Origin of the sequence: Halobacillus seohaensis, assembly GCF_042663045.1 — a bacterium.
GTDB classification, from domain to species: domain Bacteria; phylum Bacillota; class Bacilli; order Bacillales; family Halobacillaceae; genus Halobacillus_A; species Halobacillus_A seohaensis.
The window spans coordinates 1-57,671 of the sequence record NZ_JBHSZV010000011.1; the positions used below are offsets into that span (position 1 = coordinate 1).

The following is a 57,671-nucleotide window of genomic DNA, read 5'->3' on the forward strand; positions in this document are numbered from 1 at the left end:
CTTCTATATAATAGAAAGAATAATTGACGTACTGGTTGGTTCGTTCAGTTTTCAAAGATCAAAAGAATGTTTGTAACTTTGCCTGCCCTCAAATGATGACAGAATAATAATATACCATGTAATAATAAACATTGCAATAGGATTCCCAAATAAATTAATAGAATTTATCCTCCCTCCTATTGATCAGAGAATTTACTATTTTGTCTACTTTCTGAAAGTCATTATGATTAACAAAGTCAAAACAAAAAACAGCTAAGTACATAAATCACCGTTCCATTTTCATTCATTGCCACGTAGTCAATCCAGCCTGCGTCTCCTGGCTGACATTGATCGTAGTGGATTCAGTTCTTCTTGTTTTGAAACTGGCAACGCCACCTAAAACCGATTTCCTTTATCTTTTGTAGGGCTGGGAGCTTAAGATTAATGTGGTTTTCTGGATAAGAAGTGGGGTCAGGGCCTTCTACGATATTAGAGATCGATGGTTGTTGAGTATGAGAGACCTGACCCCAGATGTGACGTTCTCGCGGTAGTGGCTTTTCGTGGAGATTCTGCTTATTCTCAGCGCGACTGAAGGAATCATAATAATTCATCTATTTAAAGCGGTGAACTTTAGCTAAGTGGGCACCCCAAAATTCAAACATTGTAAACCGCTAGGATAGTTCCCAGTAATTGCATTTTAAATTTAGACCGAAATCAGTTAAGGAAAAAATAATTTCATTGTCCTGATTCATTACTAAGAATAAATCTCCCCCTCGAAGCACGGAGACGATAATCGTGCCTCTTAACTTCTCAGATGAGAGGAAGCAAAAAAACCGTACCCATCCATCCCGCATCTCTATCATCTTAAAACCTATAATCCAGGGTATCTACCTTATCTTTTATGTAAAATGCGCTCTCTTAACTGTTCTACAGATAAATAGACACCATTTTCTTTACGATGAAGCATTGCATGACAGTTTGGGCAGACAGGAATTAGATCTTTTTTGGGGTTCACAATATAGTCTTGCTGTATATCATGAAGAGGTATAATGTGATGAACGTGAATAAAATCCTTACCAACTTCCCCATATGAATCTTGAAAGTTTACATCACATACCTGACATTGACAACCGTAATAATCCATACATTGCTTACGTGCAATCGGATTTCGTTCATATACATTTACGTTTATCTTTTTACGCTTTCCTTCTTCTAATGTATGAGGCACTTCCTCTGGAAAGTATCCTTCTGTCAGGTCATGTTCAAAAAATGACATGATGTAATCACGAAGTTCTCCTGCAAGTTTCATTGATCCTTGAATATTTCCTTTTAGACCATAATTACGTAATTTAGCTAGAGATAATTCAGAAGTATCAGCCTCATCTATTAATCGGATTCGAGTATGATTATATTCCTTTGATTTTTCATATTTCTCATTATCATTCCAAAACTTTTTATCATATGGTATATCACCGGTCTCTACTACACCTTCTAAAACTTCAACTTTATAACGAACTTTTTGAATATTACCTGATACATATATAAACAATATATCGCCATTCTCATAATTATAAGAACGTTTCCAATCTATGGTGTCATAATAGCTGAATGCACTCTCTACGTCATAATCATTTGGGTTAGCTGGTACTAGCCAAAATCGGCGAGCATTTTTATGTCCTCTTTCCTCAAGTTCATTACGACGAATAGTAGCAATTTCTTTAGGTACAACAAAATGATATTCATCTTCCCCTAAATAGTAAGGAATGTTATATACATAACCTCTTTCAATGTGATCATAATATTTACCCTTTGTAGTATTATATTGCTCAGCTAGGAACCTTGCTGCCTCTTGAATATTTTTTGCATCAAATAAAAGCTTGTTGTTTTTATAAATATTAATCGGACTAGGCATTGAGCGGCCCCCCTTAAAACATAACTCATTATTTATTGTACATGTAATCTATTAAAAATTACTAAACCTTAGTATTTTTTCCAATCATTAAATGGGAGATCATAAATTTATGCCAGACTAAGATAACCAAGTCCTGGGTGGTCATTATAATACTGGACCACTTCTTTTTTGAAGTTTTTAGTATATCGATTGGACTTCACCACGATCCTCACCCTTTAAGGCAACGTAACACCCCCTCTTTGAAAGTGTCTATTTTAATTAACTTTAATATACTCGCTTGTACTTTGATCTAGTGGATTGTACAAATAAAGGACTTCCCCCTCAATTGCACCCTCCAAAGTAACATCCCCAGAGCGGATGAGAACATCCTGACCACTAGAGGAATATATATAATCCATTCCTTGGAAGAGTACAAATTCATCTTCGTAAAAATCCAAAGTAACAGAAAAATCATCAACATCAGCCCAAATGGTACCCACAATTGATTCAGAAGTACCTGCTTCTTCCATAACTGGTTCAGCGGCAGGTTGATCTTTAGAAAAAATCAAGCCGCCGACTTCCATAGCTTCTCCATCAACAAAACCCTGAAGTGAACTGCCGTCTGGAAGGGAAAGGTCTACTTGTGAACCAGAAACGGTGTGGGTTCCTCCAGTAAATCCACTAACATCGCTTTTATATGCAAAGGAGCCGTCCTCATGAAATTCATAGTAGTCATTTGGTGAAGTAGGATGGTACCATTGTCCTGTCACTGTCAGATTAACAACATCCTCAGTTTCAGGTTCTTGAGCTTCCGCTTCTCTCACCTCTTGGTTATCGCCAAATACTTTGTAATTAAGAATAACAGTTAGATCTTCTTTACTGGTACCTTCAAGTACAGGGATGCCATATCCACAAGAACCGGACCAATTCATCAGGTCTTCATTAGGTAATGTTTTAGGATAGGGCGCTACACATGCTGGAGAAATACTTAAATCCCAAGGTTTATCGATTCTGTTAGATAATTCATCTACTATGACATAGACTTCCTTAGCCCAGTTGACCAATGGCTCCATTTCTCCACTATCGTAAACACCAAATATATCCCAGAGATTTTGCTCTGATGGATCTGCACCTACAACAAGGATGTTATCTTCCATGCTGATATTCCACTCACCAGTAGAAATACCTTGAGGCTCAATCTTTAACTCATTTAGTTTATCGGTATACGGAGCGATAAGTTCTTCTTCCGATAGCTCATCATCTATTGGTTCCTCTTCTTTCTTTGCTTCTGGTTCCTCCTCTACTTTTTCTTCAGTTTTTTCATCTGCTTTTGTCTCTTGCTCTTTACTTGCTTCATCCTGTCCCCCACACGCAGCTAAGAAAGCTAAAATAAACAACACGATTGTCCCTTGAATAACCCTCAATGCCCTTCCTCCCTTTTTTGTTTGTAAGTAGTCCTTCATGCTGTTTAATTATAACCATATTATGGTTAATTAATTTGTTGATACATGATAAAACACAAAAGAACCTTCTCAATCAGAAAGTACTTTTATAGGAGCAGTACTCATCAATATTCAAAATGACATTTTCTGATACTAAAGCTTATGCTGATCCTTTCTCTTTTTCTCCATTATGGAAAGGAAATGGAAGAAATAGAAGCTCTATGCAAGCCCGGCGATTGTGAATGATCAAAAAAAGGCCCTAATCGCATAGGCTCTTTTTTTGGATATAAGATTCGTTTCAATGAGGATCTTCGTTAAAACAAGACCATTCGTTCTCTTGCACTTTTCGTTTGATACCATTAAAGTATATACTGGTTGAAATCCAGCATAACTGGTAAAGGATAAGAAAATCGAAACATTTCACTTTTAAATTTTGGGAACATGTTTTCCCTTAAGGAAAGGGTTCAGATATATTATGAAAAATAATTTTTGGCATGAGCTGCCGCGGCCGTTTTTTGTTCTGGCACCGATGGAAGCCGTGACGGATGTCGTTTTTCGCCATGTCGTGAGTGAAGCAGCGAGACCTGACGTGTTTTTTACAGAGTTTACGAATACGGAAAGCTACTGCCACCCGCAAGGAAAAGACAGTGTACGAGGTCGTCTGACGTTCACAGAAGATGAACAGCCGATTGTCGCCCATATTTGGGGAGACAAGCCTGAAAACTTCCGCCAAATGAGTATTGGTATGGCCGAAATGGGCTATCGTGGCGTGGATATTAATATGGGGTGTCCTGTGCAGAATGTTGCAGCGAATGGAAAAGGATGCGGACTGATTCGCCGTCCGGATGTTGCAGCGGAGATTATCCAGGCATCCAAAGCGGGGGGACTGCCCGTCAGTGTGAAAACCCGTCTTGGTTATACGGAAGTGGAGGAATGGCGCCACTGGCTGAAGCATCTCCTGGAACAGGATATTGCCAACCTTTCCATCCATCTCCGTACGAAAAAAGAAATGAGTAATTTCGATGCTCACTGGGAGCTGATTCCGGAGATTAAGAAACTTCGTGACGAAGTAGCCCCTGATACGCTTCTGACAATCAACGGTGATATCCCTGACCGTCAGAAGGGACTTGAACTCGTAGAAAAATATGGCGTGGACGGAGTGATGATCGGACGGGGGATTTTCCATAACCCATTTGCTTTCGAAACAGAGAAGAAAGAGCATACCAGTGAAGAACTGCTCGACCTCCTGCGACTGCAGATCGATCTTCATGATAAGTATTCCGACGAACTTGAGCCTCGGGTCTTCAAACCGCTCCGCCGCTTCTTTAAGATTTACGTCCGCGGATTCCGAGGGGCGAGTGAGTTGAGGAATAGACTGATGAGCACACACTCCACCGATGAAGTACGTGCCCTGCTTGATGAGTTCGCAGAAGAACATGGAGGGGTGACGGAACAGGAAGGTTTTTCTGTTTCTTAGGTAAAGCCCCTTTCAATAGAACCGAATAAATTTTGGATATCTACAGGAGAGAAGAGCCGTTCGTGCTTTTCTCTCTTTTTTTATGGAGGGTGTCCTTACGGTTTATGGAAGATTGCTGCTTGTATGAGCTTTCCTGAAACCGACAACAAAAGTGAATTCCTTGATCATATGTTGATTAGGGAGCGTCAGCTGGATGTGGTGTTCTGAATGAGAAGTTAATAAATGTATCATTTTTTGAATTTCTTAAATTAAAAAAAACGATAATAATTTGCCATAATTCCAGTTAACAAAACATGATCTCTATCCAATAAAACACCTGCCTTCTCTCATCAATCTAAATTATTGAACTTTATTTATCTTAACAAGATGCTATTATGATTAAAGGCACATAAAACAAGAAAGAACGTGATAAGATTGCCTCTACTCAACTATGGAACAACAGACATCCATTACATTCATTATCCACAAAATCGTAAGGACATTAAAATATCAGTAGATTTAGTCAATGGGATTGAAGTTTACTCCCCTGAAAACCTTGAAGATGCTAAAGTTAACGAATTGATCAAAAAGAAATCCCCTTGGATCATAACCAAGCTTAGAGAAGATTGGTATTTTTCCTTTGAAACTCCGAAGCAACGTCGTTCCCCAAGACATATTTAATGTTGATCACCCAAATAAAAAAGACACCCTAAGGATGCCTTATCATACAGAAACTTTCATGTTATTTTGCTTTTATCTCTTAACCTGGTGAGCTTTTTCCACATCAATTCTGGCTTACCTGCAATAATAAACATACGACCTTTCACTCCTGATAAAGCTATTGTCATGGTGTTCTTGCTATCGCTTATGATGTGAATGTTTATAGTTCCCACCCTCTTCATTGGATTTGAACATCTGATATTAGGATAACCTTTTGTTTCACCCTTTAGACCTACAAATTCTAATTCCTTATTTATACAATGGTCTCCCACCGAGGAAAGGTTACATGATGCCGCCCATTCTCTGTGCAGAATATTAGATAATAATGAATGTTGAAAAACCCTTATAATCCCTGTTCCTACTGGGAAAGCCTTCCCTCTTATTAAATAACACCTCAGTATTTATGAACGGTACCCAGTCAAAAACCAGGCACAAAAAAGTTCGGTTGTCGAGCCTCCACTTGTTATTCGATTTTCCAATAATTATAGAGTGGCTTGTTCAAATTGGTGAATTCTTTCAAAGAAGAAATGATGCTTATTAGGAAGAGATTTTATTATAGCCATTGCTATGAATGTAGAATCTCAGTAGATGTAATAGATTCCTCAACAATATTTTCGTTTAATCTATGCCCTAAGACATTTACACTTATTAAAAAAATTCCTTATCATATGGTATCAATTGAAGTTTAATTTTTTAATTGTGGGATTGAAACTAGACAAAATTTCCCAGAAAAATAGAGGGGTGATTGAGGCGACCTACTTTTTATCAACTGGTCTTCCACTAAATGAAACTCATTTCTTATCGTTTTGCTGGTTGCCTGTCCCCCCTCAGATTTATTCACTTAACGGAAGCACATCAACCGCCTTAACTTTAAATCAATGTAATACATGGTAACGGTAATATTTGGTGGTGCTACACGTATTTCCTTGGTACACGTTGGCTAATTTGGCATGTGATTTCGTAATGGATGGTCTGGAGTTGATCAGCGACCTCTTGAAGAGAAATATGTTCTTCTTTAGGATCTCCAAAGAAGGTGTAGACAGCATTTCTGCTAGATTTCACCACGGAACTTACATCAATCATCGTTTGGTCCATACACACTTTCCCTACGATAGGGGACCTTTGGCCGTTGATGACTACATGGCCTTGATTGGAAAGAGATCGGGGGAGCCCGTCTCCGTATCCGATTGGAACGGTTGCCACTTCTATTGGCTGCTCTGGTTCATAGGATCTTCCGTAGCTGATAGGCTCACCGGGATAGACCGTTTTAATCATGATAGGTTTCGTTTTTAGGCTCATCACTTGTTGAAGCGAGATTAATTTTTTCATATGTTCCCCAGGATAAAGACCATACAAGCTGACTCCCACTCTTACCATGTCCATGTGCATAGGAGGGAAGGCTATTGTTGCTGCACTATTACAACAGTGGGTGATGGGAATTTTCCCATGTACGTTTTCCACCTCTTCCACAACAGATAAGAAGTGGTGAAATTGCTGTTCTGTATAAGCGGGGTCTTCATCATCCGCATCAGAAAAATGTGTGAAAATCCCTTCTACATGAACATAAGGCGATGAATTTTTTTCTAAAATTTGAAGGATATCTCCCCCCTTCTTAAGTCCGATTCGATGCATGCCGCTATCGACTTTGATATGTATGTTCACCTGCTTCTGCTTCTCTTCTGCCGCGTGAATCACATCTTCTATGATTTCCTCTGTAAACACAGTCAAAGTTAGGTCATAATCAACGGCTTCATGAACCACTTCTTTAGGGGTATAGCCAAAAACAAGAATCGGTACTTCCAGGCCTGCTTTTCTTAATTCAATAGCTTCTTCCATAATAGCAACACCTAAACGGTTGGCCCCTGCCTTGACCATTGATTCTGCACACGGGACAAGTCCATGGCCATATGCATCTGCTTTGACCACCCCCATCAACTGACATTCCTTATCAATATAATCTTTGAACGCTTTTACATTTTGTGTGAGAGCTTCAAGGGAAATTTCGGCCCATGTGGGGCGGTAGTTGGTCATGATGATTCTCTCCTCTCTATAAATAAAAGCTCCCCCATCATTGTGGAGGAGCAGGTTAAATTATACGTGTGCCAATGACTGAAATGCTTCTCGAACAGGTTTGTACTCATAACCGAGATCACGGGCTACAGCTTCATACGTCAAGTGACCATTCACCGTGTTCACTCCTGCTTCAATCGCTTTATTTTCCTCAACTGCTTTGTTCACTCCTTTAGAAGCAATTTGCAGAGCGTAAGGAATTGTTACATTTGTCAGAGCGATAGTAGATGTGCGTGGCACCGCCCCCGGGATGTTTGCGACCGCATAATGAAGAACGTCGTGTTTTTCGTAAATCGGATCATCGTGCGTCGTTATATGATCGACTGTTTCAAAGTTACCTCCCTGGTCTATCGCCACATCAACGATGACAGAGCCTTCTTTCATTTCTTTGACCATATCTTCCGTTACTAGTTTTGGCGCTCTGGCTCCTGGGATCAATACAGCCCCGATGACCATGTCCGCCTCTTTGACGGCTTCTGCAAGGTTTAATGGATTGGACATCAATGTTTGGATGTCCGCACCGAATTGGTCGTCCAACTCGCGAAGACGATTAGGGTTCAGGTCCACGATGGTCACGTGAGCACCAAGTCCGATAGCAATTTTTGCTGCGTTGGTTCCAACGATTCCTCCGCCAATGATGACGACTTTTCCACGTGAAACTCCAGGAACGCCGCTTAACAAGATCCCTTTTCCACCGAATGATTTTTCAAGGAATTGCGCGCCCACCTGTGTAGCCATGCGCCCGGCTACTTCACTCATTGGAGTAAGAAGTGGCAATTTATGATCGACAGCAACCGTTTCATAAGCGATCGCCGTCACTTCATTCTCTACTAATGCCTTTGTCAGTTCAGGCTCTGCTGCAAGGTGAAGGTACGTAAACAAAACAAGTCCTTTCCGGAAGTACCCGTATTCAGATGGAAGAGGTTCTTTAACTTTCATGACCATTTCAGAATTGGACCAGATATCGGAAGAGGTTTCAACAATCTCAGCACCAGCATCGCGATATTCTTCGTCTGTAAAATTACTTCCAGCACCTGCTTGTGTTTCGATACGAATCTTGTGACCTGCATGGATGAGGTTGACGACACCTGAAGGCGTAATGGCTACGCGGTTTTCATTATTTTTAATTTCTCTTGGAATTCCGATAATCATGGGGAGTCCACCTTTCAAATTGAATGTAAGAAAAGTATAGCTCGCCTGTTGACAATTTTGTTTAGGTGAAAGTGAAAAAATAAATAGGAGGAGTTGTGTAAAATCACAAATCCTCCTGTTCGTTCTCATAAATCAATAAATCTAAATAAAGCATTGTTTTTTGGTTCACATCTTTGAAGTCGATGTTTCCGATTTCCTTGATCCGTTTTAAGCGGTAGTTCAGTGTATTTGTATGAATATGCATATGAGCAGCTGCTTGGTGGACATTACTGTTTTTTTCAAGAAAGACTTTCAGTGTCTCAAGCAACATAGAGTTTTGACATTCATCGTATGTCTTGAGATGGGTGAGAGCATCATTTTTGTAATTTTCCTTTTTTTGAAGAGCAGCCAGTTCATTAATGAATTGATAGACACCCAGATCCTGGTAGTTGTCCACATGATGGAGCCCCGTGGAATACTGCTCCTTCAATTCCAGGACTTTCAGCGCCTGCTTATAGCTGTCGCTGATTAATGTTGGCGAGTCATAGACCAACCCGAAAGCCCCTTTTAAATCTTCAAAGTGAAGACGTTCTTTCATTTTTTGTGTGAATTCACGAATGAACGCTTGTTTCATCTCATTCGCATCCTCTTTATTATCAGTTCGAAAAAGAAGGATGAGCTGTTGGCCATCGAATATCCGGTGCACAATTCGTGTTTGATGGAGGGTTTCCGTTAAATAATACGCGTGCCGTTCAACAGCTTGACTCATTTCTTCTGTGAACTCGAAAACCGCTACACAAAGTTGGCCCTGCAAGTTCATATGATACTTTTTTGCCATTCGTTTAATCTCAGCTGGATTTTTCAGGGAGCCTGTCAGTAGCTGCCAAAAAAAATCTTTGCTGTTTTCGTCCGTCTTTTTCTTTTTAGCTTGCTGTCTAAGTAAATGATGGCTGACCGACTGGGCAGCTTCCTTCATTTCTTCCAAATGTCCGGACGTCACCGAGAGGTCATTTGTTTGAGCCCATATAAAGCCAAGAATTTCATTGTCTTTGCGAACAGATATGGCCAGGCGATCACCAAGGCCGATGGTGTCAATTTTATGAACGACGATTGGCTCGTCACTTTCAAAAAGCTTAGCCATACTACCTTGTTTCCATAACCCATTAATAACATGCTCAGGTACTTTCCGTCTCATGATCGTCGCTGTCCGTGCATTATCCACATTCTTCTCATGCTTACTGTAGGAGACAATATGGTGATTAGCATCTTCAATGGTAACCGGACATGCTAAGATTTCCGCAATGCTATCCGCTAGCCCCTCGGGGGAATCTATGACATCTTTATACGAATATGTCTTATGTGATGAATGTTTCATAGTGATACTCCTTATGATGTGAATACCCTTATATTATCATTGTTTCTAACATACACAATCCATTTTCCCTATTGAAATCTTTGTTTGATTGAACGAATATGAAGAAGTGGATTTGTAGATTCCGCCAAATCATTGAAAACGCATTCATGATAAAGTAAAGAAGTTCCTTCCATATGAAAGCGTTAAATTAAAGTGGAAGACTCAAAGACATCACAGTACAACATAAGGAGGATCAATTCATGACAAAAGCACTTAAAATTGCAAGCGCTTTTATAGGGATTATCGTCGGTGCTGGCTTTGCATCGGGACAGGAAATTCTACAATACTTCACGAGTTTCGGATACTTAGGTACGATTGGGACGATTATCTCAACCGCTTTGTTCGCCTATATGGGGATGATGCTGGTCAAACTCGGCACAAGGACACAGGCCACCTCGCATAAGGAAGCGGTATACAGAGTGAGTGGACACAAATATTTCGCGTTAGTTGTTGATTATGTCATCATTCTGACCTTGTTCGGTGTCGGAGTTGTCATGATTGCAGGAGCAGGATCCATTCCAAGTCAACAATTCGGTATGTCTCCGCTAGTAGGTGTTATTATTATGAGCGTTCTCGTTATCGCAACCGTGATGATGAACGTGGACAAAGTAGTCAAAGTCATTGGCAGCATTACCCCGTTTTTAATTTTTACAGTGATAATCATAGCCATCTATAGCCTGTTTACCATGGACCAGTCCTTCAATGATTTGAATCCTGTAGCAGTCGACCAGCCTTCAGCCTTATCGAATTGGTTTTTCTCCGCTATTAATTACGTCTCCTTTAATGTGGCAGTGGGTGCATCCATGTCCTTGCTGATGGGAGGTAATGAGAAGGATGAGCGGACTTCGGCTCTTGGCGGGTTACTTGGAGGTCTAGGACTCGGAATCATGATTGTTCTCAGTCATTTGGCGATTTTCTCGAAAGTCGATACTGTAGCTGCTTATGATATGCCGACCCTTGCTCTCGTCAATGACCTATCCCCGGTATTAGGAATATTCTATTCGATTGTTTTGTTCGGGATGGTCTTCAATACAGCAGTCGGCATGTTCTTCTCTTTTGCTGCTCGTTATACAGAAGTCGGGACAAGCAAGCACAAGAAATTTGTGCTTATCACTGGAGTTGTGGCTTTCGGTCTCAGCTTTGTAGGGTTTACAGAACTTGTCGCGTTCTTTTATCCTTTGATTGGATATATGGGGCTGTTCCTGATCTTAGCTTTGGTTACAGCGCCGTTCCGGTTGAAAAAAGAACAAAAGAAAGAAGAACGCTTATCTGCATAAACCAAAAGGTCACCTTTACATTGGTGGCCTTTTTTCATTGTTTCGTTGCCGGCCCCCGTCACGAATGTTATTTTTTACTTATGGTATGGTTCGTCGCAGGGAAATTCCAAGAGGGAATAGTAGCTATGACTCCAACAGGCTGTTTCTGAACAAGGATACGTTTATTTCTATTGGAGGCAGGGACCGTTTGGGTGTTATAAAGATATGGGGACCGCGATTGAAATTTATACTAGTGAAACTGAATAATAGAAAAAGATGCTTCCAGAAAGTCAAAGACCATCTAAAGAGCATCCTCAGTACTTATAAAAAATTTGGTGTTCTTATAAAATTTTGATGAAATTGAGTGTTTCATCCTCCTCCTAACCCATATATTAAGGGGAGTCTGCCTTATTACAAAGTTCTCTTTTAGAGTTCTTGAGTGGTTGGACGAATAATCATCTCATTGATCACGCTACATCAACGGGATGGCCTTCATCAAATGCAAATTTTATTTTGTTTTAACTTAGTTCATCATAATAGTGTTAATGTACCCCGCTAAAACACAAAGACCGTTATTTGATACCCACATTTTCCTCTGTTCTCTACCTTCTAAGGCACAATATATATCGAAAAGCAGATCATGAACTTGATCTCTATTAACAAAATCAAAAGCTTGCGTGTTGTCTCCATACTTTTTTTCTAAGTAGTCAAAGACCTTCTTATTTTCCAATTGTATATTAATATCTTCTAAAGTTTCTGATTTTCCTTGGTCAATTAGAGATAATACGGATAATTGATGAAGCCCTAAAGTTCCAATCATATTTTTATCCAAGTCCATTATTAAATCCTCCTTCATTGTCTACTTTATTCTTCATTACTTTCTGTATTCCTTCTAACATTCTAATTATTTCCAATAAAGCCACAAAAAAGTTTTCGGCATCATCAGTAATGAACGATTACACGTGACTCAATACAAAATGTTTAGTACATACGATACAGGTATTTGCCTTTATTCAATTGTTCATAGTTACTCAGCAATGCGATCCTACCCCTTAAATACATGAGTATTCAGAAAACTAATTGAATGCGCTTACATCTTGGGTTATAATTCATTAGGATGAGTGATTATTAGTATGAGTGAAGAGGGGATAAAGAATGAAGCATATATTGTCATGGAAGGTTTCCTTCCAATCATTTACTATCGACAGGATGCTGGAGTTTTATCAACTATGTCGAACAGTTAAAAGTAATATATACTTGTTTAATGATGAAATGACATGTGAAGTAACTAGATTCACAAAGCTTGTTTCATATATTTTAACATTAAAAAACCGGGAACTCCTGATTATTGTTGAAGGTAAGGATGCTCTATCAGATAGAGAATGTATAGATCGTTTTTTTAAATCTACAAAAGTCCGCTATCCTGCCTAGGTGAATGACGCCTATCCATAGAGTCTCGGTTGGGTAGAGAAAGAGGAAGCTTTTACACCAATTAGGTTTCCTGGGGAGGTCACTAATAAAAGTATTCAAGTATTCCTTCCCTCTCTATTCTGATTATATTAGCAGAATGCCCTTTAAAATTAAAAGATAATTATGTAATAATCAGTTATTTTTTTCTGACTTTTACTAAATACCCACCCTCTATGGTGAGGTTCCCCAAATCTTTCCTTCTTTAAAACGTTCATCCCAATAGTGCTTTCTATAAACCATTAAAATCAACCTCCAAATGCCGAATAATGATAAAAAGAATATTATAGAAACGCCCCCCTTTACTTTAAGATTTGAATTCAAGACATCCGTATGCAATCACTCCTCTCATTGGAAATGCCTGATTCCCGCTCTATGAACACTTTAGCAGGCAACATAATAATAACTTACAAATTAACATTATTAAGGTTTTATAAGTAAAAGACTAAGGCAATTAGTATTCATCGCCTTAGTCTTTTTACGTTTAAAAATTATTTCAAAAAAAGCAGACATCCCATAACTCTTAGTAGCTGGAGCTCACAAAAAAACTTAGATTCGAACTATGTAATGTCAAATTTTGCTTACCCAAATCAAGTCTACTCAACTTTAGATATTTTATACAGATATGGGAATAATTTTGGAGAAATTAGGCATAATATAAAATAAGTAGACATTTACTTGGTTGAAGTTGAATATATGAATCTTAAAGACATAATATAATAGCACTTTAAAACCAATTGTATAACACCTGAGTTGTGCTTAGAATAAAAGGTAAGGCTTTAATATACTGATCTGTGCACTTCATTAGCAATTAGGTAATTAGGTAAAATAGATTTAGCAAAGTATAGAGGAGGAAATGGATGAAGATTAAGGTTGATATTAACATAGATATTAAATTACCTGACCTCCCTAAAATCAACACCACAGACATACTTCCTTGGCTAACTTTAGGGGCAGAGATTATTAGATTTTTTATGATGTAAAAAGGGTTTAGGGTGTAACCCCCTTCCCCCACTACTTATTTAAATACATATTATGGGGATGGTTTTGTTGTCTAAAAAGGAATGGTTTTCATTAGCTCTGGTGGTATGATTAAGAAACTGAAACTAATAAATGAAAGGGAAGGTGACAATCCCATTGTCCCTTCCCTTTTCATTCTACCCTTTCGCCAAATCTTGCGAACTTGTGGCTCCTAAAAGAAACAGAATTATTATAGTTTTTCAAACGTATATGGCGTTGAGGAGGGACTAAGCTTATGACTGCACCCCTTGAGCATTAATTAAAAAATAGCCGACTCCTCTTAACGTACGGAGATCGGCTTTTTCTGTGTCGAATTTTTCTTAGCGTACGTTTTCCGCGTTTTGCTGGCGGTACCCCTACATAAGGTTATTTATGTAGCTGTCAAAGGATGGCGTTGTTTTATCTCTTTTATAGATAGGTTTAAACTATAATTTCCATGTTCGAGAAGGTTATTGAGTAAATGATTCAATTCTTCTTGGGATTTAATTTTTATTTTTAATAGATAACAGCCTTCGCCAGATATTCTGTGAGCTTCTACTACCTCTTTCCGATCATTAATAAAACCAATAAACGAATCATGATTTGCTGTTTTCATATGCATAATGACAAACGCCGTATAGGGAAGTCCTAATTTCATTTCATCTACTATTAGAGAGTAGGCTTTAATTACACCATTTTCCTCAAGTTTATTAATACGATTCCCTACTGCTTGACCCGTCATATGAATTTGTTCTCCTAAGTATTTCCATTGAACACGTGAATTTTCGAATAGTAACCGAAGGATCTGAAAATCAATGTTATCAAGTTCCATAAAAAAATCCTTTCAACATGAAATTAATTGATATAGAAGTGTTTCATCAAAGTATCGATAAAAATCAAATTATAATTTATCATTATATTAAATACTTTAATGAGGTGAAAAAAATGAGCACTGCTTTAATTATTATTGATATTCAAAACGACTATTTCCCAAACGGAAAAATGGAGTTATTCAATCCCGTAAAAGCAGCCGATAATGCAGGTGAAATTCTTGAATGGTTTAGACAGAATAACAAAGATAATATTTTTCATGTCCAGCATATCGCAAATGATGAAGGGTTAGGCTTCTTTCTTCCAAATACTGAGGGAGTAAAAATTAATGAGGCTGTATTACCAATAGAACAAGAAAGCCTTATCATAAAACATACACCTAACAGCTTCTTCAAGACTGAATTAGAAAACAAATTAAGAGAAAACGGTGTGACCAAGCTTGTGATTGTAGGCATGATGACACATATGTGTATTGATGCAACAGTCAGATCTGCAGTGGAGCTAGGCTTTGAAACTACACTTATTGAAGATGCTTGTGCGACCATGGACTTATCTTATCAAGATAAGGTCGTCCCAGCAGAACAGGTTCATTATTCATTTGTCAGTGCTCTTAACGGAATGTATGCCAATGTAATTTCAGCCGGGGATTTCCTGAAAAAAAATTAATTAAATTCAATTAGGAGATTGTTAAAAACAACAATCTCCTTTTGTTGATGTTTGTACACGTAATTGGGTAAAGATAGCATCTGTAGATTTTACCACCATTTCCCCCAAAAAGTCATTTTCATAACATGACCCGTGATAAAAAGAGCATTTCAATAAGCTACATACTCTTTACTCCTTCATATCCTTCATTTTTTATAAAACGTGTTTTTCTTCATAGGATAATTTCCTTTTCCAATAACTTCAAGAAAGGAAATAAGCTTGCAATAGCTATTTCTACTGCAATTTTTCTCTGGCCCAGCCTCAAAAAACCGCTTGAACCTTAATTAGGCTCAAGCGGTTTTTAGGCAGGACGCCCTGAATTAAATCAATACGAGATAAAAATAGTTAACTAATCATGCCATAATCCTAAAGAACTGCCAATATTTTAGTTTGTATCAACACCCAAATAATTTTCCAAGGCGAATCTCCAAAAAGAGGATCAACCCCACAAGTGTAGGATTGGTTTCTGACTTAACGTATTACAGAGTCTTAGTACGAATAAGTTACATTATTTTCAATAAGCGTTCTTTCTAGTTTTTTCAACTTTTCAATTGATTCTTCAGAGGAACGTTTCCCAATTTCAATAACTAATGCCTCTATCAATGTAATAATTGGTACCACAGAAAATTGTTTTTCACTTACTTCTACTTTTAATGTTACGGATGCGTATCGAATAATAGGACAAGAAACATGATCTGTTATCAATATTATCTTGACACCCAGTTGATGGACCAACATAGCTGCTTGTATAATTCGATTAGTGTAGGGCTCAAAAGCAAAAACAAGTAAAACTTCATCTTTGTCAAATTGTAATATTTTATCAAATAGTACTTCGGTATCATGGCTTAATTGTCTTATCTTAGAATAAAATTCTCCAAGCAACTGTTCAAGATATAAAGCCATGGCCTTATAGGGTCTAGCACCTAAAACATTAAGCTGACTTGAATGACTAATAACGTCAATTACAGTTTCAAAATTTTCTACTAAGTTTGAGTCTAATGATTTATCCAGTATGTTCATTGATTCCTTCCAAACTTGTATTATAGTTGGAGTACTCTCTTCTTTATTTGGGATTTCTGAAAATGACTTCTTTAATGTCCATTTTGAATCAGCAGGCAATGATTCATTAAAGATATCTTTTCGAAAATCATTAAAGTTGTTATACCCTAGTGCATTTATCGCACGCATAACGGTTGAAACTCCAACGTTAGCATTATCTGCTAGCCCTTTAACAGTTATCAATCCTATCGATTGATAATTCTTCAAGATATAATCACATAGTTGTCTTTGTTTTTTCGGTAGGGAATCCTTAATATTAATAATTTCAGTAATTAATGATTGGTCATCTGAGCTCATTTGAATCTCCTTTCACCTTCTGGCGACAGGTATCTCATATGAGTATATTATATCTCATTACTGAGGATGAACCAATCAAAAGTTACGTTTTCCTACATGGATCCTGTCCAATATAGAAGAGTCAAATACCGGTGTTCCAATAGTTGTTCAGTTTACTTTGATTATTAAGACAATCAATGAATTTCATACTGTTTCAAGTCAACGGTTTTCTTAACCTTACTCCGTTTCTCTGCAACCAGAATTGCTGAATACAAAACTAATGCAATTCCTAACACTTGCCAGGCTCGTAGATATTCTCCTAGAAAAAGTACTCCAGTTAATACGGCAACAATTGGTTCTATCGTAGCTAAAATGGATGCCTTACTAGCTTCTAAGTGCTTTAGTCCTGAAGTGTACAAAACAAAAGCTGCAACTGTTCCTACTAACGATAACAATAACGCTGACAACCAAACATCTACATATTGAAATTGATCAACCTTTCTTATTGTTTCACTTGTTAATAACATGAAAATACTTGTATAGAGAAATGTGTACGTGGTTATTGTCAATGAAGAATACCGTTTTGTTAGAGGCTTACTGAAAATACTGTACAACGCATAACAAAATCCAGATAGAATCCCAAGAAAAAATGTATTCATAGAAATACTTTCTTGCCCTAATGGGAGTAGACCTACAACAAATGCACAACCTGTAATAGCAAGAGCAAGTGCTAAGCTTTTACGAATAGTCAAAGATTCTTTAAAAATAAATCGTGAAAGAATGGTTACAAACAGTGGCCCCGTATATAACAGTGTTACTGCAAGGGATAAACTTGATTGAGAAAAGACTTCAAAGTAAAAATAATAAAAAAACGCAATACTAAAAATTCCTGCACCACCGAAATAAAAGTGATCTTTAAATCTGGTGCGTAACTGGTCACGATAAAATATAGTCATAATTAGAATGAGAATAACAAAGGAAAAAATTCCTCGAATGGCAACTACGTCCCATGGTGTAAAGCCATGAGCATACAATGGAGCAATAAATAAACCAATTAGTCCCCAACATGCCGCGCCAGCGATTGTGACAAGGTAAACTCTAAGATTTAATATTCTTTTTTTCATAGCATCCACTCCAGCGCTAATTTAAGTCATCTGGGTACTCCTATCAGTATTAAGGCATATAAGTTTCCCTATTTAGCCTTTTTAATTTTTTGGCTTAGTGTAGAGCTCTCCTTAGGAAGCTCCCCAAGGTAATTCTTTTTCTTCAGCAGATTGCCACTAATGCGGAAGTTTTCAAGGAACAACCACAACATTGGAATCGTCATCAATAATCCTCCTATATTCAACAGACCCTTAACGGAATCAGAGCCTCCAGAAGCGACTAGAAGGTAAGAGACTGTAGTTACAATACTTCCCATTAAAATTTTCACCTTGGTAGGTGGTTCATCATCAATCTGCTGGTCATGAACACACAGAGTAGCGAGTACAGAGCTCATAGGATCGGCCAGTGTTACAAAGGAACAAATAACGGTTACAAGGAAAACGATTTGAATGAAAGTACCGCCTGGCATACTACCAAGAACCTGGTAAATTGTAGTCTGCATTCCTAACTCCTGTACAGCAGCCCAAACATCTACTAGGCCAGAAGACTGCGCTTTCATAATCATACCGGAAAAAACCCCAATCCAGATGATACAAAAGGTAGACGGTACAAGAATGTTAAACAACAAAAATTGGCGTACAGTTCGCCCTTTTCCTAGGCGAGCCAAAAACATTCCTATAACGGGAGCAAAAATTATAAAGGCGTTCCAGTAAGTAATCGTCCACTCACTCGGCCACGAATCCTGGGGAGCCATCGTATTATTATAAGTAATCTTGCTCCAGAAATTATCCATGAGATTACCAATAGCTTCAGTACTGATTTTACTGATAAACCGAGCGTCTCCGAAAATAAGCGCATATCCTAACAAGAAAAATAATAGTACCATGGTGATGGATGAAACTTTCGTCAATCCCTTAGAGATACCCGTAACAGAGGAAATAATAAAAAATGCTCCAACAAAAACCGCGATAAGCAACCAGACCATATTCCCTTGTGGTATATGAAATACACTTTCAATACCGGCACCTATCTGAAGAAGACCAGCACCCATGGAGTTGGAAACTCCACTAGCAAGAGCAAAAACAGCGAATACCTGGACTATAGTGGTCAGCCAAGGAATCTTACGATTGAAACTATGTTCTACAAGTGAACCAAAGGAAAGACTCTTCTTGGAATTATAAGTTAGCAGAGCGAATGCGAGACCGCAAAAAGCATACATGCTGTACTGAACGAAGGACCAGTTAAACATTGTTTGACTAACTGCGAAAATTGCAGCCTCCCGGGAACCGGCCTCTACACCGGGAGCTACAGGAGGTGTCATAAAGTGGTAAATAGGCTCTCCCATGGCCCAGAACAGCAAGCCAACTCCTATTCCTCCACAGGTGGTGATGGATACCCATTGCCAGGTAGTGTACTCCGGCTTTGCATCCTCGCCTCCGATACGAACATCCCCATACTTAAAAATTACGAAACAAACTGCAAAAATAATGGCCAATATAGCTAAAATATTAATCCACCAACCAAAATTATCTCCTACCCAATAAATAGTATTATTCAGGACTGCACCAAAATTTTCTGTAAAAAACATACCGAAAATAATTTCTACCGTAAGGATAATTATAGCTGGGATAAATACGGCCTTATAAAGGCTATATGTTTTTTCATTTTTTCTCATACAACTTCATCTCCCTCCTTATATTCTATCAATCTAATAACGAGTTTAATATTCTTGTTGATTATATTGATCGAAAACCCTCATTAAACCTCGTCATTTATAATCAATGATGTAGTTTTATGAGGGGATGCCTGAAACTTTTAGGTGATAGAGTTTAAAATACAGTCTAACACTATTTAATTAATAATCTTATCTACAATTCTAATGTAATACAATGGCAAAAGTGAGAGATAAGTTCCTCAAACACAGTAATGGCAACGCTTACAATTTAATTATAATGTTTTTTCTAATAGAAATAAGAGGGTAAGGGGTGTAGAAACTTTTACTGCTTTACTCAACAAAATCACTTAACTAATTAGAAACCACAGCCTTGACTTCCTTTTCTTTTTGAGATTCAAGAAGCCCGAATTCCAGTAAGCTATTAATATTTTGTGCTGCATTAACCCCCGTTTGAATAGCTGTTTCAGTATAAAGGGTACCTAAATAGTCACCTGCTAAGAACAATCGACCCGCAGATTTTGTTAAAATTGGTTGTATTTTTGCACGCCCTGGGTAAACATAAGCTGACCCTAATGGAAATTTATTTACATGAGCTTCAACTACATGATCACTAAAGCCAGGAAATATTTCATTTAAATCTTTCAAATATATTTGAATAATTTCCTCATCAGTTTTATCTAGAAGCTGGCGACCACGATCAGCTGGTGAAAAAGTCATAAAACTACTTCCTGGCTTTCGTTCCTTTGAAAAGGAATGCACTAGGTTAGAACTATGGATAAGAACATCGAATGACCTTTTAGGCGTAGCAAAAGCATATACATCATCCCAAACTTGAGGTTCTGTTTCATTTGTTAAAAATGCTGCACTAACATGTGGACCGTAGCTCACCTGATCAAGAGCGTTTGCGATTTCCGGATCAATGTTCACCGCTATTTTTTTTGTAATAGGGGCAGGAGTCGCGAGGACTGCATAACGTGCTTCCTCCACATGCTTCACGCCATCTTGAATATAGTGGACAACAACCGAGTCTTCTTTCTGAATAACTTCTAATACTTTTGCTTTTAGTTGAACTTGTTCGCCTAATGTTGTTGCCATAGTATTCGTAAACGTTGATGGACCCCCAACAATATTTCTCGTCAGCCCTTCACCTTTATTCCATATCATGTGGAAATAACCTACACCTGCCCCCGCAGATATTTGTTCAGGATCTCCAGTAGATCGGCTAACTGTAGGTCTAAAAATCGCATCAGCATCTTCTGGTAATACACCTGAAAAATCAGTGAAAGTTTGATCATTCATAAATTCTAAAACTCGTTGTTGATAAGCTTTATAGTCCTCTGCTGGACGTCTTTTTGCTACTCTGCCATATTTCATAACAGCTGCACGCACTTTAGCCCCTGCCCACAGTAGAGCAAATCTAGATTTCCATGACATAGGGACCCTAAATGGATACAGTTCAACTCGGCCACCTAAAAGCAATTTTCCATTCAAAAACATTGCAGATAAAGTGCCAGGCACAGGTAATGCAGTTATTCCTACAGATTTAAATAATTCATCTGTAGCTGAACCAGCTCCAGCATATACATGCCCGCCCCAATTCAACCAATAATCTCCTCGACGTTCAGAACGCACCCTTCCACCAACACGATCATCAGATTCTAAAAGTAAAATATCATGGTGTTTAAGACGCCAGGCAGCAGACAAACCAGCAAGTCCGCCGCCTATGATAATTACATCTTTCATTGGATCTCCCTCCCTCTTGTATATTTATAATTCTCCTAATTCAATTCAATTAATGTTGTTTCAACCTTACTTCCCCTAATTCAATCAATATTGTTTCAATCTTTGACTTAAACTTATCGGAAGCAGGCACTAGTGGCAATCTACTTGAGCCTCCTGGTAATCCTAGTGCTTCCAAGCCTGCCTTTACTGTTCCCGGAACAGTTTCTTCTTCAATAGCATTATATAGGTCGAGCAGTTCCTGATTTAATTTAGTTGCTTCTTTTAAGTTGTTTTCATTTACGATTAAATCATATAGTTTTGCTATTTTTCTCGGAGCCAAGTTGTGGGCTACTCCAACAGCACCATGTCCTCCTAAGGCTAAGGTAGGTAAAATTAAATGCTCAAATCCAGTAAGTACCGCGAAGTTTGGATTTTCTTTTGTTAATGCAATAAGTTTAGAAGTATGCTCGCCATCAGCAGTATTTTTAATACCAACAATTCCATCTATTTGACTTATTTCATGAATTAGTTCTGGATCAAGTTCAACACCTGTAGCATCTGGATAATGATAGATTACGATCCCAATGGTAGAGTTTTCTGCTACTGCCTTGTAATGATCAATAATTCCTTGTCTACTTGTTGGCATATAATATGGATTTATTACCAAGGCACAATCTGCCCCAACTTCAGCTGCGTATTTCGTAAGTTCAATTGTTTCTTCTGTTCGGTGACATCCTGTACCCGCCATAACAGGTATTCTACCTTTTGATGTTTCACACACAAATTTAATTACTTCTCTTCGTTCTTCCATGCTCATTAGTGAGTATTCTCCATTACTTCCTCCCACTAAAAGACAGTTCATTCCTCCATCTATTAAATGTTGGATAAGTTGTTCAATACCTTTATAGTCAATACTATTATCTTCTTTCATAGGTGTAGGTAAAGCTGGAATCATTCCGAAAGGTTTATACATATAGATCCTCCTCAAAAATTTAAATTAAATGAATTTTCTACCGGTTTCATGATTTTTCAGGTCTGTTATTGTTTAATATTCACATACACACTTTTCACTTCTGTGTAATTCTCCAATCCATACTCTCCACCCATTTCACGTCCAATGCCAGATTGTTTGTATCCGCCGAATGGCATTGTCTCCCATTCAAGTCCAACATCATTAATCCAAACGGTCCCTGCTTGTAGTTTACGGGCAATATAGTGGCCAGTTTTTATATTTTCTGTCCAAATACTAGCCGCTAAGCCATAATTGCTATCATTTGCTCTTTCAATAACCTCTTCTACGGTATCAAAAACGAAAACCGACATTACTGGTCCAAAGATTTCTTCTCGTGCAATAGTCATGTCATCTTCTACATCCGCAAAAATTGTTGGTTTGACAAAATACCCTTTATTAAATGCTTCTTCGCCTCCCACTACAAGACGTGCACCTTCTTCTTTTCCTTGCTCGATATAGCCAAGAACAGATTGTTTTTGCTTTTCTGAAACAAGTGGCCCCATGTCTGTTTCTGAATCCATTCCTGCACCTAATTTAACCATGCCTACATGTTCTGCCAATTCTTGAACTACTTGATTATAATGTTTACGGTGCACATAAACTCGTGTACAGGCACTACAATTCTGTCCATGGTTATACATCGTACCGTTAAATGCCCCTTCTATAGCTTCTGTTATGTTTGCGTCATCTAAAGTAATTGTTGGGGACTTACCACCTAACTCGAGAGTAACGTTTTTGATTTGATCTGCAGATTTTTTCATTACCTCTTTTCCAACATCTGTGGATCCAGTGAAAGATACTTTGTCAACTAAATGATGAGTAACAATAGCTTCACCAGCTTTTCGACCCGATCCAGGAATGATGTTGACCACACCGTCAGGAAAACCAGCTTCTTGGAAAAGTTTAGCTACATAAAGTAATGAAAGCGGTGTTTCACTTGCAGGCTTAATCACAACTGTACAGCCAACAGCTAGAGCAGACCCGAGCTTCCAAGCAGCCATCAAAAGAGGGAAATTCCATGGAATAATTTGACCTACCACCCCAACAGGTTCGTGCTCAGTATAATTCAAATATTCTGGCGAAACTTGTGTTGTTTTTCCTTGAATTTTGGTTGCGAAACCCGAATAGTATCTGAAGTGTTCGATGGATCCATCAACATCATCTGTTAATGCAACTTTATAGGGTTTACCGTTATCAAGGGCCTCTAGTTGTGCAAGCTCTTCACGATTTTCTTCTAGAAGATCTGCGAACTTGTAGATGAGACGCGACCTTTGAAACGCTTTCATTTTTGACCATTCACCATTATCAAAGGCTCTTCTTGCAGCTCTCACGGCAGTATCAACATCCTCCGTTTGTGCTTCACTAACTTGGGCAATTGTTTCTTCAGTTGCAGGGTCAATAACATCAAATGTTTTTCCATTGACCGCTTGTACGTATTCTCCATTAATGTAGAGACCTATATTCCCTTCCAAGAACTCTTTTACCTTGGGTTTTAATTCGTAACCAGTTGCTTTCATTAGTATTTCCTCCTATGTTCACCCTTGAATTTTAAAAAAACAGAATTTTTCTACTTGTTTGAATTTAATATATCAAACATGTGAATTAATGTAAACCTTTTATTTTAAAACGGAATAAAATCATTCATTTACACAAAATTCATAACATCTATATAATTTTATGTAAAAAAATAGAATCACTTTAATATGATGATTCTCTAAACAGTTAAATTATTGAGTTCTTATTCGACTAAAATTCATATTTAAAGAAGGAAATATTATTGTATAATCACTCCCTTTAACAAAGGACTCTCGCATTTAAGCCTAATCAAACATCATCTTTACATTTTGGAAATTTCGCGTTAAGCGATTTTTAACTAAAAAAAGTCGAATTCCTGTTAAGGAACCGACTTTTTAAAATTGGCTTGTTCAACTATCGCTACCTGTTATTGTAAGTCCCTTACAATGTAGCTAGAAGAAGATCCTTTTCTTATAGTGAAGAAATCCGGAAGACTCAGTGTCGAGACATATTAAAGGTAACTAGGCTCTCCCAGTCCATTTGCAAAATCATTAATTTCGGGGTTATTTGTCTTGAGAAGCTGATAGACGAATTTGATTGCTATACAAAAACCATACGAATTCTTCGTATGGTTTTAAAAGATTTAACAAGGGGTTCTCGAGAAAAGAGTAAGCATTCTTCGGAAGAATGTTTACTTACATTTTTCTACCATTCTTTTTAGTTCTACTTTTATACTTTTCTAACGGATTCAATTTCTTTTTCTAACGTTTCCAATTTTTCTGTTATGGGTTTTAATGATTCCTGAAGCATCACTTGCAAGCACCTTTTCATCTTCTTTTAGAGTGGATTGCATATACACCTCTTATGTGGTGATGTTAAGTAAAGTTTATGCTTCCTCGATTGTGCTGATTGGACTGAATAATTCATAGGTACTTTGCTCGTTTGGTACGCCCCACTCCTTAAGAGCACCGTTTATCGCTTTCAAAAAAGGAAGGGGGCCGCAAAAGTAAAAATCTTTCCGGTTATCGGATAGCACCGTTTGTAGAAAATCTAAATCAATAAATCCCTCTTTATCATAACGATGTTCGGATCGGTCTTGTTCAGTAGGATTTGAGTAGCATACAAAAGAAGTGACGTTCTGATTTTCTTTCACTAATTTCTCTACGTGTTCCCTCATCGCATGGACATTACTATTCTGAGCTGCGTGAATAAACGTGATTTCACGTTCAGAATGATTTTCAACCAGGGTATTGAGCATACTCATCATTGGCGTTATTCCTACGCCTCCACTAAGCAAAACAATCGGTTGTTCTTCTGTTGTATACGTGAAATCCCCTGCAGGGGCTGCAATAGATAGTGTATCCCTTTCTGAAATTTCGTTATGAAGATAATTCGATACAATTCCGGCTGGTGCACCGTCTTGTGAATCCTCGCGTTTTACGCTTATTCGGTAATACTCCTTATTAGGAGCATCTGATAAACTATAATGTCTCATATGAAAGTACTTTTCGCCCTCTATATCTGCCTGTATTGTGAGATATTGACCAGGTTTATAAGAGGGAATAGGTTTACCGTCTTCAGGTTTTAAATAAAAAGAAGAAATGACATCGCTTTCTTTCACTTTTTGGTCTACATAAAAAGAACGATTCTCGATCCATCCACCTGGTTGTTGCTCCGTCTGTTGGTAAAGTTTAGCTTCCGTTTCAATAAAGATATTTGCAATGGCTTTGTAGGCTTTCTCCCAAGCTTCTATGACCTCATCCGTTGCTGTTTCGCCGAGCACATCTTTCACAGCTTTGAGTAAAGTCTCACCTACAATCGGGTATTGTTCGGCCTGAACACCTAATGCCCGGTGCTTTTCGGTCACTCTCTCTACCATTGATTCGATTGCTTTTAGATTGTCAATATTGGCTCCAGCTAAATAGACGCCATATGCCAATGCACCTTGCTGAATACCACGTTTTTGATTCGTTTGGTTAAACATGTTGTACAAATCTGGAACGCGTGAGAATAACAATTCGTAAAACCTTTCACCAATTTCCTGGCTGTGCTCCTGCAATAACGGAGCCGTTGATTTGACAATCTTAATCGTACTTTCGTCAAGCATTAGATTACCCCTTTCGTATTTAATGTTGGCAGCATTGTTAGTGTGTACGTATTCACCTTTCTTAATCTTCTAGGGTGACAGGGTACTTATTTCACAGTATCCAAGGTTACAGATACCAATGAATGGGTATAATTAATAATCTATTTAAATGTGTATTTAAAATACATCTTTATAGTAACTCAGAGTCATGTTTAAAGCAATATATATAATACTACTTTAAATAAATGGACACATTTAGGAGACTGATGTGAATTTCAGTGGTAAATAACGCATTAATTTTAGGGTTACTTTTCTTAAGAAACTGATAACAGAATGAATTTGTTAAAAAAACAAGGGTTTTTTTGGGATATATTTGGAGAAAAAAGACCTCTAATTGCATTAGAAGTGTCCAATCTATATTCTAATCTGCAAAGAAATGCATTAGGAGCAGCTACCTTAATTGGATTTAGTCAGGTTGCTTTTACGAGGGACAAAAATTGCTATAAAACATGTTAAAGCATTTGGGAATAAATTAGAGGAAAGTTATCTCACTGTACCTATGACTTGGGAAACGGAGATAACAAATAATACAACTAAAACCTTTTCAGATAAAATCATAATGTTTTATACATCCGCTTTAATATCATTAAGTATTGGTTATTATGGTACTGGTCTAGCACAAAGTCCAAGAGTAGATGTCGGTCTCATGTATAACAAACTTCCAGTGGAAATTCAATTACATTCTAAGGATGGGGCTAATATTATGATTCAAAATAGATGGTTAGAACAGCCGATGGCTTCAGATAGGGATCAGTTAGCAAGAAAGAATAATCCAAATATGTAATATATAAATTAGGTAAAAAAAGAGTAAGTGAAAGACTTTCGTTTTACTTTTTTTACATTCACGCAACGTAAAGGTGTGCTGAGATTTTATATATAAATACTTGAGTAGCCATTGTTACTCTAATTACATTTTACCCTAACTACCGCTATTACTCGCTGTTGCAGCTGCTGTAACCCCAGCGATCATTGCCGCTTGCTGTGCTTGAATAATCGTTTCAATTGTCGTTTGAATACCAGTTGTAATCAAGCTAGTATTTTCTACTTTATCTCTCACAATAAAATTAGTAGCGATAATAAAATTGATATCCTTTTTCCAGCGGAATTGCTTTTCAGTATTGAACCGATAATATAATGACATAATGGTTTCAATATCCTTTGAACTGTTTTCGATCAATGCGAGTAGACCAATCGCTGGGTAGAACATAGGCTTTACTCGCAATCCCATTTTTTTAAAATCGTGGGTTAAACGCTTAGCTCGGTCAACTAGTACAGATGCATCCACATCCTGTTGAATGGTAAAAATATGACTTAAAAACTGCAAATCGTTCCCTTTTCGGAACCCATTTTGATCCAATTGATCAATAATACCTATCAATATCACTTATTAGATCGTCGATATTACTATCTAATTGCGCCAATAATAACGCCAATGGATAATCATTGTCACCAGTCAAAAAGTAATGACTTTTCTTCATATTTTTATAAATAATCATTGCCCGATCAATAAGGAGGTCACTGTCTGTTTCAGCATTTGATGTAAGTAAACTTAATGCAGCAATATACGTAAAGTTCCCTCTTTTGAAGCCACCTTCTACGAGCTTCTCATAGACAGCAAGATACTTGTGAAAATTTTCTTTAGGCTCATCAAAACGGAGATCAATCATCGCTGCTATTGTAAATCGAAGGGATGATTTCAATGTCGAAAAAACCCCAACATTTTTCTTAATATAATTACTTATAGCAGAAAACCTCTCCATTTGGAATGATTTTTCGTTCATGCTATAAAGTGAAGAGATCATCATTAACGAGCTTGGATCTACTGTACTCCACTTTAATTTTTTCTTTAACTGAGTAAATACCTCAATATATTCAGCAATAATTTGGTCAAGGTCCCGCCCCATTAGATCACATCCTTTGCATCCTGATTATTACTATCTACGAAAACATTGCAAAAAGGTATCATTTAACTTCCTATCATCTTCACAAGATTTTTTCCCACTCAACAAAGTTTCAATATAGTCGCCTAAAAATATAAATCAGAACAGAATGCAAAATCATAATCCCCGTTATTAAATACCACATAGCCATACGCCAATCATTGCCGTCTAATGGCATTACAAAGTCTTCAATAAGTCTAACGATAACCCATCCTATAATAAACATCGGAAAAATAATTGTATAAGACTTATTGAGAATTATTTGTCCACGTTCATCTTTTCCTTCATAACCAAATTGAAATTTAGACCAAAAAGTAAATGCAACAATTAAAACACCAAAATAAATATAGAAAAACATTTACGATTCCTCCCTTAGTTTATATTGAAAGACTTCTTCCAATTCCACCTCAAACAAAAGTGTAAGTTCATATGCTAATTTGAGTGACGGGTTATATTTATTTTTTTCCAATGAAGCAATCGTCTGTCTACTAACACCAATTTTCTCTGCTACATCTTTTTGTGAATACCCTTTTTTAGCTCTTAACACTGGTAATTCATTTTTAATTTCACCATGTTCATTCATTATCCATCCTCCTTATGAGTTATATACACTGTAATATATTTTTGACAAAATGTAAACTATTTTTATTTTATTGTCGTGTATTTTTTACTTAATGATGTTAAATCATACGTATGAAGTTTAAATCAGTGATGGTATTCCACTCCTGTACTATCTCTTTTTTATTTCGACCAAACCGATCAAGAGAATGAATGTAGAGCACTTCCCCCGGTCGGAGAATTCGCTTTAGGATCTGGTACTGGTCTCTTTCAAAATCCTTACCACTCACTTTATCGAAAAAACATCACGCTTATTGATTCCTTTTTCTTTCATGGCAGTGACGTTCTTCATTTTGATCTTTACTGCTCACTCCGTATTGTCTATTCTCCATTTTAAAGGGACACTCCCTTCCATTTAATTTTTTCCCTCCTTCAAGTGTTCCTTTTCGATCTTCATGATAAGTATTCCGACGAACTAGAGCCTTGTATCTTCAAACCGCTCTGCCGCTTCTTTAAGATTTACGTCCGCGGATTCCGAGGAGCGAGCGAGTTGAGGAATAGACTGATGAGCACACACTCCACCGATGAAGTACGTGCTCTGCTTGATGAGTTTACAGAAGAACATGGAGGGGTGACGGAACAGGAGGGTTTTTCTGTTTCTTAGGTTAAAGTCCTTTTCGTTAGACGTTAGAACCAAATCATTCTTATATTTTTACAGGAGAGGAGAGCCGTTTGTGCTTTTCTCTCTTTTTTATGGAGGATGTCCTTAAGGTTTATGGAAAATTGCTGCTTGTATGAGTCGTATACGAACAAGAAAGTGCCCCCTCGTTTTGAAACTGTCACAAAATTTTCTGAAACTGACAACAAAAGTGAATTTCTTGAAACTAGGAACAATATTTCCTTGACCATATGTTGATTAGGGAGGGTCAGCTGGATGTGGTGTTCTGAATGAGAAGTGGGGTCAGGGCCTTCTGCCATACTAAGTGATCGATGTGTTGTTGAGGATGAGAGACCTGACCCCAGATGTGACGTTCTCGTGATAGTGTCTTTTGGTAGAGGTTCTGCTTCTTCAATTGATCTATGTTTTAAATAATTTCATGGGAATCGTTATATTATCAGAAAATTATGGTTTCGATTCTCTTCTTTAAGAAGTATATAAAAACGCTTGAATCTTATAAGATTCAAGCGTAACTATTTGATGGAATACTGCCCATCCTTTAAATATAACCTCCAAAAGAAAAAGCCACTTAAATTACCTTAATCTATTTTTAACATACTTAATTTAACCTTTAGTAGCACCAGAAGTTAATCCTGATATTAGGTAACGTTGGAGATACAAGAATACAGCGGCAATAGGTATTGCTATTAATATTGCACCAGCAGCAAATCGAGTGAAGTTGTTACCAAATTGATCATTAATAAAATTAAATAGCCCTAAAGCTAAAGTGAAATTTTCTGGACTTCTCAATATAATACTCGGCAAGATAAAATCCATAAACGGCGTCATAAAATTGAAGAGTGCAACAACCGCCAAAATAGGTTTTGCTAGCGGTAACATAATTTTGAAAAAAATTCGAAAATGTCCTGCTCCATCGATTTTTGCTGACTCGTCTAATTCTCTAGGAAGAGTGTCAAAATAACCTTTTACAAGAAAGACATTGAGTGGGATGGCTCCCCCGATATATATTAATATTAAACCTGTCAATGTATCTAACAAGTTCACCATATTTAAAAGAAGATATAGGGCAACCATCGCCATAAGAACGGGAAACATTTGTAACAATAAAAAGGTATATATACCATTTTTTCTACCTATGAATTTATATCTAGAAAAGGCATATGCAATAAGAGAAACAACTATTACAGAGCAAATTGATGTGATAGTCGCTACAATTAATGTGTTTTTATACCATAGTAAATAATCACTACTAGGATCAAAAAAGAGCCACTTATAATGAACAAACGACCAGTTTTCTGGAAACATTGTAGACCCATATAAGCTTGTTCCCGGGTTTAAAGACAAACCTAATGTCCATAACAACGGATAAGAAATGAAAACGAAAACGATTCCAATAAACAAATACATTCCAATTACTTGAAGGTTGCTCTTAGTCTTTCTAGTCACTTACATCTCCCCCTCTTCTTTAAAGGAACGTGTGCGCCTGAATTGATAGAAAGCAAATCCGGCAATTATTAAACCAATAACTATCGATATTGCTGCTGCCATATTATAATTCTGAGTTTCAAAAGTTAAATTATAAACCCATGAAATCAAAATATCCGTACCACCAGCGTTCTGTCCCCGTACAGCAGGTCCACCTTGGTTAAAGAGGTAGATTATATTAAAATTATTAAAATTTCCCGCATATTGCATAATAAGAATTGGTGCAGTTGCAAACATTACTTGTGGGAAAGTAATACTCCTAAATTTTTGCCAACTCGACGCTCCATCCATATCTGCTGCTTCATACCAATCTTTAGATATACTTTGTAGTATCCCAGTAAATATGGCAAATACAAAGGGGAAGCCTACCCAGATTTGGATACCTATTAAAGCAATTTTTGACCAAAATGGATCTGTCATCCAGGGAATCGCTTGATTAAAAAGCGGACCTAAAATATCGTTATTAATTGCACCAAAATCATTATTAAACAGGGCAGCAAAAATCAATATAGTGACAAATGCTGGTACAGCCCAGGGTAATATTAACACCGTTCTAATGAATTTTTTGAATTTGATTCTCGGGTCATTCACAAAGATAGCTAGGATTAGCGCTAAAGCTATCTGTAAAGTAGTAGCGACCAATGTCCAAATAACTGTCCATGAAAAAACACTAAAAAATGTACTACGCCAAATGGGTACCGTCACTAATGATATAAAGTTTTCAAATCCTACCCAATTCAATAAATTTTTTGGAGGAGAATTATATAAATTGTAATCTGTAAATGCTATAAAAGTCATATATAGTAATGGGAACACAACAACAAAAATTAACAAGAACAGCCCCGGCCCTATGAGTATGTATGGAAAACCTTTATTCCATCCTTCTCGAAAGCTTTTTCGCAGACTATCACGTCTAATTCCTTGTTGAAACTTCACCGCTTCTTTATAAGCATCGAGTAAATTTAATACATAAAAGGTTATTGCAAACCCTGTTATTATAAGAGAGATTATCCCTTGAGCAAGCAGGACACGAGAATCGTCTAATCCAGGGATTTCACCTAGCGTTAAGAGTCCCCAATATCCTATATTTAAAAATTGATAGAAGAACAAAATAAACGATATGGTAAAAAGTAAAAAAGTTGTTCCCTTAAAATAATGACGATTATACAATTGCCCTAATCCAGGAACAAAGGATAATGTAACTGCTACTTGCGGTTTATGTCTTTGCTCAGCCAATTTTTACACCACCTTATAAATCTTTGGTGAAAGAATGGTTATCACATTCTTCCACCACACTTGCTGACTTATTAGTTTTCCCCACCATGTAGCGAATTTTGCTCTTTTATTGTTGCTTCAGCTTCTTTCAATACTTCCTTAGGGTCTTCCCCATCACCAATGAATACTAAGGCATCCCCCATTGGCTCCCAAATTTGTGCCATTTCCGGAATATTTGGCGTAGGATTAGCGTATTGAAGTTGCTCTTGAATTCCTTGATAGAGTTCACTTTCAATACTCACACCCTCCCGTGCTGGAATACGTCTAGTGTCTTCAAAGAGAAGCTCAGAGTTTGCAGTATTTGTCATAAATAAAGCGAAATCTGTTGACCAATATTTATTTTCACTATATTCTGATACTGCTAATCCCTTTACACCTAAGAAAGATTCTAACTGCTTTCCCTTATAGGTTGGCAGAGGAGCAATAGCTAACTTATCTCCTAATCCTTCCTCAAAATCCGGAATCCCCCACGGTCCTGAAATAATGGCTCCAACTTTTCCCTTGCGGAATAATCCATTCATTACATCGTAAGTAAGGCTTTCTGGAATATATCCATTCTCGTGCCATGACTGGATAATTTCTGCACCCTCAACTACTTCATCACTTGATAAACCAATATCGCTAGTATCATATCCCCCTTGTTCACTTTTTCCGAAAACATATCCTCCCGCCGCAGTCAGGAAAGGAAATGTGGGATATAAATCAGAGGTAATATTTAAAAACCCAAATTCATCTTGGTCTGTGTTTGTTAACTGTTCAGCAATTTCATTAATTTCTTCTATTGTTTGAGGGGCTTCAGGAACGAGTTCTTTATTATAGAATAAGCCAATTGTTTCAACTGAAGATGGAATCCCTAAAAGCTTTCCATCAACGGTGAATGCTTCAATTGCTGATTCTTGGTATCCTTTCAATTGTTCATCTGTTATTTCAATTTCTGCAGCTAGTCCTTGTAAGTAGGCGTCCCCAATTCGGTCATGTGTTTCATAAAAAAGATCAGGCCCTCTTCCTGCAGGAGCATCTAGAGAGATATCAGCATTTTCTGCAGCCACTACGTTCACCTTAATACCGGTTTCTTCTGTATATTTATCCCCAATGTTTTGAAATGCTGATTTAGTATCTTCCCATGCCCATAAAGTTAACTCTTCAGGCTTTGCTGGAACTTCCCCATTGGTGGATGCTTCTTCAGTTTCCCCTGTGTCTCGTTGTGGACCGCAAGCAGTCAAAATCATCGATAGTGATAACATTAATATAAACCCTCTTAATAATTTTCTTTTTAACATTGTTGTCCCTCCTATATACTAATTTGATAAATACACATTTGCTTCATAAGGTTTTAGGGTATGTTGTTTCGTTAAGGAAGCATTTATCTTTTTATAATTTTGTAGAATAAGAGAATATTCATTATATTTAAGATTATCAGGTAGTTCACCAGTAACACTTTTATCTGTCATGTTACATATGACAATTGCCTTTTTATCGTCAAGTTTTCGTTCATAAGCAAAGATTCCTCGGTGATCGGGCAGTAACAATTTATAAACACCATATACAAAAACTTCTTTTGTTTTTCTTAACTTTATTAGACTTTTATAAAAATTTAATATTGAATCCTCGTCTTCCATTTGATCTGCGACATTAATAGAAACATAGTTTGGATTTAATTTTAACCATGTATTTTCTGCCGAAGAAAAACCGGCATTAAATTCTGAATTCCACTGCATTGGTGTTCGAGCGTTATCACGACATTTAGCCCAGATTACTTTGATTAAATCTTCGTGAGATTCACCTTGCATGCGATTTGTATGATAGTAATTTAGCATTCCAACATCATTATAGTCTTGAATATTGTCAAATCGGACATTTGTCATCCCAATTTCTTGCCCTTGGTAAATAAAAGGAGTACCTTTCATCAAAAAATATAAAGTTGCAAGCATTTTTGCACTTTCTTTCCTATATAGGTGTTCATCTCCCCAGCAGGAAATACTCCTAGGCAAATCATGGTTTTCAAGAAATAAAGCATTCCACCCTTTACCTTCTAGTCCAACTTGCCAGTTTGTTAATGCTTGTTTAAACCCCATAATGTCTTGTGATTCTTCTGTACCCTTATCCCATAATGCAACATGATCAAATTGAAAGATCATATCAAAATAACCTTTTTCTTCGCTCACCCAAAATTCTGCATCTTCAACGGTGACACCCCCAGCTTCACCAACAGTCATTACATCGTATTTTTTTACTGTCTCCCCTGAGAACTCATCTAATAATTCATCAATCCCTTTTACGTTAGTTGTATATTTAGCAGCAGGTACTACTTCTAATTCTTTTGGATTTAGCATGTCAGGGAATCCAGGTTCTCTTTTAATATGTGATATAGCATCTATTCGAAATCCATCTATTCCCTTATCAAGCCACCAATTTACAATATCGTACAAAGCATGTCGTACATCAGGATTCTCCCAATTTAAATCAGGTTGACGTTTTGAAAATAAGTGCATAAAATACTCATTTGTTTGATTGTCATACTCCCATATTGAACCACTAAAAATCGATTCCCAGTTGTTAGGTGGCTGCCCATTTTTCCCTTCTTGCCAGATATACCAGTCTCGCTTTGGATTATCTTTTGAAGAACGTGATTCAATAAACCATGGGTGTTCATCACTTGTATGATTAATTACTAAATCAATAATGAGTTTCATATTGCGTTTATGAACTTCTTCTAATAATTGATTAAAGTCTCCCATAGTACCGAAATCATCCATTATGTCTTGATAATCGGAAATGTCATAACCATTATCATCATTAGGTGACTTATACATCGGACATATCCAAATAACGTCAATTCCCAAATCTTTAATATAATCAAGCTTTTGAATCATTCCTTGCAAATCACCAATTCCATCTCCATTGCTATCCATAAAACTTCTAGGATAGACTTGATAAGCTACACATTCTTTCCACCATTTTTTCTCCATGCTTTAATACACTCCTCAAGTATTCTTAACTATCATTAATAATCTAAATTTATCTCTTCAAATTCGTTACCCCATTTATTTATTAAATTACGTAACCGGTTACGTAACACTCAAAAAAAATTATCCCGTACCTAGACAATCTTTTTTTCTATTTAATTACGTAATCGCTTACATTAGTACCCTTTAATAGAGAGACTAGTGAGAACGCACACTCTGTCTCTCTACAAGTTGATGGCTAAGTATACAGCTTTCCATCTTTGAATTCGTTTCAATCATTTTAAAAATCATTTTTGCAGCCTTTTTGGCCATTTCATTGTGTGAAAGCGAAACAGAAGACAATGGTGGGGTCATAAATTTACACAAATTTATATCGTCCATACCTATAACAGAAATATCCTTAGGAACACTAATTCCTAGTTCAAAAGCAGCAGACAAAACACCTATACCAATTTCATCATTTTCAGCAAAGATAGCTGTAAGATCATGATTTTGATTTAATAGCTGCTTAAAAGATTTAATACCATCCTCAATAGAAAATCTCCCGTATTCTATACAGCGATCATCAATTGGTATGTTGAAATCAGAAATAGCTCTTTTAAAGCCCTCTACCCGGGGAATGGCATTACCAGCAATCCATTCTTCTTTATTCCCACTTATCATCCCTAATTTACTATGCCCATTTTGTATTAAGTGTTTGGTAGCGGAGTATGCTGCCTGATAATCATTTGCCATAACATAAGGGACCGGGAACTCAGAGTAAGCAGATAAAAGAACTAAAGGGACATCCATTTTAACAATATAATCATAATATTCTTTTTTTAATACTGTACTTGCAATGATTAATCCATCAATTCGCTTTTCATGCAATAACTGAAGGTATTTCATTGTTTTTATCCCTTGTGATTCAGTATGACATACTATTATACTGGAACCTACTTCGTGTGCAACTGACTCAATACCGGTTAAAAACTCAGCTATTAGAGAACTCGTTAAATTCGGAACTAATACACCTATGGTGTGTGTTCTGTTATTAGTTAGTCCCCTTGCAATTCCACTAGGAAAGTACTCTAATTCTTGAATAACGTCTAATACTTTCACTTTTGTCTTATCAGAATATCCACCTAGGTCATTCAATATTCTAGATACGGTAGCTGTTGATACATTTGCTCTTTTTGCAACATCCTTAATTGTATAAGCCATAATTCATGTTCTCCCTCATTACGTAACCGGTTACGTAATAACTTATCATAGAATGGAAACCCTTTCAATATTTTTTAATAATTTACTCATTTAAAAAGGATAATACCTACTTCACTTAAAAACAAATAAGCCTCTCAAAAGGTCCAGAGGATTTTTGAAGGGCTTTTAAAAATTATATTAGCTTGAAGTGAGTCTTCCGTATAAGGGTGGAATTCTATATCCATTAAATGGAACAACAGTTGACATACTATTGCTCATTTATATTTATATCTCTCTATGTAGGGTGTTTGGCTTTATTTACCTAAGAGAATCCATTAGCGGCATGAAGTGATATCGCCTAAACTACTATTCGATATCATCAGTGATGACGATTACACGTGACTCAATACAAAATGCATAATTATGCCCCGATTGCTAAAGATCTATATTTTCGCAAAGAAGATATGACTCCTTGTTTTGAAACTGGCCACCTAAAACAGAATTCCTTTACCTTGTGTAGATCTGGGAGCTTCAGCTAGATGTCCTGAATGAGAAGTGGGGTCAGGGCCTTCTGCGATATTAGTGATCGATGGTTGTTGAGTATGAGAGACCTGACCCCAGATGTGACGTTCTTGCGGTAGTGTCTTTTGATAGAGGTTCTACTTCTTTTCAGCGCGAGTGAATCATATTTTACCACTTTAACGCGGTGGACTTTAGCTTGGTGGGGGACTGTGAGATTCAAAAATAATAACCTCTTGACTACATCAATATGTAAATCAACAATAAAATATTTAATAAAACTGATACTGAAGTTATCCATAACCAACTGTTGCTTTTTTCGTGTCTGTTATAAAAAGCTTTCATTGTAATGGAAAGGTTTTCGCGAAACTCCCATATCCCTTCATTTAACCAGTACAAATGGGTTATTATTTCTGCCTCTGTTCCATGAATTTCCTCATTAAATATTAATCTTGTCACTGTTAATGTTTCATATAAACTATTAACTTTTTCATTGTCGACACTTTCCAAATAAGGTGATGACAAAGCTATTGTTCCTCTAACATTGCTATCTAATTTTTTATATTCGCACCTAATTGAATTAACACCTTTATTTTCAGCTGCTCTGGCAAGAGTTAATGCGTAATTTGCCAATTGGAATAATTCTACATTTGTTTCGTGTAATATATCTATTTTTTTGTCAAGGTACTTGTCCTCTCCCTTCCTTTGTAAGTTTTCTTTCCAACGTTTATGTTGCATTAATTGATTAACACCAAGAACTATTAATGCAACCATCCCCCCTATTCCAGCACTAATTAAAGATGCAATTTCGTTTCCCATATTTTTCACCTCACTTACAGATTTTACTGCCATCTGATGACACTTACGACACACCATGGGAGCAAACCTATTCCCTTGAGATTTATCTATTAGTGTTCTAATGATATGATTGAACAAGCAATTAAAATAGGAAGAACGTGATTATTATGCCTCTTCTCACCTACGGCAACACAGAAATCGATTATATATTCCATTACCAGAACCGCAAAGACTTGAAAATATCCGTTACTCTCGTAAACGGAGTAGAGGTTTTTGCTCCACACAATCTTGAAACAGAACAAATGAATAAACTGATCAAAAAGAAATCCCCTTGGATCTTAACCAAGCTTAGAGAACTAAATGAAGTTCAGGTATCGGTTCAACCGAAGGAATTTGTGAGTGGTGAGAAATTTCCTTACTTAGGTCGTCATTATCGCTTAAAAGTTCACAAGGAACCTATCGAAAAAGCCAAACTCCAATTTAAGCAAGGAAAGTTCATTGCTTCCGTTCCCCAAAATTGGTCCCAAGAACAAACGAACCATTATTTAGAAGGTGAGTTCATTCAATGGTACCGAATCCATGGGACGAGCAAAATCGAAGAACGTGCTGATTACTACCAAACCATACTTGGTGTTCAGTCGAATTCGATTAGATTACGGACGCAACATAAGCGCTGGGGCACGTGCACTCCCGGTGGTGACATCTATGTCAACTGGCGTCTCGCCATGGCACCCGTCAAAGTGATGGATTATGTCATTGTACATGAATTGGCCCACTTGCTTGTAGCTGAACACAATGAGCATTTTTGGAAAATCGTTCAGTCGATTCTACCGGACTATGAACAACGAAAAGAATGGCTTCGCGTCCATGGAATGGAATTGCATAACATCGGATAACCAAAAGGGCATGATACCGTATCTGTGGTGTCATGCCCTTCGTGTGTCAATATCCGATCTGTTTATAGTGAACTTCTGCCAGGTTCATCAATTGTAAGGTCAGATTTTCAACTTGCTTATTCGGACAATTACTAGCGCGTAGTTGCCGCTTGATCTTCTTGCGCATCTCTCTTTTTACATCATCTTTTTCCACCCAATCAATCACAGCATGATCGACAATAATCTCAGTGATGATGTGAGTCAATTCTTTCAAACTCTCTTCCTCATTGGAAGCTAGTTCCTTTTCTAACAATTGAAAAAAGGGATATTGTTTCGGCTCAAACCCATGATCTTTACTTTCTTCAGCATTATTTCGCATCTCATGAATCATATCACGGTATTCTTCAAGCAACTCCTCAATAGTCATTTGCCGCTCTTTACGACGTTCAATCAATTCTTCCAAACGCTCTTTTAAAGATGTATATAAAACAGGATTTTCTTCTAATTTGATACGGATTTCATGCTTCAAAGCGTGTTCCATTTCCGCTGCCTTCGATTCCGGTGTCTTGATTTCATCTAATTTTTCCTCAAACCGATTGGATAAAATATCAATGGGTTCGAACAAGACTTCAGGAGTCGTGGCGTAGACGTGTTCTTCAATCAGTTGCCGCACTTTTTCACCACAGTCGGAAATATCCATACCTTCCTCCACGTGGTACCTGGACTTGGCCAGCTTTCGGACTTTCCCTAGCCAGCGCAAATCCTCCAAATACGGCTTCGCTTTCGGATTGGGCATCACCATATCCATGCTTTCAGAAAACTGCTTGAACGCTGTATCAAATTCATTCCGAATGTCTTCGGGCTCAAGAATCGCAAGGCAGCCATCTAAATCATCTCGATTTTGATAGTCAAAAAAGCGCATCGCTTTACGATGTCGCGTTTGTAGTTTCGGAATCTCGGCATCAATGTCGCTGAGTGCCCCTTTGATATCTTCTTCATGGAAGACTCCTAACGCTTCTTCTAAAAATCTTGAGACACCAAAGTAATCAACGATCAATCCATATGTTTTTTTATTATACGTACGGTTCGTTCTGGCAATGGCCTGCAATAAGTTGTGCTCTTTCAATGGCTTGTCCAGATACATTACTTGTTCGATAGGAGCATCGAATCCTGTCAGCAACTTGTCACAAACGATTAAGAAACTTAGCTCATCTTCATGCATCGGCTTTTTGAAACGTTGGATGACCTGTTTTTCTTCTTGCTTGGAGATATGATGGTCCTTTAAATGCTTTTCATCATTGTGGCCAGCTGACATAATCACTTTAGATTGATAGTTACTTAATTCATCCAACATCTGTTTATACATCACAGCAGCTTCACGAGATACAGCGACAATTTGTGCTTTGAATCCGTTCGGCTGAATATGTTGCTCAAAGTGTTCAATAATATCGAGCACAATATTTCGAACTCGTTTGGGTGAAGCCGTAATCGCTTCTTCTGTAGCATATTTCTTTTTGATCCGCTCCCGGTCTTCTTCCGAGTACTCGCGGAAAAAGCGATCAAACAATTGATCGATCGTTTCCCCTTGAACATGCAAGTCAACAAGTCGGGATTCATAGAAAATTGGAACCGTCGCCCCATCTTCTACTGCCTGTTCGATTGGATATTTATCGATATAATCTCCAAACGTGCGTCGGGTACTCTTATCTTTTTTATCAATCGGCGTCCCCGTAAATCCAATGTACGTGGCATTCGGGAGAGCCATACGCATATTGAGAGCCAGTGAACTATACTGACTACGGTGGCTTTCATCCACTAACACAATAACGTTTTCAGATGTGGTCTGTTCCGGAAAGCTCTCTTCATCTTCGGATTCCTGGAACTTTTGCACGAGTGTCATAATCGTCGCTCCAGGACCTTGGTTCAAATAATCACGCAATTCCGAGACAGAACCCGCTTGTTGAGGATTCGGAAAACCACAACGACGGAACGTATTGGTGATTTGTTGGTCCAAATCTTGGCGATCGGTGACTACAACAATTGTCGGGTTCTTTAATTCAGCGATTCGTCTTAACTTCGTTGCTAAAAATACCATGGACAGCGACTTTCCCGATCCTTGTGTCGCCCAGATCACCCCGCCACGCTCTTGAGGCTTATCCGCATGTAAAATTCGATGAACAGCACGGTTAACCGCTCGGTACTGCTGGTAGCGTCCAATCTTTTTAATCACACGTCCATCCTCTGGTTCGTAAACGATGAAATTTCGAATTAAATCGAATAATCGCTCTTTGACGAGCATGCCGGTCACAAGAATGTCTTGAGAAGAAGGGTTAGCCCCAATTTCCGATATAGTTCTTGGATAGGGATCCTTCCACTCCGTATAATGTTGAAGATTCGATCCAATCGTTCCCACTTTTGCTCGGTCATTGCTCGTCGAGATCATGAATTGATTGTAATAGAATAACGATTCATTCTCTCGTTGATAGCGTGACAGCTGCTTTACCCCTTGAGGGATTTGTTCATCTGGGGGCAACGTTGGACTCTTGCACTCGATGACGACAAGAGGGAAGCCATTAACGAACACCATGACATCCGGACGAATCGTTCCCTGAGCATTCGTGACCGAAAATTGATCAACGACAAGGAACTCATTATTATCAATGTTATCAAAATCAATCAATTCTACCGTTTGACTCTTCCGCCCTTTTCCAACATCCTGTTGAACGGAGAGCTTATTAATCAAAACCTCATGGAAATGCTGATTCGCTTCCATGAGGTTGGTGGTGTCTAAGTGCGTCATAGAACGGACGACTTTATTGAGGTTATTCTCATTGATCCAAGGATTCAACCGTTGAATAGCTTGCGTCAAGCGTTGTTTGAGTACAACTTCCATATGTGTATCCCGTTCTTGGTCAAGCAATGCTCCAGATTCATACGTATACCCTAGCGATTTCAAATGTTCAATTACTCGATCTTCGACTAGACCTTTTTCGTTCCAATCTTGGATAATGTTCATGTCTGCATCACCTCGTCTTCCTCTATAGGTACGCGTACTTTTCCAGTGAGCAGTTGTTGCATAAGCGATTTCTTTAAAATTTCCAACTTTTGAAATCGATATTTTTCAACATTTATCTTTTCATCTACAGAAAAAAGAATTTTAACAATTTCCTCTTGTTCTTCTTTAGAAGGGGTAGGAATCATTAATTTTCTAATCGTACCAAGTGCAATAAACTTTTGCACCCCACCATTAGTTCCTTTTGACAGTTGACTTAAAACTAAAGAGGATTGCAATAGGTAATAGATGAAGTAATTTGAGATAACCTGTTTTTCCCTATCAAATTTAACCAGAGCTACGTTTTTAATAGAAAAGTCAAACTCCTTTTTCACTACAACTGGATTACCAATTGTACCTATCATACCAAACAAAATATCCCCTTCTTCTACCCCTGACCTTTTTTCAATTTGAGCATGATCTTGAGTGGAAATATAATTTACATTAGAGAAATCTATTCCATTTGGCTTTAGGTTTTTAGATGTAATCAATGGGATGCCATCGTCCATATATTTTGGTGAATCATGAGTACCATCTCTAACATCAGTAATGTTTTGGAGTTCCTCAATCCTCCATTCTTCAGGGATCTCCCCAATAGATGTTTTCTGGAATTTCGTATGACCAATGCCTTTGGTCAACAGTTGTTGCATCAACCCTTTTTTTACTTTGGTGGTTTGTTCAATGATTTGCTCCGTTTTCTCAATCGCCTCATCGACCGAAGAAAGAATGGATGCGATTTTTTGTTGCTCATTATACGGTGGCTTAGGAATAAACAGTTCTGAAAATACCTTGTAACTAATTTGCTTTCCATCTCTTATCCCAATTACCGCACTCCCCATGTAACTAATAAACCTTGGATATTTAAAATAGTATCTGTAAAAGTTTTCTTCTATATCTTCACCTTCAACCTTTAATACTGTATAAGCAGGGCTAACCAGCCCTTGAATTGAGGAACTTTCAATGCCACCCTGAAAAGATCTTAGACTAATAATGAAGTTGCCTTGTTCTACCAATTTGAAGTTTTTAGTATTGCTTTTATCCATCGATATTCGTCTATCAATTGTATCTCTATAAATTACACCGTACTCTTGTGTAACAGAAAGAACAGGTTCATTGGGATAATTTTTCAAAGTTTTGTTTTTAAAAATCTCTTTAGTTGTTACTACTTCCCAATCTGAAGGAATTTCACCTATGGGAGTTCTTTGTTTGTGATTATCCAAGATAACCCATCTCCTTCAGATAAGAATTCATTTTATTCTCGGTTTTAGCTCTTTCATTTTCCAGTTTTTCCAAGTCTAACAATGCCTTGTTTATATCAATCTCTTCTTCTTCTTCTGTAGTATCAATGTACCTTGCGATATTTAAATTGAATTCATTTTCCTCAATTTCTGCAAAGTCAACAACGCGGCAGTATTTTTCAATACTTGTCCAAGAGTCGTAAGCTTCAATTACCTTCGTAATGTCTTTTTCACCAAGAATATTTTGGTTGGTTCCTTCCTGGAAGTTTTTTGACCCATCTAGGATAAACACTTTACCTTTTTTATCTTCTTCTTTATTTCTATTCAAAATGAGGATGGCAGCTGGGATACCTGTTCCATAGAAGAGGTTTGAAGGTAAACCGATAATTGCTTCAACGAGGTCTTCTTGTAACAAGCCGGTACGTATTTTCCCTTCGGCTCCTCCACGGAAAAGCACACCGTGAGGCATAACCACGCCTGCTTTCCCTTCATGATTTAATGTAGAAATCATATGTTGTACAAATCCATAATCCCCCGCATTTTTCGGTGGCAAGCCAAAACGGAAACGACCATATTCATCGGCCTCGGCTTCTTCACGTCCCCAGTTTTTTAATGAGAAGGGGGGATTGGCAATCACGCGATCATATAATAATAGTTCTTTACCTTCCCCTGTCAGCTGTGGTTCACGAATCGTATCCCCTCGTTCAATACGATGATCACTCAATCCATGCAGCAACAAGTTCATTTTACAAATCGACCACGTATTCAAGTTTCTTTCCTGACCATGCAGGGATAAATTGCGTGGGTCGCCTCCATGAGACTTGATATAATCCACAGACTGAACCAACATACCGCCTGATCCGACAGTCGGATCACAGACACGCATGCCTTCTTCAGGTTTGATCAGTTTGACAATGAGTTCAACAACCTTACTCGGTGTATAGAACTCTCCTCCCTTTTTACCTGCATCATCCGCAAATTGCTTGATTAAATACTCATACGCACGGCCAAGCATATCAGGTTCAGAGAGATGTTCGTTCCCTAAGTTAAGAGAAGAAAAATGTTGAATGAGTTGCAAGAGAAGCTTATCCGGCAATTTTTCTTTGTCGTTGAAATCGATGCTCGCGAGTACCCCTTCTAGCGATTGGTTTTCTTCTTCGAGCGCTTCAAAGGCTTTATTAATAGCTGAACCAATATCTTGCGTTTGGGACTGGATAAACGCCCATCGTGCACGTTCTGGAACGAAGAACTGGTGCTCATCCCGATCATACCAACCGTAATCATCGCCTTCTTCTTGTTCAATAGCTTTTGCCGTTTCAACAAATACATCATTTAATCGTTTTAAAAATAATAGACCAAATATGTAATTTTTATAATCAGAGGAATCAATACTTCCCCGTAGTATATTAGCTGATTCCCATAAATGGGATTCTAGTTGTGATAATGTCAATTTACTCATTTGATGTAGCCCCCGTGTATAGTCTTATATCTCTAATATACCAGACTGCAATACATGAGACTATTGTCATTGTTCGGAAATAGGGGTTTTCAACTAATATCCACTTAAACCTTCGAAGGATTCCCCTGAATTTGCTACCAAGCATAGTACCCAACCACTATGTTAATTTAAATGCAACAGTTTGAATCAATAAGTTAAGTTGATTGTAAATGCCCTAATAACAAAAAGAGGATGACCCCCTAATCCCAGGGAATCATCCTCAATAAATTGAATCTAACAAAATGTCTATTTTGTTAAGTTAGGTTACGATGATAAGTATGTTATTTCACACAAACACAAAATAGGTTTCGATCTTCAACAATCCCCCCCCCTATACTTGAAGACTTGATTTCAAGATCACTACTTAACTACATCAATAATTATTATTCACTTGTTGAAGCGACTTCCTTGACCCCTAACTCTATTTCGTCTTTACCAATACTATCTACAGTTACCTCTTGGTCAACATTCTTCATCATCATTTCATAATGAGAATCATGTCCCATTTTATAAAAAATTTGCATAAATACTTCTAAATACCTTTCTACTGTATCTGTACTTCTTTCTACAAATAAATCTTCGTTAATATGGTGAGATCCATCGTGTAACCAAGAAATTAATGATCTACAGATAGATTTTTCTTCATCTTCAAATTTATTGACTATGTCTGTTAAATTAATCCCTCCAAAAAAGGTAAAATAATTTTCCAGAATTCTTCTCATCACGTTTTGGGTGGTTATTAAGCTTTGGTTCTTTAAAAGAACTAACTCTTTCCACAAGAGTTCATATGAAGACTTGATAGGATTTTCATCGTATTGTTGAACATAAGATTTGTTGTTTGTTTTTCTTACAATCCAAAACGACTCATCGCTGAAAGGTTGGTTTGGCCGTGTGAAGGAAACCTCTTTATGAAAGTATATATTATGCGTTAGTAAGATTAACTGTTTAGTCTCTCCCGTATTATTTTTAGTTTCTTCAATGATCTCTCTTATCAGATTACTTACAATAAACAGGATATTACTGTCCAAGCTTGATATTGGGTCATCTATCACTACTACTTTATTCGTAGTAACTTCTCCACTATCGGTACTTCCTTTTAATAAATTATAAAAATATAGAAAAGTTATAAATGTCTTTTCTCCTTCACTTAACGTATTCTCTACATCTTCACCGTTTTCCCGCACAATTTTATAATGACCTTTTTCGGATGCTGTATCTAACTTAAAGTTTGTAAAACCAAAAGATCGCAGCCTTTTGTTTATCTCATTTACTGAGTGTTCAATGTTCGTTACTTGCATCTGAAGTTGAGAGACTTCTTCCCTCAGTTGTTCTCTATGTTTTATTTTGTTTTTTAATCCAATATTTCTTCCGTTGATTCCAGTAGCTAATTGGTCATCATTAGACTTGAAGCTGTTATAGCTTTCTTTATTTTGCTCAAATAGGTATTTCCAAATATCAGCCAATAAATCCTTTTTTGCTTCCTTTGCATTAGTTACTAAGGTATTGTTTTCTTTTATTAATTTATTTGCTTCTTCGACTTCCTGGTTTATTTCATCTATGTTCTCGGAAAAATCTTGCAAAACAACAACTTTACTTGGTTCATTTAATTTACTTTTAAGTAAGTTTATATTGTCCTTTTTCTTAGCTTCGATCAATGACGTAATATCTTCAATCTTTTTATTTTTCAAGTAACCATTAGTAGTATTATTTAATTTTATTGATTGAGAGATAACATCATCTATGTATAACTCATATCTCTCGGAAAGATGTTTTAACCTGTTTATTTGATCAGAGTACGTTTGATCAAAGTAATTATGTAATTTAGCGTCCAACTCATCTGGAAGTTGTTGCTGACAGAAAGGACAAACTCCATCAGTATTTTGCATATGATTATGTCCTTGAAGTACCCAATCACTTATATTCAATTCCTTTATTAAGTTAGCAATATCTACGTCCTCAGCACCTATAATTTTCCTTTTAAGCAGATCGATATTTTCTAGGTTGTAATTTGATTGTATGGGTTGTAAGGTGTCTACTTTAACAAGGGATCTTTCGAAAAGTTTTTCCCGCCTTTGAGTTAGTTCTTCAAAACTTTTCAGATCTTTTTTACTATCTCTCTCTTCAATAAACTTCTTCACAAGGTTTTTTTTTGAGTTTTTATACCCAATAAATGCTTCTTTGAAATGAGGCTCATATTTATTTTTAATTTTCCAGCACTCATCACTGAAAGCGATTTCATTATTATCTCTCTCTTCCTGTTTTTCCTCTAAAGCTCCCCTCAAGCCATTGATTTTATCTGTATGCTTTACTATGTCTTCCTTTATTTTTGTTATTGAATCCATAGTATCCTTTTGATCTTTACCTAAAGTGAAAATCCCTTTTATATTTTCGTTTTGTCTAAAGTTTTCTTCAACGAAATTCCGATTATAAACAAGTGTTTTATATTCAGGGTCAGTTTGATTAATATGACAATCTGAATATTGATTGTTGTTACGCAATACTTCTGAAATGGTTGTTTTACCAGAACCATTACTTCCATAAAAATAATTCACTTTTTCTAAATCGCTGAGTTTAACTCCCTCATTGTCATAAGTTGCTACATTTCTCAAAATAATTTCACTTATCATATAATCCCCCTTTAATAAAATAAAGATCCATCAATCCACATTTTACCATATAATAACCCTCTAAAATACCTATTATTTCGAAACTGAGTCTCCCACAATTCTGCCCGTTTACGGAAAGAACCCCCATTCATTAGAATCCAATTAAATATCCTTCTCCTTAAGCTCATCCTTAATAGAGTAAATCGTATTACGAGAAAGACCCGTCCTTCGGTGAATGTTCATCACGGATTCTTTTTGATTAAGCAAACGAACGACTTCATCATAAATCACTTTATCCTTTCCTCTAGCTCCCGCATGATATCTTTTCTTCCCACCTTTATACATGCCTTTATTTTTGGCAATTTCAATCCCTTCACGCTGACGCTCTTTAATCATTTTCCTTTCAAATTCTGCCGTTGCCGAAAAGATAGAAACAATTAAATCGCTGTATGGATTATCTTCTCTTGTATCAATTCGTTCTTTTAGTGTGACTAGTCCTGCATTCTTTTCACGTAATTCTTGAATCACTTGTAAAATATGAATTTGCGATCTTCCAAAGCGTGTTAGATCATGACAAACAACCACGTCATTTTTACGAATCTGATGTAAAAGCTTTTCAAATTGAGGTCTAGACATAACTCCACTCTCTTTTTCAATCACAATATCTTCACAACCATGAGCTTCTAATTCTTTAATCTGACGATCTAAGTTTTGCTCACTGGAACTTACTCGTGCATAGCCAAATATCATTACTTCACCTTAATTGGGTTGAACAACCCTGAATGAACATTTTATACCTTGATATTACAGGATTTTATTTTGTATGTACAGGGTGTACTCTGCGCCCTAAAAGCATTCTTAGCAACTTAAAAAGGCTACCATCTGTAAAGATGATAGCACTTCGTTATGCCATACTATAGATTCGATTCTTCTACCTGTTTCACAAGCTTATAAAAGGTGTTTCTTTGGTGTAGCCGTTGATCTGCAGAGAGTTCGGGCCCCAACTTCATATATGAAAACTTTATTTACTATTGCTTTTCTCGGACGTTCAAACCACTCCAAATCAAACATCCAAACGCGCTCCTTATTACTTACTTAAAATGTTTAACTACTGCTCGTTTAAGCATATGATTACTGGACGTTGATCCGGATGACTCGTTGGGCTACTACTCTAGATCCCTCGTGAATCTGACAAGTCATTGTGTGGCTCCCTCGGTATTTCGTATACTCCTCCTGCCTTTTGTGGGTAGTGATAAATTTATTTAAGAGTGTATGTCGATTCCTATCCTCTCCAGCTTCATCTCCATAATTGTTAATGATCCACTTAATGTGAGAATAAGGAGATCGAGGGAACGCACGAAATTCTAATCTGCAATCTTTTGGCAGCTTACCTGGAAACTCCGATAGAGCGACTGGTTTTTCCCTGTGTACATAAACCATTGTTTCTACATCAAGTAATGCGGGTTTTGTATCTCTGAGAGTATCCGCCGCTTCTGAGAAGCCCTTTTGTATATTTCCGTTCCAAAACGAATGTTCAAAAAATTCAGCCCAGGCATCGGTGGCTTTATCCTCATCACAATTGGCGTCAAACAAGACCTCCAACTTTTCTAATGCTTTTTTTAACCGAGAGTATAAGTTTTTAACTTTTTGCTTATCTTTTTCTTTATAGATAATGGATTGGCGAAAGTTAGGGGGCGTGCGAATGTCCTGATGTATTTCTAATCGTTGTTTAATCGCTTTTGCCGTTTCATAAAATGTACGGTCCAGCCGCTCATAGTTTTGTATCTGTTCCGCTGTAAGGATGGAAAGCATTAGTCCACCAGGCATCAGCCAACCGGAGTTCTTTTTACAATAGGCTTTGAGCAGGCGGACAACTTTCCGAATGTTGTTGGTGGATTGGTCGTTTTCCCTCTGGAACCATTCATTGATGGCTTTTGGATGCCGTTCGCGCCACTCGCTGCCGCAATGCTCATATTCATATTCCGTCTGAAAGATATTCCAATCTCTGCGGTAAACCGCAAAGTCAATGTGATAGCCAGAGGCGTATTCAACAGTAATGGCATTGGTTTTAGCTTTAGGAGAGGCTTTGGTTGGAACTTTACGTTTTAATGCGTCTTCTATGATTGCTTTTACTTTACGGGTCCCCTCGGGAATGCTGTCTTTATCAAAAACAACAGCCACGTCGATGTCATATTCGTTTTCCTCGTGTTGAATAACGCTTCTCATTGCCACACTGCCTTGTTCGTGGTCTTCCACTACGGAATAAGAAGTGTCGTTTTCTTCGTTGTATTCTTTTAGCCCCTCTTTTAACCGATCCACATTTAATTTCTTTTTCTCTCGAAGGGAGCGGATCTCATCCTCCGATAATCGGATGTGGTCTTCATAGAATGTTTTAAACTTCGAATTCAAATCAAACATTAAATATCGGCTCCTTTTTCCACTCTCTTAGAACGGGACCTTTATTCGTAAATGTAATTCCCCAAGGGTAATAGGGGGTTTCGGTACTGACGTAATGGTAGATCGTAATTTCTTTCATATAACTTTCCGTTGTTAGGAGCTGGCCAACTTCAAAAGGAAGACAACTTTGAGTGGCCATAATCAAATGGATTCTTTCAACCCCAGGGTGTTGACTCAATTCGGTTAGTTTCTGAGTAATCGCACGTGTATGAGCTTTTAGTTGCTTTAGCGTGAAGATCTGGTTATGATCCGGACGCTCTAAATACAGTTCAACGACTGGGGCATCGAATTGAGAAATTTGCTCTTGAGTAATTCTCATCGTAGTACTTACGGCCAGTACCACATCTCTTGTATTGGGGAGGGTATTGACTTCGGGTTCGGTCATTAAAACATTCTGAGAGACCTTGGAGAACCTTGGTTGCTTCCTTAGCCTTCGGTATTTTTTATCGTTCTTATCGTATTCGTAATAATTCTTTACTGGTTTGCCTTTGTGGTAGTAACCAGCCATAAGTGTAAGTGGGATTGGAGCGGTTCCGGTATATCCCTTTATTACTTCCTCCGCATTAAAAGATCTCATCTTGTCTTCTATAGATTCTTTTGCTTCTAGAAACCTTTCTTCATTCATTGCAGGTTTCTTAGAGAAGCGGCTTAGATCAATTTCAAGTTCTTTAAACTCAAACTGATTTAGTCCAAGCTCTTTGTGGTGATCATTGATTCTTTTCTCCTTAGCTCCCAGTAAGTTAAGGATGGATAATTTGTTTTTGATATAGAAGCTCATACTTAATCCTAAGAAGACTAATAAGAATCCCGTAATGAGTTGAGCCCAATTGGTTCCTGAAGAGGAGACAGTCAGAAGGTCCAAGGTTTGCTGTATTGCCCCTGGGAATGATGTAGTAATTAATCCAATACCAGCTGTAGTGGTACTGTGAGCAAAACCTGCTTCCTTCTGTTGTTTTGTATAGTTAATTAAGAATATGACGACTGTGAGGATGGCAAAAGCGGTAATGAGTAGCAATTCTATTGTTCACAACCTCTCGTAAAAGTTTAGTAAGAGTAAGAAAAGGAGGAAATTATATAATATAGAAATATTACCATATTAACAGTCTCATTGCCCTAATTTTATTTGTCTGTTTAGGGGGAGATAAATAGCATTTTCTTCGCTGTCACTTTTTCAGGGTTGGTAAAGAGTGAAGTTGGTTAACTTTATTTGGTGGGCACACCAAATAAAGTGAAGAAAGAACTATTTTCCTATATACTTGAAGAAAGTAAAAAGGAGAGGGTCCCTTGGGAATTTTAAACGCTATAAAAAAAGCCTTCCAAAAAGATCAAAACACAGCCGCTCCAGCACAAGAAAAGGGCAATAGGAAAAATCACTGGCAAAATCTTGCGCATATACGTACTTTGTCCACCGGCAAATATAAGGACTTTGCCTCGGTACCCCTCGAAGTGAGCGAACAATCTTCCTGGGATTCCTTTTTCTCTAGAGAGAAAGAGAATCCAAGATTTCCAGGCTTTACTCATCAATCCAGAAGGAAGTTTAAACATATTTATCATAATGACCAGCTGTTAGTCGCGGAGGCGGCCAAAGCGATTGAAGTGTTAACCCCTAGCCAGGTCAAATCCATCAGTTACAAAGGAACCACGATTGAAAAATTCCACTCCGTAGCAGCTAATGAAAAGGCCGTTATTCTCCACCAGAAAAACAGCGTGGCCTTACTCAATCTTTCCGATGATGTAATGAAAGAATTTGTATTTGATTGGCAACCTCACTCTTTTGCACTGGGTAACGATTTCTGGCTGGTAGGTACGCGTGAAACCTATGACGGTCCCGGGGAGCTTTACTGTTTCTCAATGGACGGTAATCTCCGCTGGGCCATTAGGTTTACAGAGAAATTCTCTTCCGTGTTTGGAGAGATGAGCTTTTTCCCATATACATTAAGCGTCTCCGAAGATTCCTCAGATATCTTGGTTGGTTGTATGGATAGATTGTATCGCCTGGATGTTTCCGGCGAGCTTCAGGCAAGGATAGCTGTATCTGATCTCAAGAAAAAGGATTTAGAAGCTAAATATGAACAAAGCCTGCCTACTAAAGAGCCAGAAACAGAAGAAGAAGCCATCCGCTATGCTGCAGCACAGATGGCTGCTGATCTAATGAAGGGGTTCAATGCAATGGATCTAAATTCTCCATATTCTTCTTTTACTCACGACCCGGAAACAGATCGTTTGTTTTTATTAGAAGACAAAGGCAGGCTGTCAGCTTGGAGTCCTCAAGGAGACCTCTTATGGGTGAAAAACTTCAAGAATGAAAGCAGGTTTTTGGATTGGGTTGATGATAAACTTATCATTTCTTTCGATTCCGGAGACACGTTTTGGCTAGACCGTCAGGGAGACTTCTTGTATAGCGCCAAGCTCCCAATGCAAGCCGCTTCCATTTCTAAGATTCCTAATAAAGCAAGCTACCTTATGATCGCTGAGGATCATCGCCTCTATGAGTTGAATAAAGAAACCGGCCAAATGATCAAAGGAACAAGTGGCCATCCGGGAATGGCGCTGTTTCAAATAAACGGCCAAAATACCTTCTTCGACGGTGAAGGGAATTCTCAAGGGTATTTTTGGCTTTCTCCTCAAGGGAGAGACTGGGAACACTTAGAGGCAAAAACCTTTGAAGAAATAGGAACAACATCCGTGGATACGACAGGGGTGGCTCCGGAGATTTCTGCGACTCGAAAGTTTAAAAGAGTCAACTACTTAGAAGACGACGAATGGTTTGGCAGTCGAGTTGTTGATACCAAAAGAAAAAGAGCCTATGTCGTCGAGCAGTACCCTCAACTTGATTGGGATGAATACAGAAAGTTAACGGATGCCCAACGCAGGAAACGGGAAACGACCCACTTCTTGACTTGCTATGACCTTACGAATTCGAAGAAGATCTGGCAATTAGAAATGGTATCCTCAATGTATTCGTTGTATGCTTCACCGGATAAGAAAACACTATTTACCAGTGCTCCTAAGAAGGATGAAATCACTTATTTACCTGGTACGTTTTATGTGATTTCGGATGAAGGAGAAGTCCTTAAGAAAAAACGGGTAGATGCTCACGGATTCCAGGTAGAGTTCCAAACAGAGGAGAAGGGGTTGGTTCGTTTCGCTTCTGAGAGAGGAAAAGGAGCAGCGGGTGCCCTCTACATAAATACACAAGGGAATTGGGATTTAAAAGTACTTGCTGAAGAAGAGGAAGAGGACTTAAAACCATTTGGGGTCGGATTGAATGAATACGTTTCGGATAACTACCGGCTGGAGCGGATAGATAAGAAGAAATACACCTTACAGTCTGCAGGTGAAAAAGTAGATTTAAATTTAAAAGCAGCGATTTACGAAGCTCAAGAAACTCCATCTGGTGATTTAGCCTTCCGCTCTGGGACTCGGTTGATTCCTTTCTATAACCGGCAACTGGAAAAGAAGGGTGTTGAAATCAAAGAAGAGAAAAACATTCTTTCTTTTGCCACAGGGGATGGAAGTCTGGCTGTTGTCTCTAAAGAAGAGATCCGGGGATATGATTTAGAAGGCCACTTAAAATGGAGGTTCAGCCCGATACCAAAGGCCACGCATTCCGAAGTGGTATGGTGTGAGTATCATAAACTATATTTATGGGTGCTGGGTAATAGTAATGAGAAGCTTGTAGCGACCTTATCTGAGGAGGGTAAGGTGATTCGCAGTCAATCTTTTAACGACAGAGATTACCATAGAGACATTGAGGTGTATCCGGACGATTGTGTGTTTATTGCTCAATCTAATAGCGTTATCAACTTATACGAAATTGATTAAGTTCGTTCATTACGATAAAAATGGCTTTGTTAAAGTTTAATATATAATGATTCTTTGCCTCTTGAAAGCATTAAAGGGTTAGGAGGGAGTATAGGAATTCATATCATTGGAAGGATTGTTATTTCTATAACTATCAAAATTACGCTTTAACAAAACCAATAAAAAAGAGCCCAATCAAATTTGCTGTTTAATATAAATAATGTAATTCCAGGAAAGGGCGCACTTCAATATGATTGGATTGCGTCCTTTGTTCCATTAAAGGGGGCTTTACTTTAACAAACTTCCTGAACAAAAGACCTTCAATATGCATCATTTTATACTTTGATGATATATAGAAGGTCTTTTTAAATACAAAAAATATACTGCCATTTCATACATGGATTAAATGCCAAATACATCATGTACGGCTTTAAGCAAACTGCAAAAATGATAGAAAAATATTTTTGGAGTAAGTGTTAAATACATATAAGATAAGAAGAAATTAGAAAATTCTACAATCAATATGGCTGGAGACAGTGGTTTCTATATTCATATAGAATAAATTGAAATCCATATTAGGTGGGTGCTGCTGTGAATTATTTAATTAAAAGAATACAATTTGTAAAAGCACCCAAATAGGGTGCCTTTTAATGTTAGGGCAAGAGTGTTTTAAAACTGTTTATGCTGTGCGTTTACTTTTTGTCTCTGAAAAGCGTTTCTTAATTCATCTTTGAGTACCTGACTTTTACTGATTTCATCTATTACCCAAGGTTGTAACATGTATGGTATTTCAGGATTGTTTAAATCATTAACAATAAATTGACCTTCAGAAACCATTCCTATAATTGAACGGTGTGAAAGAAAGCTCACTGCTCCATCATTGTGCGGAAGATTAAGAGTATGATTATCTTCATTATAAAGTAGAAAAACAATGCTTTTCTGGTAATCATTCAAGCTTAACAAACGCTCTTCAGCCTTATCATAGAACTCTCTCATATTTCTCGATTGTTTTATCGTTTTTAGTAACCCTACTACTATATTAACTACCAGAATTGATAAAGATAGTATAAATGCAATTCCGATGTACTGTCCGTAACTGTTCTGAAGATCTATCAAATACATTGTTTTTAAAAGGCTGTCAGGTAAGAATATTAATAGCCCCGTACCGATTGCAATTGCAGCCATTATACTTACTGGTAACGTCAAAAGGTCTTTAATGTGATTCGGTTTCATATAGCACCTCTCTCTCATACTATTATTATATTACCATTGATAAAAATTAAACACTTTCATTTATCTCCTTGATTTTTGGAATGGTATAGTGCTATAAGCCAGTGAAAATCTGGTGAATTTCACCTTCTTTAGTTTACAATTTTAGATAATGTTTTGGATCCATACGGGGGAAGATTATTTGAGGGATTTTCTCTGGGAAAAGAAAAGTCATAAAATCTAGTTAGGGGGCTTTACTTGAATAAGCGACGAGACGATTATCCCATAGAGGATAATCGTTTTTAGTAATTTTAATGTTCATTCAGGGTGTACTATAATTGAACATAGATCAATATCCTGATGAAGATACATCGATTCGGATCAATTTACTACCTATATTTTTGTATGATACCCCTTTCCTTTAGATAGCGGATTTTTATAAAAGGAATCCCTAAACCAACATCACGAGGAATTGTTTCCCAAGATGCTAAACCTTTTTAAAGGCTTGATTAATACCATATATATCTGTTCCAAAAAACGAATGAGTCTGTTTTCTTAGATTGCCACTATTTTAGGAGGACTGATTTTTTTGAGTATCCGATACTTTCCTGAACTTAGTTTTTCTTATCTTACAACTTATTACTACCAAACTATTATTGATTCTCTAACCATTTGGCTATTTCTCTTTGAGCATCATCATCAGTAATTGAACTAAAATGAGATAAACCTTCCATGATCATGACTTCTGCATTTGAATGCGTATTAAATACTTTTTCATATTGATCTACTTTAAAAGATTGATCTTCACTGCCAGCCAGGACAAGCACTTCTCCATCCATTGATGAAATATCTTTTTCGTAGTCACCACGTGGATGCATAGAGATTTGTAGTCGGTAACTATACCTTAATGTTTCAGTGTTGTCTCGGTAATTATTTGGCATGTTAAAAGAAAGGACATTCCTATCATTTAAGTGCGTGATACCAACTTGATTAAGCATGCTTAACCCAATTATACGTGGAGTGTTCACATTAGCCCATTCACTTTCACTCTTGTTTGTTGGGGCATTATGATGTATATATGGAGCAATTAGCAGATAACGATTAACTTCATTATGACTAAACTCACCACCTGCAAAACGAATGACAGTTCCTCCTCCGCTTGAATGACCTCCTAGAATAATAGGTTGTTCAGGGTGACGTTTTCTTACGTAATTAATTAAGTCATTTAAATCATGTTCAATTTGACCTATATAATTTATATCTCCACGTGTTTCAGGATCTGGTCCGTGTCCTCGCAAGTTTGGAGTATAAACTGAGGCTATACCTTCTTGAGATAAAAACGTTGCTAATGGTTCTAAATATTCACTATGATAACCTGAACCATGAATAAGAATTAAAATGTTCTCAGCAGTTGATTGATAGTAACGGTAATTCAAGCTGGAACCATCTCTTGTTTGATATTCCTCTAATTCTAGTAACTGTTGTTCATTTGTTTTCAAATCATTAAAATTAAGATTTTCCAAATCGCCTGATGGTTCTTCTACGGAGTTTAAAAGTGTTAATCCATATGCCACTCCTATATATATGACGACACTACTCGTTACTATAATTAGAGTAACCTTCAGTATTTTATTCAACACCACCACCTCCATAAATATATTAATTATACTTTTCAATTAATTTCACAAACCAATAATCGCCATATGGAACCCAGTGAAAGTTATAGTTTTTATTTAAAGTGAAATTTTTTTTTGGCCTCCAACAGGAGTAGAAAGATGGGTGTCGCCTATTACCATTACTAGTAATGCGGTTCCCCCCCCTCATAATCTTAAACGCACGATACACCTGCTCCACCAACATCAATCGCATCAACTGATGAGGATACGTCATCTTAGACAACCCATAATTACTACGCGCAAGCACCTCATCACTCAAACCTAACGACCCACCAATTACAAAAGCCACTTTGCTTTTTCCGTAGATTGCAAGGTCATCGAGTTGTTTGGCTAGTTTTTCTGATGTGAGCTGTTTGCCTTCGATCTCGGGTATCTTGTTGAATTTTTGCGAGGATGCGTTCGCCTTCTTTTTGTTTCACTTCGGTCATTTGGGCTTCGCTTAAGTTAGTGATCAAAATGGTTGCTAAAAAACCTTGCAATTTAAATTTTTATAAAAGATTGAAAAACGTGACACCAAATGAACTCCTTCTATCGATTATAGATATGAGGGAGTTTTTTATTGCTCTCAACATAAGAAGGAGGCAGTTGGTTATGAATTATTTAAAGGAAATTATTGCGTTTCAAGATGAGGTGGAGTTAAACGAGTTATCTGCTTCTGCTTCACTGCTCTGGTACAAGCTGATGCATTTCAACAACAAGACGGGATGGAAGAAGGAGTTTACGGTGCCGACGTCGGCGGTCTTAGTGAAGTCGGGCTTAAGTGAGAGCTCATTTCTTCGTGCGCGTAAAGAATTAGAGGCGAAGGGCTACATCACGTTTGAAGCTGGGACGCGGAACCAGGCTCCAACGTATCACATGATTTCTCAAGTGAAGGAACAGCTGGCGGACGCTACGGTGGAAGAGCTGACGGAAGAGGTGAAGGAAGGAGTGAAGGAAGAGACGGAGGTATTATTTAAAAGAAAAGAAAAGAGGAGAAAAGAAACAACAGCAGGAGACCGAATGCAGCCGCATACTTTTTACGAACAAAACATAGGAATGCTGACACCGTTTATGGCGGAGAAGATTACGGATTGGTGCGAGCGGCTCTCGGATGAGCTCGTCATGGAAGCGATGAAAATTGCAGGGAGGCACAACAAGCTGTTTTTTACCTATTGCGAAGGGATCTTAAAGCGCTGGGAGAAGGCGGGAATACGGACGCTGACTGATGTAAAGCGGATTGAGGAGAGGCCGGTTGAGAAGAAGGAAGACCGGCAGTCTGAAGCGAAGCGTCTGATTGAAGAGTACAGAAAGGAGCGTTACGCATGAATTATGATGAAGCGGTAGAAGTATTAGAAGCGATGCAGGAACTTTTTTACGGGAAGTTTAAGATTTCAAAACGGAAGCTGGACTTCTTCGTCCCCCAGCTTGAGAAAATGGAATTCACCCCTGTGATGGACAAACTCTACGATTATGCCTCGGTGTATCCTTTTCCCCCGACGCTTTCGGACATTGCCGTCTACCCGCAGAAGCCGAATGAGCACTTAGAGAAAAAGCGGCAATGGGATGAGGAAGCGGCCAACGTACCTGAAGAAACGAAGCGGTTGTTTGAAGAGAAATTTAATGAGCTGTTAAAGAAGGTGTCGAAATGATTGCTAACCAGGAGGCAGAGCAGTCCGTTATTGGGGCAATTCTAGTAGAGGGCGATCTCATCAAGGATGTCACGTTGCGGGGAGAGCATTTTACCGATTTGCGACATCGCTCTATTTACGAGGCGATGCGAAAAATTGATGAAGTGGGAGAAGCTGTCAATCTGGTGACGGTGACGACTGAGCTCAATCAGCGGATTAACCAAGTCGGAGGCGTCAGCTATTTAAGTGCCCTTGCCCAGTCGATTCCAACGACAGCGAACGTAAAGCAGCATCAGCGGCTCGTGCTCGATGCGTACCGCAACCGCAAGACGAAGGAGGAGGCAAGCCGTTACCTGACCGATCCCAACGGAGAAACG

At 37.7% G+C, this 57,671-nt stretch carries 44 protein-coding genes and 5 pseudogenes (1 of these 49 running past the window's edge); 13 read left to right on the forward strand and 36 right to left on the reverse strand.

Annotated elements, in window-relative coordinates; genetic code table 11:
- Positions 1–871: 871 nt before the first annotated feature.
- Both ACFQIC_RS03885 and ACFQIC_RS03890 read right to left on the reverse strand, forming a co-directional pair.
- Positions 872–1,891 (reverse strand): HNH endonuclease, encoded by a 1,020-nt coding sequence (locus tag ACFQIC_RS03885; RefSeq protein WP_204708898.1) that lies wholly within the window; start codon positions 1,889–1,891, stop codon positions 872–874.
- Between the two features lie 254 nt (positions 1,892–2,145).
- Complete coding sequence (locus ACFQIC_RS03890; protein WP_204708897.1) at positions 2,146–3,294, reverse strand: hypothetical protein; 1,149 nt, start codon at positions 3,292–3,294, stop codon at positions 2,146–2,148.
- Positions 3,295–3,787: 493 nt separating this feature from the next.
- On the opposite strand from ACFQIC_RS03890, the gene ACFQIC_RS03895 reads away from it, so the two are divergent.
- Together ACFQIC_RS03895 and ACFQIC_RS03900 are read left to right on the forward strand one after the other, a co-directional pair.
- On the forward strand, positions 3,788–4,789 hold the full coding sequence (locus tag ACFQIC_RS03895) for a tRNA dihydrouridine synthase (RefSeq protein WP_204708896.1): 1,002 nt from the start codon (positions 3,788–3,790) through the stop codon (positions 4,787–4,789).
- A 414-nt stretch (positions 4,790–5,203) separates the two neighbouring features.
- Positions 5,204–5,449 (forward strand): DUF45 domain-containing protein, encoded by a 246-nt coding sequence (locus tag ACFQIC_RS03900; RefSeq protein ID WP_204708895.1) that lies wholly within the window; start codon positions 5,204–5,206, stop codon positions 5,447–5,449.
- A 951-nt stretch (positions 5,450–6,400) separates the two neighbouring features.
- Here ACFQIC_RS03900 and alr read toward each other — a convergent pair.
- From alr to ACFQIC_RS03915, 3 genes are all read right to left on the reverse strand, one after another.
- Positions 6,401–7,519 carry an alanine racemase gene (gene alr / locus ACFQIC_RS03905; RefSeq protein WP_204708894.1) on the reverse strand — a complete coding sequence of 373 codons (1,119 nt, stop codon included), beginning with the start codon at positions 7,517–7,519 and terminating at the stop codon, positions 6,401–6,403.
- A gap of 60 nt (positions 7,520–7,579) precedes the next feature.
- Complete coding sequence (ald, locus tag ACFQIC_RS03910; RefSeq protein ID WP_204708893.1) at positions 7,580–8,710, reverse strand: alanine dehydrogenase; 1,131 nt, start codon at positions 8,708–8,710, stop codon at positions 7,580–7,582.
- A 103-nt stretch (positions 8,711–8,813) separates the two neighbouring features.
- Positions 8,814–10,064 carry a PucR family transcriptional regulator gene (locus tag ACFQIC_RS03915; protein WP_204708892.1) on the reverse strand — a complete coding sequence of 417 codons (1,251 nt, stop codon included), beginning with the start codon at positions 10,062–10,064 and terminating at the stop codon, positions 8,814–8,816.
- A 239-nt stretch (positions 10,065–10,303) separates the two neighbouring features.
- Between ACFQIC_RS03915 and ACFQIC_RS03920 the strand changes: the two genes are divergently transcribed.
- A complete protein-coding gene (locus ACFQIC_RS03920) occupies positions 10,304–11,380 on the forward strand; it encodes a YkvI family membrane protein (RefSeq protein WP_204708891.1) in 1,077 nt (358 codons plus the stop codon).
- 94 nt (positions 11,381–11,474) lie between these two features.
- Here ACFQIC_RS03920 and ACFQIC_RS03925 read toward each other — a convergent pair.
- Both ACFQIC_RS03925 and ACFQIC_RS03930 read right to left on the reverse strand, forming a co-directional pair.
- A pseudogene (locus ACFQIC_RS03925) lies at positions 11,475–11,570 on the reverse strand (aldehyde dehydrogenase family protein); the annotation flags it as partial.
- Between the two features lie 312 nt (positions 11,571–11,882).
- A complete protein-coding gene (locus tag ACFQIC_RS03930) occupies positions 11,883–12,197 on the reverse strand; it encodes a hypothetical protein (RefSeq protein WP_204708890.1) in 315 nt (104 codons plus the stop codon).
- Positions 12,198–12,480: 283 nt separating this feature from the next.
- Between ACFQIC_RS03930 and ACFQIC_RS03935 the strand changes: the two genes are divergently transcribed.
- The gene (locus tag ACFQIC_RS03935; RefSeq protein ID WP_390216954.1) at positions 12,481–12,603 is read left to right on the forward strand and encodes a hypothetical protein; all 123 of its coding nucleotides are present in this window, start codon (positions 12,481–12,483) and stop codon (positions 12,601–12,603) included.
- A 1,083-nt stretch (positions 12,604–13,686) separates the two neighbouring features.
- Complete coding sequence (locus tag ACFQIC_RS03940; RefSeq protein ID WP_390216955.1) at positions 13,687–13,809, forward strand: hypothetical protein; 123 nt, start codon at positions 13,687–13,689, stop codon at positions 13,807–13,809.
- A gap of 407 nt (positions 13,810–14,216) precedes the next feature.
- On the opposite strand, the gene ACFQIC_RS03945 is transcribed toward ACFQIC_RS03940, so the two are convergent.
- Positions 14,217–14,657 carry an Lrp/AsnC family transcriptional regulator gene (locus ACFQIC_RS03945; RefSeq protein WP_204708889.1) on the reverse strand — a complete coding sequence of 147 codons (441 nt, stop codon included), beginning with the start codon at positions 14,655–14,657 and terminating at the stop codon, positions 14,217–14,219.
- A gap of 113 nt (positions 14,658–14,770) precedes the next feature.
- Between ACFQIC_RS03945 and ACFQIC_RS03950 the strand changes: the two genes are divergently transcribed.
- Positions 14,771–15,322 carry a cysteine hydrolase family protein gene (locus ACFQIC_RS03950; protein ID WP_204708904.1) on the forward strand — a complete coding sequence of 184 codons (552 nt, stop codon included), beginning with the start codon at positions 14,771–14,773 and terminating at the stop codon, positions 15,320–15,322.
- Between the two features lie 528 nt (positions 15,323–15,850).
- Here the strand turns inward: ACFQIC_RS03950 and ACFQIC_RS03955 are convergent.
- From ACFQIC_RS03955 to hmpA, 7 genes are all read right to left on the reverse strand, one after another.
- On the reverse strand, positions 15,851–16,717 hold the full coding sequence (locus ACFQIC_RS03955; RefSeq protein ID WP_204708888.1) for a MurR/RpiR family transcriptional regulator: 867 nt from the start codon (positions 16,715–16,717) through the stop codon (positions 15,851–15,853).
- A gap of 173 nt (positions 16,718–16,890) precedes the next feature.
- Complete coding sequence (locus tag ACFQIC_RS03960) at positions 16,891–17,820, reverse strand: DMT family transporter (protein WP_204708887.1); 930 nt, start codon at positions 17,818–17,820, stop codon at positions 16,891–16,893.
- Positions 17,821–17,888: 68 nt separating this feature from the next.
- A complete protein-coding gene (locus ACFQIC_RS03965; protein WP_204708886.1) occupies positions 17,889–19,475 on the reverse strand; it encodes a BCCT family transporter in 1,587 nt (528 codons plus the stop codon).
- 351 nt (positions 19,476–19,826) lie between these two features.
- A complete protein-coding gene (locus ACFQIC_RS03970) occupies positions 19,827–21,218 on the reverse strand; it encodes a flavin monoamine oxidase family protein (protein WP_204708885.1) in 1,392 nt (463 codons plus the stop codon).
- A 49-nt stretch (positions 21,219–21,267) separates the two neighbouring features.
- Positions 21,268–22,170 carry a 4-hydroxy-tetrahydrodipicolinate synthase gene (gene dapA, locus ACFQIC_RS03975; RefSeq protein WP_204708884.1) on the reverse strand — a complete coding sequence of 301 codons (903 nt, stop codon included), beginning with the start codon at positions 22,168–22,170 and terminating at the stop codon, positions 21,268–21,270.
- 65 nt (positions 22,171–22,235) lie between these two features.
- Complete coding sequence (locus ACFQIC_RS03980; protein ID WP_204708883.1) at positions 22,236–23,726, reverse strand: aldehyde dehydrogenase family protein; 1,491 nt, start codon at positions 23,724–23,726, stop codon at positions 22,236–22,238.
- A gap of 884 nt (positions 23,727–24,610) precedes the next feature.
- A complete protein-coding gene (gene hmpA, locus ACFQIC_RS03985; RefSeq protein ID WP_204708882.1) occupies positions 24,611–25,831 on the reverse strand; it encodes an NO-inducible flavohemoprotein in 1,221 nt (406 codons plus the stop codon).
- A gap of 312 nt (positions 25,832–26,143) precedes the next feature.
- On the opposite strand from hmpA, the pseudogene ACFQIC_RS03990 reads away from it, so the two are divergent.
- Positions 26,144–26,654, forward strand: a pseudogene (locus ACFQIC_RS03990) (DUF3231 family protein).
- Between the two features lie 135 nt (positions 26,655–26,789).
- On the opposite strand, the gene ACFQIC_RS03995 reads toward ACFQIC_RS03990, so the two are convergent.
- From ACFQIC_RS03995 to ACFQIC_RS04015, 5 genes and pseudogenes are all read right to left on the reverse strand, one after another.
- Positions 26,790–27,248 (reverse strand): DUF4003 family protein, encoded by a 459-nt coding sequence (locus ACFQIC_RS03995; protein ID WP_390216956.1) that lies wholly within the window; start codon positions 27,246–27,248, stop codon positions 26,790–26,792.
- Positions 27,232–27,774, reverse strand: coding sequence for a DUF4003 family protein (locus tag ACFQIC_RS04000; protein ID WP_204708880.1), 543 nt, complete (start codon positions 27,772–27,774; stop codon positions 27,232–27,234). Before ACFQIC_RS04000 ends, ACFQIC_RS03995 begins: the two co-directional genes overlap by 17 nt.
- 109 nt (positions 27,775–27,883) lie before the next feature.
- The gene (locus ACFQIC_RS04005; RefSeq protein WP_204708879.1) at positions 27,884–28,168 is read right to left on the reverse strand and encodes a hypothetical protein; all 285 of its coding nucleotides are present in this window, start codon (positions 28,166–28,168) and stop codon (positions 27,884–27,886) included.
- Complete coding sequence (locus tag ACFQIC_RS04010) at positions 28,169–28,393, reverse strand: helix-turn-helix transcriptional regulator (RefSeq protein WP_204708878.1); 225 nt, start codon at positions 28,391–28,393, stop codon at positions 28,169–28,171.
- 124 nt (positions 28,394–28,517) lie between these two features.
- A pseudogene (locus ACFQIC_RS04015) lies at positions 28,518–28,760 on the reverse strand (recombinase family protein); the annotation flags it as partial.
- 35 nt (positions 28,761–28,795) lie between these two features.
- On the opposite strand from ACFQIC_RS04015, the pseudogene ACFQIC_RS04020 reads away from it, so the two are divergent.
- Positions 28,796–29,032, forward strand: a pseudogene (locus ACFQIC_RS04020) (hypothetical protein); the annotation flags it as partial.
- Between the two features lie 618 nt (positions 29,033–29,650).
- On the opposite strand, the gene ACFQIC_RS04025 reads toward ACFQIC_RS04020, so the two are convergent.
- From ACFQIC_RS04025 to ACFQIC_RS04050, 6 genes are all read right to left on the reverse strand, one after another.
- Positions 29,651–30,493, reverse strand: coding sequence for a sugar ABC transporter permease (locus tag ACFQIC_RS04025; RefSeq protein WP_390216957.1), 843 nt, complete (start codon positions 30,491–30,493; stop codon positions 29,651–29,653).
- The gene (locus ACFQIC_RS04030; protein ID WP_204708877.1) at positions 30,494–31,768 is read right to left on the reverse strand and encodes a sugar ABC transporter permease; all 1,275 of its coding nucleotides are present in this window, start codon (positions 31,766–31,768) and stop codon (positions 30,494–30,496) included.
- 71 nt (positions 31,769–31,839) lie between these two features.
- The gene (locus tag ACFQIC_RS04035) at positions 31,840–33,087 is read right to left on the reverse strand and encodes a sugar ABC transporter substrate-binding protein (RefSeq protein WP_204708876.1); all 1,248 of its coding nucleotides are present in this window, start codon (positions 33,085–33,087) and stop codon (positions 31,840–31,842) included.
- 18 nt (positions 33,088–33,105) lie between these two features.
- Entirely contained in the window at positions 33,106–34,776 is a 1,671-nt protein-coding gene (locus tag ACFQIC_RS04040; protein WP_204708875.1) for a glycoside hydrolase family 13 protein, read from the reverse strand.
- A gap of 195 nt (positions 34,777–34,971) precedes the next feature.
- Positions 34,972–35,976: a LacI family DNA-binding transcriptional regulator gene (locus tag ACFQIC_RS04045; protein ID WP_204708874.1), complete on the reverse strand. Its 1,005-nt coding sequence runs from the start codon at positions 35,974–35,976 to the stop codon at positions 34,972–34,974.
- A 738-nt stretch (positions 35,977–36,714) separates the two neighbouring features.
- A complete protein-coding gene (locus ACFQIC_RS04050) occupies positions 36,715–37,326 on the reverse strand; it encodes a hypothetical protein (RefSeq protein ID WP_204708873.1) in 612 nt (203 codons plus the stop codon).
- A 179-nt stretch (positions 37,327–37,505) separates the two neighbouring features.
- Here ACFQIC_RS04050 and ACFQIC_RS04055 point away from each other — a divergent pair, with 179 nt between their 5' ends.
- On the forward strand, positions 37,506–38,168 hold the full coding sequence (locus ACFQIC_RS04055) for a M48 family metallopeptidase (RefSeq protein ID WP_390216958.1): 663 nt from the start codon (positions 37,506–37,508) through the stop codon (positions 38,166–38,168).
- A gap of 46 nt (positions 38,169–38,214) precedes the next feature.
- On the opposite strand, the gene ACFQIC_RS04060 is transcribed toward ACFQIC_RS04055, so the two are convergent.
- From ACFQIC_RS04060 to ACFQIC_RS04090, 7 genes are all read right to left on the reverse strand, one after another.
- The gene (locus tag ACFQIC_RS04060; RefSeq protein WP_204708871.1) at positions 38,215–41,163 is read right to left on the reverse strand and encodes a type I restriction endonuclease subunit R; all 2,949 of its coding nucleotides are present in this window, start codon (positions 41,161–41,163) and stop codon (positions 38,215–38,217) included.
- Entirely contained in the window at positions 41,160–42,419 is a 1,260-nt protein-coding gene (locus ACFQIC_RS04065; protein WP_204708870.1) for a restriction endonuclease subunit S, read from the reverse strand. Before ACFQIC_RS04065 ends, ACFQIC_RS04060 begins: the two co-directional genes overlap by 4 nt.
- Positions 42,412–43,896, reverse strand: a complete 1,485-nt coding sequence (locus ACFQIC_RS04070; protein ID WP_204708869.1) for a type I restriction-modification system subunit M — start codon at positions 43,894–43,896, stop codon at positions 42,412–42,414. The genes ACFQIC_RS04065 and ACFQIC_RS04070 overlap by 8 nt, the downstream gene beginning before the upstream one ends.
- A gap of 422 nt (positions 43,897–44,318) precedes the next feature.
- The gene (locus tag ACFQIC_RS04075; protein ID WP_204708868.1) at positions 44,319–46,562 is read right to left on the reverse strand and encodes an AAA family ATPase; all 2,244 of its coding nucleotides are present in this window, start codon (positions 46,560–46,562) and stop codon (positions 44,319–44,321) included.
- A 141-nt stretch (positions 46,563–46,703) separates the two neighbouring features.
- The gene (locus tag ACFQIC_RS04080; protein WP_204708867.1) at positions 46,704–47,291 is read right to left on the reverse strand and encodes a recombinase family protein; all 588 of its coding nucleotides are present in this window, start codon (positions 47,289–47,291) and stop codon (positions 46,704–46,706) included.
- Between the two features lie 381 nt (positions 47,292–47,672).
- Positions 47,673–48,959, reverse strand: coding sequence for a nucleotidyltransferase (locus ACFQIC_RS04085; RefSeq protein WP_204708866.1), 1,287 nt, complete (start codon positions 48,957–48,959; stop codon positions 47,673–47,675).
- The gene (locus tag ACFQIC_RS04090; RefSeq protein ID WP_204708865.1) at positions 48,952–50,013 is read right to left on the reverse strand and encodes an SAVED domain-containing protein; all 1,062 of its coding nucleotides are present in this window, start codon (positions 50,011–50,013) and stop codon (positions 48,952–48,954) included. The genes ACFQIC_RS04085 and ACFQIC_RS04090 overlap by 8 nt, the downstream gene beginning before the upstream one ends.
- 269 nt (positions 50,014–50,282) lie before the next feature.
- On the opposite strand from ACFQIC_RS04090, the gene ACFQIC_RS04095 reads away from it, so the two are divergent.
- Positions 50,283–52,823: an ornithine cyclodeaminase gene (locus tag ACFQIC_RS04095; protein ID WP_204708864.1), complete on the forward strand. Its 2,541-nt coding sequence runs from the start codon at positions 50,283–50,285 to the stop codon at positions 52,821–52,823.
- Positions 52,824–53,471: 648 nt separating this feature from the next.
- On the opposite strand, the gene ACFQIC_RS04100 is transcribed toward ACFQIC_RS04095, so the two are convergent.
- From ACFQIC_RS04100 to ACFQIC_RS04110, 3 genes and pseudogenes are all read right to left on the reverse strand, one after another.
- A complete protein-coding gene (locus ACFQIC_RS04100; RefSeq protein ID WP_204708863.1) occupies positions 53,472–54,035 on the reverse strand; it encodes a superinfection exclusion B family protein in 564 nt (187 codons plus the stop codon).
- Positions 54,036–54,664: 629 nt separating this feature from the next.
- Positions 54,665–55,648, reverse strand: a complete 984-nt coding sequence (locus ACFQIC_RS04105; RefSeq protein ID WP_204708862.1) for an alpha/beta hydrolase — start codon at positions 55,646–55,648, stop codon at positions 54,665–54,667.
- Positions 55,649–55,826: 178 nt separating this feature from the next.
- Positions 55,827–56,133: pseudogene (locus tag ACFQIC_RS04110) on the reverse strand (23S rRNA (pseudouridine(1915)-N(3))-methyltransferase RlmH); the annotation flags it as partial.
- 145 nt (positions 56,134–56,278) lie between these two features.
- Between ACFQIC_RS04110 and ACFQIC_RS04115 the strand changes: the two are divergent.
- The 3 genes in view from ACFQIC_RS04115 to dnaB are tightly spaced (each overlapping or abutting the next) and all read left to right on the forward strand, a layout consistent with a single transcriptional unit that may run on beyond the window.
- Positions 56,279–56,992 (forward strand): DnaD domain protein, encoded by a 714-nt coding sequence (locus ACFQIC_RS04115; protein ID WP_204708861.1) that lies wholly within the window; start codon positions 56,279–56,281, stop codon positions 56,990–56,992.
- Entirely contained in the window at positions 56,989–57,315 is a 327-nt protein-coding gene (locus ACFQIC_RS04120) for a hypothetical protein (RefSeq protein ID WP_204708860.1), read from the forward strand. The genes ACFQIC_RS04115 and ACFQIC_RS04120 overlap by 4 nt, the downstream gene beginning before the upstream one ends.
- Positions 57,312–57,671, forward strand: partial view of a replicative DNA helicase gene (gene dnaB / locus ACFQIC_RS04125; protein WP_204708859.1) — the beginning only. 900 nt of this gene lie beyond the right edge of the window; the window shows 360 of its 1,260 coding nt (coding positions 1–360); its start codon is at positions 57,312–57,314; the stop codon falls past the right edge of the window. Before ACFQIC_RS04120 ends, dnaB begins: the two co-directional genes overlap by 4 nt.

Coding starts and splice junctions, on each gene's coding strand:
- ACFQIC_RS04085 (WP_204708866.1), bottom strand. CDS start 48,959: ATGTTTGATTTGAATTCGAAGTTTAAAACATTCTATGAAGACCACATC.
- ACFQIC_RS04040 (WP_204708875.1), bottom strand. CDS start 34,776: ATGGAGAAAAAATGGTGGAAAGAATGTGTAGCTTATCAAGTCTATCCT.
- ACFQIC_RS03980 (WP_204708883.1), bottom strand. CDS start 23,726: ATGAAAGCAACTGGTTACGAATTAAAACCCAAGGTAAAAGAGTTCTTG.
- ACFQIC_RS04080 (WP_204708867.1), bottom strand. CDS start 47,291: ATGATATTTGGCTATGCACGAGTAAGTTCCAGTGAGCAAAACTTAGAT.
- ACFQIC_RS04120 (WP_204708860.1), top strand. CDS start 56,989: ATGAATTATGATGAAGCGGTAGAAGTATTAGAAGCGATGCAGGAACTT.
- ACFQIC_RS03960 (WP_204708887.1), bottom strand. CDS start 17,820: ATGAAAAAAAGAATATTAAATCTTAGAGTTTACCTTGTCACAATCGCT.
- ACFQIC_RS04035 (WP_204708876.1), bottom strand. CDS start 33,087: ATGTTAAAAAGAAAATTATTAAGAGGGTTTATATTAATGTTATCACTA.
- ald (WP_204708893.1), bottom strand. CDS start 8,710: ATGATTATCGGAATTCCAAGAGAAATTAAAAATAATGAAAACCGCGTA.
- ACFQIC_RS03930 (WP_204708890.1), bottom strand. CDS start 12,197: ATGGACTTGGATAAAAATATGATTGGAACTTTAGGGCTTCATCAATTA.
- ACFQIC_RS03945 (WP_204708889.1), bottom strand. CDS start 14,657: ATGGAACTTGATAACATTGATTTTCAGATCCTTCGGTTACTATTCGAA.
- ACFQIC_RS03950 (WP_204708904.1), top strand. CDS start 14,771: ATGAGCACTGCTTTAATTATTATTGATATTCAAAACGACTATTTCCCA.
- ACFQIC_RS03895 (WP_204708896.1), top strand. CDS start 3,788: ATGAAAAATAATTTTTGGCATGAGCTGCCGCGGCCGTTTTTTGTTCTG.
- hmpA (WP_204708882.1), bottom strand. CDS start 25,831: ATGCTTGACGAAAGTACGATTAAGATTGTCAAATCAACGGCTCCGTTA.
- ACFQIC_RS04000 (WP_204708880.1), bottom strand. CDS start 27,774: ATGGGGCGGGACCTTGACCAAATTATTGCTGAATATATTGAGGTATTT.
- alr (WP_204708894.1), bottom strand. CDS start 7,519: ATGACCAACTACCGCCCCACATGGGCCGAAATTTCCCTTGAAGCTCTC.
- ACFQIC_RS04005 (WP_204708879.1), bottom strand. CDS start 28,168: ATGTTTTTCTATATTTATTTTGGTGTTTTAATTGTTGCATTTACTTTT.
- ACFQIC_RS03970 (WP_204708885.1), bottom strand. CDS start 21,218: ATGAAAGATGTAATTATCATAGGCGGCGGACTTGCTGGTTTGTCTGCT.
- ACFQIC_RS03955 (WP_204708888.1), bottom strand. CDS start 16,717: ATGAGCTCAGATGACCAATCATTAATTACTGAAATTATTAATATTAAG.
- ACFQIC_RS04060 (WP_204708871.1), bottom strand. CDS start 41,163: ATGAACATTATCCAAGATTGGAACGAAAAAGGTCTAGTCGAAGATCGA.
- ACFQIC_RS04115 (WP_204708861.1), top strand. CDS start 56,279: ATGAATTATTTAAAGGAAATTATTGCGTTTCAAGATGAGGTGGAGTTA.
- ACFQIC_RS04010 (WP_204708878.1), bottom strand. CDS start 28,393: ATGAATGAACATGGTGAAATTAAAAATGAATTACCAGTGTTAAGAGCT.
- ACFQIC_RS03940 (WP_390216955.1), top strand. CDS start 13,687: ATGAAGATTAAGGTTGATATTAACATAGATATTAAATTACCTGACCTC.
- ACFQIC_RS04070 (WP_204708869.1), bottom strand. CDS start 43,896: ATGAGTAAATTGACATTATCACAACTAGAATCCCATTTATGGGAATCA.
- ACFQIC_RS04050 (WP_204708873.1), bottom strand. CDS start 37,326: ATGGCAGTAAAATCTGTAAGTGAGGTGAAAAATATGGGAAACGAAATT.
- ACFQIC_RS04045 (WP_204708874.1), bottom strand. CDS start 35,976: ATGGCTTATACAATTAAGGATGTTGCAAAAAGAGCAAATGTATCAACA.
- ACFQIC_RS03920 (WP_204708891.1), top strand. CDS start 10,304: ATGACAAAAGCACTTAAAATTGCAAGCGCTTTTATAGGGATTATCGTC.
- ACFQIC_RS03885 (WP_204708898.1), bottom strand. CDS start 1,891: ATGCCTAGTCCGATTAATATTTATAAAAACAACAAGCTTTTATTTGAT.
- ACFQIC_RS04075 (WP_204708868.1), bottom strand. CDS start 46,562: ATGATAAGTGAAATTATTTTGAGAAATGTAGCAACTTATGACAATGAG.
- ACFQIC_RS03915 (WP_204708892.1), bottom strand. CDS start 10,064: ATGAAACATTCATCACATAAGACATATTCGTATAAAGATGTCATAGAT.
- dapA (WP_204708884.1), bottom strand. CDS start 22,170: ATGTATAAACCTTTCGGAATGATTCCAGCTTTACCTACACCTATGAAA.
- ACFQIC_RS03965 (WP_204708886.1), bottom strand. CDS start 19,475: ATGAGAAAAAATGAAAAAACATATAGCCTTTATAAGGCCGTATTTATC.
- ACFQIC_RS04100 (WP_204708863.1), bottom strand. CDS start 54,035: ATGAAACCGAATCACATTAAAGACCTTTTGACGTTACCAGTAAGTATA.